This is a genomic window from Aquirhabdus sp. (assembly GCF_046462495.1).
In the GTDB taxonomy this organism is placed as follows: domain Bacteria; phylum Pseudomonadota; class Gammaproteobacteria; order Pseudomonadales; family Moraxellaceae; genus Aquirhabdus.
The window spans coordinates 288,357-346,027 of record NZ_JBKGVE010000003.1; the positions used below are offsets into that span (position 1 = coordinate 288,357).

The 57,671-nt window shown below is 47.8% G+C and carries 46 protein-coding genes, 2 tRNA genes and 2 CRISPR repeat arrays (2 of these 50 cut by a window edge); of the genes, 27 read left to right on the top strand and 21 right to left on the bottom strand.

Going from position 1 to position 57,671, the window contains the following annotated elements:
- The 5 genes from ACLHG7_RS02965 to ACLHG7_RS02985 form a co-directional block, all read right to left on the bottom strand.
- Positions 1–303 carry the 5' portion of a hypothetical protein gene (locus tag ACLHG7_RS02965; RefSeq protein WP_410209566.1) on the bottom strand. Its footprint begins 756 nt before the window's first position, so only the first 303 of its 1,059 coding nucleotides appear in the window; it begins with the start codon at positions 301–303; the stop codon falls past the left edge of the window.
- Between the two features lie 106 nt (positions 304–409).
- Entirely contained in the window at positions 410–1,696 is a 1,287-nt protein-coding gene (locus tag ACLHG7_RS02970; RefSeq protein WP_410209567.1) for an MFS transporter, read from the bottom strand.
- 166 nt (positions 1,697–1,862) lie between these two features.
- On the bottom strand, positions 1,863–3,137 hold the full coding sequence (locus ACLHG7_RS02975) for an MFS transporter (protein ID WP_410209568.1): 1,275 nt from the start codon (positions 3,135–3,137) through the stop codon (positions 1,863–1,865).
- A gap of 254 nt (positions 3,138–3,391) precedes the next feature.
- The gene (locus tag ACLHG7_RS02980; RefSeq protein WP_410209569.1) at positions 3,392–3,676 is read right to left on the bottom strand and encodes a hypothetical protein; all 285 of its coding nucleotides are present in this window, start codon (positions 3,674–3,676) and stop codon (positions 3,392–3,394) included.
- Between the two features lie 184 nt (positions 3,677–3,860).
- On the bottom strand, positions 3,861–4,325 hold the full coding sequence (locus ACLHG7_RS02985; protein WP_410209570.1) for a lecithin retinol acyltransferase family protein: 465 nt from the start codon (positions 4,323–4,325) through the stop codon (positions 3,861–3,863).
- Between the two features lie 241 nt (positions 4,326–4,566).
- On the opposite strand from ACLHG7_RS02985, the gene ACLHG7_RS02990 reads away from it, so the two are divergent.
- The gene (locus tag ACLHG7_RS02990) at positions 4,567–5,055 is read left to right on the top strand and encodes a helix-turn-helix domain-containing protein (protein WP_410209571.1); all 489 of its coding nucleotides are present in this window, start codon (positions 4,567–4,569) and stop codon (positions 5,053–5,055) included.
- Positions 5,056–5,085: 30 nt separating this feature from the next.
- Here ACLHG7_RS02990 and ACLHG7_RS02995 read toward each other — a convergent pair whose 3' ends face one another.
- From ACLHG7_RS02995 to ACLHG7_RS03005, 3 genes are all read right to left on the bottom strand, one after another.
- Entirely contained in the window at positions 5,086–5,817 is a 732-nt protein-coding gene (locus tag ACLHG7_RS02995; protein ID WP_410209572.1) for a CDGSH iron-sulfur domain-containing protein, read from the bottom strand.
- A 249-nt stretch (positions 5,818–6,066) separates the two neighbouring features.
- Entirely contained in the window at positions 6,067–6,759 is a 693-nt protein-coding gene (locus ACLHG7_RS03000) for an HAD-IA family hydrolase (protein WP_410209573.1), read from the bottom strand.
- A 120-nt stretch (positions 6,760–6,879) separates the two neighbouring features.
- The gene (locus tag ACLHG7_RS03005; RefSeq protein WP_410209689.1) at positions 6,880–7,833 is read right to left on the bottom strand and encodes an RluA family pseudouridine synthase; all 954 of its coding nucleotides are present in this window, start codon (positions 7,831–7,833) and stop codon (positions 6,880–6,882) included.
- A 1,390-nt stretch (positions 7,834–9,223) separates the two neighbouring features.
- Between ACLHG7_RS03005 and ACLHG7_RS03010 the strand changes: the two genes are divergently transcribed.
- The 18 genes from ACLHG7_RS03010 to ACLHG7_RS03095 all read left to right on the top strand — a co-directional run bounded on the left by ACLHG7_RS03010 (position 9,224) and on the right by ACLHG7_RS03095 (position 34,380).
- The gene (locus ACLHG7_RS03010; RefSeq protein ID WP_410209574.1) at positions 9,224–12,697 is read left to right on the top strand and encodes a ribonuclease E/G; all 3,474 of its coding nucleotides are present in this window, start codon (positions 9,224–9,226) and stop codon (positions 12,695–12,697) included.
- Between the two features lie 197 nt (positions 12,698–12,894).
- The gene (locus ACLHG7_RS03015; protein WP_410209575.1) at positions 12,895–14,751 is read left to right on the top strand and encodes a long-chain-acyl-CoA synthetase; all 1,857 of its coding nucleotides are present in this window, start codon (positions 12,895–12,897) and stop codon (positions 14,749–14,751) included.
- Between the two features lie 261 nt (positions 14,752–15,012).
- Positions 15,013–15,088: transfer RNA gene (locus tag ACLHG7_RS03020), tRNA-Lys, on the top strand.
- Positions 15,089–15,159: 71 nt separating this feature from the next.
- On the top strand, positions 15,160–15,354 hold the full coding sequence (locus ACLHG7_RS03025; protein WP_410209576.1) for a hypothetical protein: 195 nt from the start codon (positions 15,160–15,162) through the stop codon (positions 15,352–15,354).
- A gap of 359 nt (positions 15,355–15,713) precedes the next feature.
- Positions 15,714–17,909 carry a phosphocholine-specific phospholipase C gene (locus ACLHG7_RS03030; protein WP_410209577.1) on the top strand — a complete coding sequence of 732 codons (2,196 nt, stop codon included), beginning with the start codon at positions 15,714–15,716 and terminating at the stop codon, positions 17,907–17,909.
- Between the two features lie 56 nt (positions 17,910–17,965).
- On the top strand, positions 17,966–18,577 hold the full coding sequence (gene plcR, locus ACLHG7_RS03035) for a phospholipase C accessory protein PlcR (RefSeq protein ID WP_410209578.1): 612 nt from the start codon (positions 17,966–17,968) through the stop codon (positions 18,575–18,577).
- Between the two features lie 92 nt (positions 18,578–18,669).
- A CRISPR array of direct repeats spans positions 18,670–19,419; the repeat unit is 28 nt; unit sequence CTTCTGAGCCGCCTACACGGCGGTTAAC.
- A 525-nt stretch (positions 19,420–19,944) separates the two neighbouring features.
- Positions 19,945–20,904 (top strand): type I-F CRISPR-associated endonuclease Cas1f, encoded by a 960-nt coding sequence (gene cas1f / locus ACLHG7_RS03040; protein WP_410209579.1) that lies wholly within the window; start codon positions 19,945–19,947, stop codon positions 20,902–20,904.
- Positions 20,885–24,286 carry a type I-F CRISPR-associated helicase Cas3f gene (gene cas3f, locus ACLHG7_RS03045; protein ID WP_410209690.1) on the top strand — a complete coding sequence of 1,134 codons (3,402 nt, stop codon included), beginning with the start codon at positions 20,885–20,887 and terminating at the stop codon, positions 24,284–24,286. Before cas1f ends, cas3f begins: the two co-directional genes overlap by 20 nt.
- Positions 24,287–24,707: 421 nt before the next feature.
- The gene (gene csy1 / locus ACLHG7_RS03050) at positions 24,708–25,964 is read left to right on the top strand and encodes a type I-F CRISPR-associated protein Csy1 (RefSeq protein WP_410209580.1); all 1,257 of its coding nucleotides are present in this window, start codon (positions 24,708–24,710) and stop codon (positions 25,962–25,964) included.
- Entirely contained in the window at positions 25,961–26,869 is a 909-nt protein-coding gene (gene csy2, locus ACLHG7_RS03055; protein ID WP_410209581.1) for a type I-F CRISPR-associated protein Csy2, read from the top strand. The genes csy1 and csy2 overlap by 4 nt, the downstream gene beginning before the upstream one ends.
- A 29-nt stretch (positions 26,870–26,898) precedes the next feature.
- On the top strand, positions 26,899–27,918 hold the full coding sequence (csy3, locus tag ACLHG7_RS03060) for a type I-F CRISPR-associated protein Csy3 (RefSeq protein ID WP_410209582.1): 1,020 nt from the start codon (positions 26,899–26,901) through the stop codon (positions 27,916–27,918).
- A gap of 2 nt (positions 27,919–27,920) precedes the next feature.
- Positions 27,921–28,505 (top strand): type I-F CRISPR-associated endoribonuclease Cas6/Csy4, encoded by a 585-nt coding sequence (cas6f, locus tag ACLHG7_RS03065; RefSeq protein WP_410209583.1) that lies wholly within the window; start codon positions 27,921–27,923, stop codon positions 28,503–28,505.
- Positions 28,506–28,648: 143 nt separating this feature from the next.
- Positions 28,649–29,936: direct repeats of the CRISPR family, unit length 28 nt; unit sequence GTTCACCGCCGCACAGGCGGTTTAGAAA.
- A gap of 319 nt (positions 29,937–30,255) precedes the next feature.
- A complete protein-coding gene (locus tag ACLHG7_RS03070; protein ID WP_410209584.1) occupies positions 30,256–30,732 on the top strand; it encodes a VOC family protein in 477 nt (158 codons plus the stop codon).
- Positions 30,733–30,809: 77 nt separating this feature from the next.
- On the top strand, positions 30,810–31,568 hold the full coding sequence (locus tag ACLHG7_RS03075) for a YciI family protein (protein WP_410209585.1): 759 nt from the start codon (positions 30,810–30,812) through the stop codon (positions 31,566–31,568).
- Positions 31,561–32,088: an SRPBCC family protein gene (locus tag ACLHG7_RS03080; protein WP_410209586.1), complete on the top strand. Its 528-nt coding sequence runs from the start codon at positions 31,561–31,563 to the stop codon at positions 32,086–32,088. Before ACLHG7_RS03075 ends, ACLHG7_RS03080 begins: the two co-directional genes overlap by 8 nt.
- 47 nt (positions 32,089–32,135) lie before the next feature.
- The gene (locus tag ACLHG7_RS03085) at positions 32,136–32,564 is read left to right on the top strand and encodes a YciI family protein (RefSeq protein WP_410209587.1); all 429 of its coding nucleotides are present in this window, start codon (positions 32,136–32,138) and stop codon (positions 32,562–32,564) included.
- Entirely contained in the window at positions 32,561–33,868 is a 1,308-nt protein-coding gene (locus ACLHG7_RS03090) for an RNA polymerase sigma factor (protein ID WP_410209588.1), read from the top strand. Before ACLHG7_RS03085 ends, ACLHG7_RS03090 begins: the two co-directional genes overlap by 4 nt.
- Positions 33,869–33,909: 41 nt before the next feature.
- The gene (locus ACLHG7_RS03095; RefSeq protein ID WP_410209589.1) at positions 33,910–34,380 is read left to right on the top strand and encodes a GyrI-like domain-containing protein; all 471 of its coding nucleotides are present in this window, start codon (positions 33,910–33,912) and stop codon (positions 34,378–34,380) included.
- A gap of 94 nt (positions 34,381–34,474) precedes the next feature.
- On the opposite strand, the gene ACLHG7_RS03100 is transcribed toward ACLHG7_RS03095, so the two are convergent.
- From ACLHG7_RS03100 to ACLHG7_RS03110, 3 genes are all read right to left on the bottom strand, one after another.
- Complete coding sequence (locus ACLHG7_RS03100; protein ID WP_410209590.1) at positions 34,475–35,863, bottom strand: LLM class flavin-dependent oxidoreductase; 1,389 nt, start codon at positions 35,861–35,863, stop codon at positions 34,475–34,477.
- A 141-nt stretch (positions 35,864–36,004) separates the two neighbouring features.
- Positions 36,005–37,063 carry an ABC transporter substrate-binding protein gene (locus ACLHG7_RS03105; RefSeq protein WP_410209591.1) on the bottom strand — a complete coding sequence of 353 codons (1,059 nt, stop codon included), beginning with the start codon at positions 37,061–37,063 and terminating at the stop codon, positions 36,005–36,007.
- A gap of 243 nt (positions 37,064–37,306) precedes the next feature.
- The gene (locus tag ACLHG7_RS03110; protein WP_410209592.1) at positions 37,307–38,428 is read right to left on the bottom strand and encodes a sigma-54 interaction domain-containing protein; all 1,122 of its coding nucleotides are present in this window, start codon (positions 38,426–38,428) and stop codon (positions 37,307–37,309) included.
- Between the two features lie 399 nt (positions 38,429–38,827).
- Here ACLHG7_RS03110 and ACLHG7_RS03115 point away from each other — a divergent pair, with 399 nt between their 5' ends.
- The 3 genes from ACLHG7_RS03115 (at position 38,828) to ACLHG7_RS03125 (ending at position 43,980) form a co-directional block, all read left to right on the top strand.
- Positions 38,828–41,179: a TonB-dependent receptor gene (locus tag ACLHG7_RS03115; protein WP_410209593.1), complete on the top strand. Its 2,352-nt coding sequence runs from the start codon at positions 38,828–38,830 to the stop codon at positions 41,177–41,179.
- 455 nt (positions 41,180–41,634) lie between these two features.
- Entirely contained in the window at positions 41,635–42,333 is a 699-nt protein-coding gene (locus ACLHG7_RS03120; protein ID WP_410209594.1) for a hypothetical protein, read from the top strand.
- A gap of 36 nt (positions 42,334–42,369) precedes the next feature.
- Entirely contained in the window at positions 42,370–43,980 is a 1,611-nt protein-coding gene (locus ACLHG7_RS03125; RefSeq protein WP_410209595.1) for a hypothetical protein, read from the top strand.
- Between the two features lie 234 nt (positions 43,981–44,214).
- Here ACLHG7_RS03125 and ACLHG7_RS03130 read toward each other — a convergent pair whose 3' ends face one another.
- The 5 genes from ACLHG7_RS03130 to ACLHG7_RS03150 all read right to left on the bottom strand — a co-directional run bounded on the left by ACLHG7_RS03130 (position 44,215) and on the right by ACLHG7_RS03150 (position 47,522).
- Positions 44,215–44,328, bottom strand: a complete 114-nt coding sequence (locus tag ACLHG7_RS03130; RefSeq protein ID WP_410209596.1) for a transposase — start codon at positions 44,326–44,328, stop codon at positions 44,215–44,217.
- The gene (locus ACLHG7_RS03135) at positions 44,307–44,636 is read right to left on the bottom strand and encodes an REP-associated tyrosine transposase (protein ID WP_410209597.1); all 330 of its coding nucleotides are present in this window, start codon (positions 44,634–44,636) and stop codon (positions 44,307–44,309) included. The genes ACLHG7_RS03130 and ACLHG7_RS03135 overlap by 22 nt, the downstream gene beginning before the upstream one ends.
- A gap of 164 nt (positions 44,637–44,800) precedes the next feature.
- On the bottom strand, positions 44,801–45,598 hold the full coding sequence (locus tag ACLHG7_RS03140; protein WP_410209598.1) for an ABC transporter permease: 798 nt from the start codon (positions 45,596–45,598) through the stop codon (positions 44,801–44,803).
- Entirely contained in the window at positions 45,595–46,437 is an 843-nt protein-coding gene (locus tag ACLHG7_RS03145) for an ABC transporter permease (protein ID WP_410209599.1), read from the bottom strand. The genes ACLHG7_RS03140 and ACLHG7_RS03145 overlap by 4 nt, the downstream gene beginning before the upstream one ends.
- On the bottom strand, positions 46,434–47,522 hold the full coding sequence (locus ACLHG7_RS03150) for an ABC transporter substrate-binding protein (protein ID WP_410209600.1): 1,089 nt from the start codon (positions 47,520–47,522) through the stop codon (positions 46,434–46,436). The genes ACLHG7_RS03145 and ACLHG7_RS03150 overlap by 4 nt, the downstream gene beginning before the upstream one ends.
- 429 nt (positions 47,523–47,951) lie before the next feature.
- On the opposite strand from ACLHG7_RS03150, the gene ACLHG7_RS03155 reads away from it, so the two are divergent.
- Positions 47,952–48,587, top strand: coding sequence for a nitroreductase family protein (locus ACLHG7_RS03155; RefSeq protein ID WP_410209601.1), 636 nt, complete (start codon positions 47,952–47,954; stop codon positions 48,585–48,587).
- 104 nt (positions 48,588–48,691) lie between these two features.
- Here ACLHG7_RS03155 and ACLHG7_RS03160 read toward each other — a convergent pair whose 3' ends face one another.
- The 5 genes from ACLHG7_RS03160 to ACLHG7_RS03180 all read right to left on the bottom strand — a co-directional run bounded on the left by ACLHG7_RS03160 (position 48,692) and on the right by ACLHG7_RS03180 (position 54,765).
- Positions 48,692–50,557, bottom strand: coding sequence for an ABC transporter ATP-binding protein (locus ACLHG7_RS03160; protein ID WP_410209602.1), 1,866 nt, complete (start codon positions 50,555–50,557; stop codon positions 48,692–48,694).
- Positions 50,558–50,561: 4 nt separating this feature from the next.
- Positions 50,562–52,352 carry an ABC transporter ATP-binding protein gene (locus tag ACLHG7_RS03165; protein WP_410209603.1) on the bottom strand — a complete coding sequence of 597 codons (1,791 nt, stop codon included), beginning with the start codon at positions 52,350–52,352 and terminating at the stop codon, positions 50,562–50,564.
- Between the two features lie 201 nt (positions 52,353–52,553).
- Positions 52,554–53,249, bottom strand: coding sequence for a class II aldolase/adducin family protein (locus ACLHG7_RS03170; protein WP_410209604.1), 696 nt, complete (start codon positions 53,247–53,249; stop codon positions 52,554–52,556).
- Between the two features lie 331 nt (positions 53,250–53,580).
- Complete coding sequence (locus ACLHG7_RS03175; protein WP_114899761.1) at positions 53,581–53,796, bottom strand: molybdopterin-binding protein; 216 nt, start codon at positions 53,794–53,796, stop codon at positions 53,581–53,583.
- A 150-nt stretch (positions 53,797–53,946) separates the two neighbouring features.
- A complete protein-coding gene (locus tag ACLHG7_RS03180; RefSeq protein WP_410209605.1) occupies positions 53,947–54,765 on the bottom strand; it encodes an ABC transporter ATP-binding protein in 819 nt (272 codons plus the stop codon).
- Between the two features lie 313 nt (positions 54,766–55,078).
- Between ACLHG7_RS03180 and ACLHG7_RS03185 the strand changes: the two genes are divergently transcribed.
- From ACLHG7_RS03185 to ACLHG7_RS03200, 4 genes are all read left to right on the top strand, one after another.
- A tRNA-Lys gene (locus tag ACLHG7_RS03185) sits at positions 55,079–55,154 on the top strand.
- Between the two features lie 166 nt (positions 55,155–55,320).
- Complete coding sequence (locus ACLHG7_RS03190; RefSeq protein WP_410209606.1) at positions 55,321–56,508, top strand: tyrosine-type recombinase/integrase; 1,188 nt, start codon at positions 55,321–55,323, stop codon at positions 56,506–56,508.
- Between the two features lie 266 nt (positions 56,509–56,774).
- Positions 56,775–57,032 (top strand): hypothetical protein, encoded by a 258-nt coding sequence (locus ACLHG7_RS03195; RefSeq protein WP_410209607.1) that lies wholly within the window; start codon positions 56,775–56,777, stop codon positions 57,030–57,032.
- A gap of 208 nt (positions 57,033–57,240) precedes the next feature.
- A protein-coding gene (locus tag ACLHG7_RS03200; protein WP_410209608.1) for a hypothetical protein crosses the window boundary here: on the top strand, positions 57,241–57,671 show its 5' portion. Its footprint extends 313 nt past the window's final position; the window shows 431 of its 744 coding nt (coding positions 1–431); the start codon lies at positions 57,241–57,243; its stop codon lies off the right edge, out of view.

The following is a 57,671-nucleotide window of genomic DNA, read 5'->3' on the forward strand; positions in this document are numbered from 1 at the left end:
ATCGGCAATAATATACTTCATTGAGAGTTTAAAAGAATTGCCATGAAAAGTAGTCTGCTCAAGATTAATCACTTCGCCTTTAAACTGTCGAGGATATTGATAAGTAGAAGGATTATCTTTCGAATAAAACAGCGTCATTTGAAAAGGCGTTCCATCAGAGAAACGACCTTCATAAAAACCACCAACAATGGACTCTATACGGCTTTTATCTTTTAAATAGTTAACATCTGACGTATCAGCGAAAGCACACTGCCAGAGACATAAAAGTTGAGCCAAAAAAAGGAAAATCAGCTTATTTTTCATAGTTATTAGTCTGATGAGAAGGGTCTTAGGCAATTTAGCATCATGCACGGAATAGCAGCTCTTCATCTGTATGCTACTTCATTCCCCTACTACAAATATATGCAACTCAGGCTGTTTTTCTCATCACCAACAACGCTACCAGCGTAATCAATGCCGCCGCTGATAAATAAAAGCCAACATACGCCACCCCATAATGCCCCGCAAGCCATGTCGCGATATACGGCGCAAGCGATGCACCCAGAATCCCCGCAAAATTAAATGCCAATGACGAACCCGTATAGCGCACAGGTGTGGGGAATAACTCGGCAAGTGCAGTGCCTAATGGTCCGTAAGTAAAACCGAGAAGCACGGAACCAATACTGAGGCATACCAGCATAGCCGCTGCATCAGTCGTGGCAAACAGCGGCTCAAAGCCCAGTCCAAATGCCAAAATAGCAAGCGTCGCGGCAATCAATACGGCGCGAGGACTATAGCGATCAGACAAAACGGCTGAGAGAGGAATGGTCACGCAAAAGAATAAGATGGCGATCATCTGCAAGACTAAGAAGTCTTTGCGGGCAAAGTGTAAAGCCGTAGTGCCCCAACTTAAAGTGAAGATCACGATCAGATAGATCAACACAAAACCCGCCAGCGCGACAAAGGTCCCGAGGAGTACTCGGCTGCCATACTCTTTAAACACCGTACTGATCGGCAGTTTAACGCGTTCATTATTGGCAATCGCCTTTTGGAACTCTGGGGTTTCGGTGAGCTTCAAACGGACATATAAGCCTACGATGACAAGTACGCTACTCAGCAAAAAGGGAATGCGCCAGCCAAAGTCAAAGAACTGGGCATCGCTTAGCGTCTTACTCAGGATTAAAAAGATCCCCGTGGAGCATAGGAAGCCCAGCGGCGCGCCCATTTGTGGAAACATGCCGTACCACGCCCGTTTGCCTTGCGGTGCATTTTCAGTGGCGAGCAAGACTGCTCCGCCCCATTCCCCGCCCAGACCTAAACCTTGACCAAAGCGGCATAAAGCCAGTAACAACGGTGCAAGGATACCGATGGATGCATACGTCGGGAGTAAACCGATGATGACTGTTGAGAGTCCCATTGTGAGTAATGCCGCGACCAAAGTGACTTTACGTCCTACGCGATCGCCAAAGTGACCAAATACCGCAGAGCCAATTGGACGCGCAATAAAAGCTAACGCAAAAGTGGCGAAAGACTGTAAAGCAGCTGTGGTGGGATCACCCGCAGGGAAAAATAACTTAGGAAAGACCAATACCGCAGCAGTGGCAAAGATATAGAAGTCAAAGAATTCGATGGTGGTGCCAATCAGACTGGCAAAGAGTACTTGAGCGGGCGAATTAGCGGAAGAGTGGGTAGATATATCCGTACGTGTTGTCGTCATAAGTCATCCCCTTTGCGCTTTATGTCAAAATGATAGAACACCACACTTGTTATAAACGTTTTTCTAAGCCTTTGCTAAAAATCCAGATCAGGCGTACATCCTTGTACGCCCTATACATCGTCGTACGCCCTATACATCGTCCTTGAAGGAATTGCCCTTTTACGGGTTAGTCCGCTTTTTTGATCATCAGCAGTGCTGCCAATGTCAGCACACCCGCCGCAGCCAAATAATAACCAACATAAGCCAAGCCGTAGTGACCCGCTAACCACGTCGCGATATATGGTGCCAGTGATGCACCAACAATACCTGCCAAGTTAAACGCAAGCGATGCGCCAGTATAGCGAACGGCAGTTGGGAAAAGCTCTGACAACGCCGTACCGAGTGGCCCATACGTTAAACCCATGAGGCTTAGACCAATCGCCAGGAATGCGAGTACTTCAAACGAACTACTTGCCGTAAACAGTGGTGCAAAACACAGACCAAAAACAATAATCGCAATCGTCGCCGCAATCAGCATAGTACGTGAGCTATAACGATCGGCAAGCAGTGCAGAAACCGGAATCGCCAAACCAAAGAACAACACGCCGCCCATTTGCAGGATTAAGAAGTCCTTACGGGTGTAATGCAGTGCGCTGGTCCCCCAACTGAGTGCAAACACAGTCATGAGATAAAACAATACGAAAGTAGCCAACGCTGCGAAGGTACCGACCAACACTTTACCACCATGCTGAGACAACACCGTGCCTATCGGCAGTTTGACGCGTTCGTTGTTCTCTATCGCTTTTTTAAAAGCTGGGGTTTCATGCAAGGTTAAGCGGACATACAGACCGACCAAGACCAACAAGCTACTGGCCAGAAACGGAATACGCCAGCCAAAATCAAAGAACTGCGCTTCGGTTAACGATTGAGTCAATAGCAAAAATAAACCGGTGGAGCACAGAAATCCAATTGGCGCACCCAATTGTGGAAACATGCCGTACCATGCGCGTTTACCCGCAGGCGCATTTTCAGTGGCGAGCAATACTGCACCGCCCCACTCCCCGCCCAAGCCCAGACCCTGACCAAAGCGGCAGAGCGCCAGCAGCAATGGTGCCAGCACCCCAATCGACGCGTAGGTTGGCAGTAAGCCAATAATAACGGTCGAAATCCCCATGGTCAGCAGTGCCGCAACCAACGTGGCTTTACGACCAATCCGATCACCAAAATGACCAAAGACGGCTGAGCCAATCGGACGTGCAAAGAACGCGAGGGCAAAAGTCGCTAGGGACTGCAAGGTTGCGGAAGTCGCATCGCCTGCTGGGAAAAAGAGTTTTGGGAAAACCAATACCGCTGCCGTGGCATAGATATAAAAGTCAAAAAACTCAATCGTGGTACCAATCAAACTGGCAAAAAGGACTTGAGCCGGAGAATTGGTTTTGGAGAGCGCATGGGATTGAGACATCAATGATTGCTCATATTTTGGAGTTATGTGAAAGAACTAAAGCGAATTTAGAAGAGGCGTAGTCTAGTCGATTTTTAACCGAGTGTTAAGGGATGTAAACGGATTAGATCATCTCAGCGGGCTGAATACGGACATCTATAGCACTGTTTAATCCTCAGTCAAAGAACAAGGAAAACACAATAATTGATAGGTCTTTTTATCGAATGGACCATAAAAAAAAGCCCACCGAAGTGAGCTTTTGAGATCTCATCAACTTAGCGTTTACATCCTAATTCCGTAGCTTTTGCATCAAGCGCCGCGATCTTATTTTTAGTTTGCGTTTGTGCTAATGCGGTTAATCCGGCATAGGCACTGCCATTACTGGACGCAATATTATTTTGTTTGATGGTTTCTTGATGAATCCATTTACACTTCGCCACTCGGTCACTCTCATCAACTGGTGGTGTGAGGTCGCTTATGCCAGTGATATGACTACTGTATTGGCTGGCACAGCTCGCCATCAGCAGGCTCAAACTCATTAAGAAAATAGACTTTTTCATAAACCACTCAATAAAATAATTCACTAACATCTTCTAACATGCATCCATTTACACAGTCAACCACGTTAAAAACAATGCTTAAAAAAAGCCCAAATCACAAGGAATGGGCTTTTTAGGATGCTTGAGCGCTAGAGCAGGGGACTTTTCACATAAGCGCTTGTGAAAAAACCCTTCCTTCAATTTTTTAGGATTGGGCACGTGCCAGATGGCGAGCTTCCTGAACCGCACGCCAGCCTGCAGCAACTTTGGAGGCCAGATTGCCAATACCTTCAAGCGTCGCAAAGCTAATGGCAGCAGCATTGAAGGTGAGTTTTTTGATTTGTGCACTGGAGTGCACACCAGAGATGCACCAACTGACAAAGTGCTCGCAGTTATTAAATAGAATATGGTAGTCGTCTTCGCCCAAGCGGCTATAGGCTCGCTCTACGCTCTCGGCCCGATCAAACTTGCGGTCATGATCTTGCACCCAAAAGCCAAAGCCATTATCAAAACGTTCAAGCGAAGTAATCGCAACAGGGCCTTTCACTGCGAAGCCATCGATAAAGCCCGCATAATGCATTACACGCTGATCACCGATATAGATGCCATGATGGGTAAAACCCATTCTTGGGGTGACGACATGATCACCGAGACTGACTGACTTGCTCACACGCTATCTCCAACGAACAAAGGCGCTGCCACCTCAAAAAAATGCTCAACAAATAAATATTGTCCAAAAAACCATCTGGTCAATTAACGTCCGCATATTACGCCTAACACAAGAGTTGCGTCAATCACATGTTTCCCGTTTTATGCAATTTTTGTAAAAAACGGATAATGCCCACCAGACACAATTTCTGAAATTTAAGGTATGCTAGGATTTAACCGATAATGACCAGTGAGTCCGATCCATGACCGCAGAGCTAGACTTATATACGAGCGTCCCTGCCCTCATTGGCTCTTTGCTTGCCAAACGACGGATTGAACGGGATTTATCGCAGACGGAAGCCGCGCATTTTTTGGATATAGGCAACTCATCTTGGTCGCGGATTGAGAATGGTGAAAGCTCACTGACGCTTGAACAGCTCTTCTCGATTTGTCATGGCATGGATTTAAAGCCGAGTGGATTTTTGGCCTTGGTCGAAGAAAAACGTGACCTGCTAGCGCGTAAAGGCGTGGTGGTCAGCCTACATAAGCTCAGCAAAAAGAAACAAGTCAAACTTGCAGATGCCTTGAAGGGTAAAAGCGGCAAGGACAGTAAAGGTACGTTTGTCATGGAAGTGACAGGTACGGGCCTTTGGCCTTTGATTGGCAATGTCATCTTTGAATCGGCAGGACTGGTTACAGATGAAATCGCGCCAAGCATCACACCCAGCACGGGAAAAAATAAGAAGAAATAAGAGTGCTATTGATGATTCGCTTGAAATAAATCAAGCAATCCCATCGTGATACTTAAAAGAAGCATGGGTGCCATCGCAAAAAGGTTTATTGGACGACTGACCACAGCGACACAAGGCTTGTCGATTGCGAATCTCATACGACTGCCCATCTGCACTTTCCACACGGACTCCCCCACGTACCATCAGCGGTCCACTACAGCCGATGCTCGGGTCTTCAATGGGATGAATCCCAATGGTTTCTTTGCTTTCAATCGGTTGCTGTGTTTCTCGATCCCATACCAGCAAGCGACCACCAGCGCAGTTATGAACCATGAATTCGGTCAGCCGTTCATGTTGCTCTCCTTTCATCTGAACCTCACCCCAAACTTGATGGCCGTTATCACAGAAGCGAGAAAAGGCACAATAAGACTCGTTATCGGTTAGCAGTTGTGTGGGCCCGTCGAATTCTTTAGAGCCCGCCAAAAGGGGCTGAAAACTGGCCGTTTCGGTTAAATCAACAGGGGCTTTAAGATGAGAACCATCGCAAAAAGGCGCATGTTTGCTGTGTCCGCAGCGACATAAAGCCATTGATTCTGAGGACTCGAAGGATTTGCCTGCGGCATACCGACCCGAGTTACCCGTTTCATTCTTTTCGATAATCACTTGCTGGACTGGCGGTTTGCCGTGGACTAAATAGGGCCCACCTTTAGTCACCTGAATATAGATGTCATCGGGTGCAGGCACAGTACCGATTTGAACGATATGATCAATCTTTGTTGTCATGACACTCACCTCTGAAAATACATTGATTTAAATGGTTTACAGATGGTCATAGACCGCATGCTCATCCCATGATTTCAACACGCCTCATCACAATAAATAGGCTTTTCTATCAGGGGAGTCAATCAACAAACAATCGATATTCACAAAACAGCTATATATAGGGTGGTTAAATACAAAAAAGAATCCCTGCTCATACGAATGCATGCGCAGGGATTCTTTTGCGAATTGGCAAGATTGCCGAAAATAGGCTTAAACGCTTTGACTGACTTTAGTAGTATTACCCAAGACTTGCCCTAGCTCCGCAACCGTACTGACCAGTGCTGTCGGCGCGCAGCCTGCCAACTCTTCACGAGAATGCGCGCCCCATAGCACGCCCACTCTCGGCATATCCAATGCTTGCGCCATCTTCAAGTCAAATGAGGTATCACCTATCATCACCGCGTCAGCAACATCGATCCCCGTTGCCTCAAGGATATGCGTCAACATCAACGGATCGGGTTTGGACTTGGCTTCATCGGCGCTGCGTGTCATCACGAAGTAGTCACGCAGTCCACTTTGATCAAGCACACGATCCAGACCGTTACGATTCTTACCCGTTGCCACAGCAATCTTGATATCACGTGCACGCAGCTCATCCAGGACATCTGTTAATCCTGCAAACACAGGGGCGATGTTGTTGTAGGTATGATAATGCTTGGCATAAACCTGACGCATTTCATCATGGCGATCCGCATGATTAGGGAATAAACGATGCATCACTTCAGGCAGTGCCAGTCCAATGATGTGCTGTGCCGCTGCGGCGGGTAGATCGATGTCAAAATGACGTCCAACTGATTGTAAACTCGCCACAATTTGCCCCACCGAATCCATCACAGTACCATCCCAATCAAAGATGGCGAGTTTTAGATTATTGTTAAAACGGTATGTTCCAATCTCAGACATGCACTCATCATCCTCTTTACCAATAAAATCGCCAAAGACATGATGCTTTGGCGACTTTGATTTAAAATTTAAAACCGTCTCTGCGTTTAGCCGCAAAGCAAACGAGCGTGCATAACACGATCAACGATGCCCTTTCACTTCACCCTTCAACTGTTCAATCAAAGTCACAAAGTCATCTGGCTTTGGTGATTCAAACAAAGGATAGCCGGGAACAGACAGACGCACAGCGTGTAAGCACAAACGGCGTGCTTCAGCACCTTGGTACGGACGCTCGTGACCGTACTTATCATCGCCCAAGAGCGGATGGTTGATCGACAAACCATGCACACGGATCTGATGGGTACGACCAGTCAACGGACTCGCTTCAACCAATGTGGCATGCGCGTAGCGCTCGACGACCACAAAATCCGTCTGACTTTCTTTGCCATGACTGTCTTTATCAGTCGCCACACGTACTCGGCGCTCTCCGCTAGGCAATTCGATTTTAGCAAGCGGCACATCGACACGCTGTTTATCGAGTGTGACTACACCCTTCACGATGGCAAGGTAAGTCTTACGAATCTTGCCTTCACGCAGATAGTCTTGCAGGACTTTAAGGGTTGAGCGCTTCTTGGCGATCATCAGTAACCCTGAAGTTTCACGGTCTAAACGATGCACCAACTCTAAATAAGGCTTGCCTAAGGTCTGACGAATCGCTTCGATCACACCGAAGTCCACACCACTGCCGCCATGTACAGCAAGTCCTGCGGGTTTATTCAGGACGATTAAGCCTTCATCTTCATAAAGGATACGTTCACGTAAGCTATCCGCAAGATTCTGCCCAATGACTGGCGGCGCGCCAATCTCACGCATACGGATCGGCGCAACACGAATCAAGTCACCGGTTTTAATGCGGGTATCTGGTTTGACACGGCCTTTATTAATACGCACTTGCGATTCACGGATTAAGCGATAGATACGGGTCTTGGGCACGCCTTTTAGACGGGCGACCAAGAAGTTATCCAGACGTTGACCATCAAAATCTTCATCCACGGTGTACCACGTGACTTGCGGCACGTTGGTTTGTGCAGGCACAAACTGTGCTTTTGGTTTAGGCGTACCATTTTCAGACAGTTCTTCAACGACCTCAGAAGTATCTACAGGTTGATACTTCCAGTACACCGCAGTTTCCGCACTACCGAAAATCGCATCTTCTGGATCTTCTTCATCGTTATACGCGGCTGCAGGCTTAGAGCGCGTATCAATGCGTTTGCGTTCTTCAGGTTGCTGCGGTGCATCAGGACCACGATGCTTGTTTTGCTGGTTGCGATTTAAAAAGGTGCCTGCACGTGAGCGCAATTGCGGCTTGCCACGGGAATCTGGACGACCACGCGACTCACCAGAACCGCCACGGCGACCGCCTGATACACGCTCATTATCCCGAATACCTGCCTCTAAGCGATTTTCAGCAGCAGATGGCGCAGCGCGCTGTTCGCTTGGACGTGAATCTTCGGTTTGCGGACGCGCGGGTCGTTTTTTAGGTTTAAAAGCTTCTGAGCGACGGCTGTCAGTTGGGTATGAAGACGGTGCACGGCGCGATGGAGCGTGCGTTGATCGCACCCGAGTCTTATCAGAAGCGGGTTGCTCTTTGCCACGGAAATCGTCATTTGACGGGGTTTCCGCATCAGAGCGGTGTTTTTTTGATGTTTGTGCGCGAGAAGTTGTCATGAAAATGTATGCTTGTTGCCAAAGGTTTGCTATAGTCGGCGCACGGAAAACGGTCTAGCCTGCTTGAAATCCAAAGCAACTAATGACTATCCGGACAAATACGCCCCGTCGAGGCTTTCTAGTATATCGACAAAACCCGTTCTTGCTTAACTCTTCGACACAGATTTATGTACACAACCGTGTAAATAGATCAACGGTGAAGAGTAACAACACGGTTAACGGTTCTTTTTGCCCTGATTGTTTAGATGCATGGCAAAGAGCCACACATAAAACCGATGCACACCAGACAGGTTGATTGCCTGTATTTGCATCGATGCTTGATTGGTTTAGCCTGATGACAGGCAAGGAAGAGCACAGTACGCTTCATGGTTTTTGCTTACAACAAAGCCATGTAATCACAAGTGTCTAAAGCCCCTTGCATCATTCCGCACTCCATTCACAGACACTGATGTTGATACTGACTACACCCAAAATACTTGCTTTGCTGTTTAATTGAACTTCGACTTTAAGCAGCAAAGAGATGAATGAATGACTTATGCGCAAATCAGGCTTTGCCTGATGTAATGAATAGAACTATGCAGCAAGATGAGGATTTACACCCAAATCTTTTGCACTACATGCTTTTACCAAAAGTCCATGTGACTGGTTTCTAACGCGCTAATAATTCAGAACTTGCTAGACGTATTATTGTTGAATGATCTTGCAAGAGACCACCGTCTGCCGTGTGTGTCGCACCAAATAAAGGTGTCACACTGCAATGAAACGTATGCTGATAAACGCGACACATGCCGAAGAAATTCGCGTCGCACTGATTAACGGTCACCGTCTTTACGATTTTGACTTAGAAAACCGCACCCGCGAACAAAAGAAATCCAACATCTATAAGGGTCGCGTCACGCGCGTTGAACCTTCTCTCGAAGCAGTCTTTGTTGAATATGGCTCACAGCGTCAGGGTTTCCTGTCGATGCGTGAAATCGCCAATTCATACCTCAGCAAAGATCCGCGCTCAACCAACAATATCCGTGAATTGATCACCGAAGGCACTGAACTGCTCGTTCAAATTGAAAAAGAAGAACGTGGCAACAAAGGCGCTGCCCTCTCGACATTCATTTCACTGGCGGGTCGTTACTTGGTATTAATGCCAAATAACCCTAAAGGTGGTGGTATCAGCCGTCAAATCGCGGGCACTGTCCGTGAAGAGATGAAAGAAATTCTGTCCTCACTTGAAGTACCTCGTGCCATGAGTGTGATCGTGCGTACCGCAGGAATTGGTCGTAGCCAAGAAGAGCTACAACAAGACTTGCAACACCTGCTCGGTCTCTGGCAACAAATTCAAAACTTGGCGCAATCTGGCCCATCGCCAATGCTCGTACACCAAGAAGCGGGCGTCGTTACCCGTGCAGTGCGTGATTACTTGCGTGACGATATCGGCGAAATCCTGATTGATAATGAACAGGCTTATAACGAAGCGTATACCTTCGTACAGCAGGTCATGCCGCATCAGATTCAAAAAATCAAAAAACACTTGGCCAATGAGCCGCTGTTTGCAAGCTTTGGCATCGAAAGCCAAATCGAAACGGCTTATCAACGTGAAGTGAAACTACCTTCTGGCGGTTCGATCGTTATTGATCAAACTGAAGCATTAGTCTCTATCGACATCAACTCTGCTAAAGCCACACGTGGTGCCGATGTTGAAGATACTGCCCTCAATACCAACCTTGAAGCGGCTGATGAAATTGCCCGTCAATTGCGCCTGCGCGACATGGGTGGTCTGGTGGTTATCGACTTTATCGATATGGGTAAAGATCGCAACCAGCGTGCCGTTGAAGCGCGTCTGAAAGAAGCCACCCAAAGCGACCGTGCCCGCATTCAATTCGGTTCACTGTCACGCTTTGGTCTGCTTGAAATGAGTCGTCAACGTCTGCGTCCATCACTGGAAGAAGCGACGGGTTACGTCTGCCCACGTTGCCATGGCACGGGCATGATTCGTGACTTACGTTCATTGTCTCTGTCCATCATGCGTGCGATTGAAGAAATTGCACTGCGTGAGCGTCAAGGCGAAGTCCAACTGCAAGTACCGATTGAAATCGCAGCGTTCTTGCTGAATGAAAAACGCGACTCCCTCGTTTACCTAGAGCAAACCAGCCGTTGCCGCATTACCATTTTGCCGCACCCACATCTGGAAACTCCGCACTATCACATCAGCTTTAACCGTGAAGGCAATGCGCCAGCAAGCTACGAGTTGATCGAACGTGATGAAGCCCTCGGTTATGAAACCGATTGGCAACAACCCGGTCAAGTTGCAGCCCCAGCGCCTGCACGTCAAAATCGCGCCGCTCCTGCTGCGCAAGCACAAGCCGCTGCGCCAGCAGCACCTGCCAGCGTTCAATTCGCATGGCTTGAAAACCTGTTCACCCCACGCCAAGCCCGCCCACAAGGTGCCGCAAGCAGCAATGATGCAGCCAGTGCCATCGAACAATTGGTCAATGGCGGCGCAGTGAGCCGTGGGATTTACGGTGATGTCACCACCCCTGCACCACGTGATCGCCATGCGGTTGCCGATGTACAAACCAATGCCTATGCGACGGGCACGCCCGCAGCACAAGCAGGTCAAACCCCAGCGGCACAGCCGCAAGGGGGGTCCAACCAAAAGCGAGACCGAAACAACCGCAATCGACGCGGTCGGGACAACAATCCCAATAACAACACAAACGTCGATAACGGCGCAAACGACAACCTCCAGTTTGCCCAACCACCCGTTGACAACGCTGCCTTCGGCGACGAAGCCCCAGCACCGCGCCATCGCAACCGCCGTGGTGGACAAAACAACGGTCAAAACGCGAACCAAAACGATGTCGCAAATGTCGAACGCGACGTCAACGCAGCACCGGAGTCCAACAACTCAGGTAATGTTCCGCCTCGCCGTGATCGTAATAGCAATCGCAACAGTCGTGGGCCTCGCCAACGTGATGCGAGTGTACTTGCACCATCCGCTGACAACGCAGCATCCGCAGATGTCCAAGTCGCTGAGCTGAATGCAGCACCAGCAGCAATTGCAGAAGTTGTAGTAAACCCACTGACAACTCAAGTGATTGCCAATGGCGATGAGCAAGGCACAGGCAATCTCGTTGTCTTTGGTCTGGATGACACAGCAGCCACCAGCACGACGCCACTGATCAGTGAAGTGCCTGAAGTGGATGCAGCAGTAGAACCCTCAGAAGGCGTTCATGAAAATGGCCCGACTGAAGACGTGACTGCGGCCATCGCCGCTGAAGCACCACGCGCCGCCAACGATCCACGTGAACGCCGCCGCCGCCGTGAATTGGGTCTGGATCAACCTGAACCTGTCTTAGCAGTTGCTGCCGTTGAACCTGCTGTTCACTTTGAACCAGTCGCTGTACACGGTTCGGTTGGTGAATATGTAGTTGACGTATTAGGTGCAGAAGGCACTGCCCTGCTTGCTGAAGGCCGCGTTGTTGAAGCGTTCTTAAAAGCACTGCATGGTCGCCCAGTCATCACTGCACCTGCGGTCATCACCGAAGAAGCCGCACCTGCTACAAGTGAACCTGAAGCAGCGCCAGTAGTTGCTACTGCAGCAGCCTCACTACCACCGATGACTACTGAAGTGATTGCACCGCCAGTCGCTGATCGCCCACGTGCAGCCAATGACCCGCGTATGCGTCGTCGTTTGGCCGCTGAAGCCGCAGCACGTGCGGCAGCGGGTATCCCAGAGCCAACTGAAGCCGAGGTTGATGTAGTCGCTGTCGAGACTACAGAAGAAGTCGCTACGACTGAAGCACCGCCTGAGGTAGTTGCGGAAGCAACAGAGACCGCTTCAAATGTCGTGACAGCACCAGTTGCTGTTGTGGACGAAGCGCCAGTCGCTGAAGCTCCTGTAGTCAGCTCAGGCTTGCAAGCCAATCTGATCTTCCCTGCCGCTGAAGAGACCATTGCTGTTTCAACCGAAACGGTAGCCGTTGAATCCGCAGTCAGTGAATCAGTTGCAACACCTACAGAAGTTGTCGCAGAAGCTGAATCAGCACCTGTCACAGCAGAAGTTGATGCTGAGCATGATGAAGAAGACGGTGATGACCTCGTCGAAAGTGCGGAAGGATCAGATGATGATCACTCCCATGAACCTGAAAACTCGAATCTGGATAGCCGTGGTCGTCCACGTCGTCCACGTACTGGCGGACGTCCTCCAAAAAAACGTGCTCCAGCCGTCGAGTAAAACCCAAAAAGCAACCGATCACTTGATATAATGAGTGGTCGGTTTTTTTTAAGCATACCTTTATGAAACTTAATACGAAAACCAAATAGTTTAGGTATGCTACTGGCACTATTAGCCATCACCGCTGTATGCAGCAAAAAATTCAAATTGAAGCGACAGCGTATTGATTAGTTTAGATTGATTACAGGAATCCATTTATGTCTTTATTCACAAGTAAACGTAAAACCGCGCACTCTGATGTGATTACGATTACCGATGTAGCTGAACGGATTCCCAATCTGATAAAAAAACTTCCCCATGTTGCACATGGTTTAATCCTCGCTAATGATTCCCGTCCTAATAACCCCACAGGTTTCGGCGTAGAATTCGAAAAAGCCACCCGCAGCAACCCTTACGGCATTGCGCTATATTATAAAGACACTCAATTCACCTACACCCAGTTCAACGAATGGGCCAACCGCATTGCGCACTACTTGTTAAGCCAAGGCATCAAAAAAGGCGATGTCATCACCCTTTTTATTGAGAACCGCCCTGAACTGTTGGTGTGTTCTCTGGCCTGTGCCAAAGTGGGTGCCATCGCTGCCCTCGTCAACTGTTCACAAACCGGCAAAGGCTTGACCCACAGTATTAATCTGGTCAAACCCAAAATGATCATTGTTGGTGATGAGCTAACAGGGCCTCTGGAAGATGTACGCTCAACGCTAGAACTCGCAGATGATCAATTTTTCTGGCTGGCAGATGTAGATACTCGTAAGCCAAGCCCACAAGTTCAAGCACCTGCTGGCTACCAAAATCTTGCTGACAAACTGACCAGCCAACCCCGTTTCAATCCACCCAGCAGCTATGAAGTCTTTCATCAGGATGGATTATTTTACATCTATACCTCAGGGACCACAGGTTTGCCAAAAGCCGTGGTGTTTAAGCATGGTCGCTGGATGAAAGGCTACGGGACCTTCGGTCATATCATGAATCTGAACAAAGATGACATCATGTATGTCACCTTGCCGTTCTATCATGCGACTGCTATGGTTGTATGCTGGTCTGCGGTCATTGCAGGGGCCAGTGGCCTTGCGATCCGTCGTAAATTCTCAGCGCGTGAGTTCTGGTCGGATGTACGCCGATATAATGCCTCTGCGATTGGCTATGTGGGCGAGCTATGCCGCTACCTGATGGATTCTCCTATGGATTCCGCAGACCGTAAGCACCGCGTCACCAAAATGGTCGGTAACGGTCTACGCGCCAGCATTTGGCACGACTTCAAAAAACGCTTTGGTGTTGAGGAAGTCTTTGAACTTTATGGCTCGAGCGAAGGCAACGTGGGCTTTAGCAATATTTTCAACTTTGAAAATACAGTGGGCTTCTCACCGGTCCCATACGCGATTGTGCGCTACGACCAAGAGAAAAATGAGCCGATTCTGAACAAGAAAGGCTTCATGATCAAAGTGAAAAAAGGCGAAAGCGGTTTGTTGATCGGTAAGATCACCAAATCCTCACCTTTTGACGGTTATACCGATCCTGAAAAGAACAAAGCGACTATTCTGGAAAATGTCTTTACCAAAGGCGACCGCTACTTCAATACGGGTGACTTAATCCGTGACTTGGGTTTCCGTCATGCACAGTTTGTTGATCGCCTAGGCGACACCTATCGCTGGAAAGGTGAGAATGTTTCGACCACTGAAGTCGAAAACTGTGTGTCTGACTTCCCGGCTATCTCTGAAGCCGTGGTATACGGCGTTGAGATTCCAGGGACCAATGGTCGTGCGGGTATGGTAGCCATCACCCCTGCCCCAGATACAGAAGTTGATTACACTGAACTGTTAACCTTCTTTAAAGGCAGCATGCCTGCTTTTGCTGTTCCGGTCTTTATTCGTGTTCAAGCACAGATGGAAACCACAGGCACATTCAAGTACCAAAAGAACAACCTCAAGAAAGAAGCCTTTGATCCTAGCAAGACCACTGATCCCCTCTTGGTCTGGTTACCGGGCAGCACTTGCTATACTCCAATCACCCCAGAAGTCTTTGAAGGCATCCAGATCGGACAGTATCGTTTCTAATTTTTTAGACTGTAGTCGAATCAAGGGCAGCATCAACTGCCCTTTTTTTCGTCTATCCTCATCATTTGTTTAGAGATTGATCAGCAGGGCTTTTAGGGCATTACACTCAAAAAACAGAGAATTGCTGTTTGTTTGTTCATAAAGCCGGTTATTTTCATCTTTTTTAGCAAAAATGACTCTTTTATGTTCAAACGAATCATATCTCGTTAATTTTTGGTTGTCTTTCCCTGAAAAATTGATAGAATGTGCGCTCACTGAAACGGGTCGTTAGCTCAGTTGGTAGAGCAGTTGACTTTTAATCAATTGGTCGCAGGTTCGAATCCCGCACGACCCACCAGTGTTAAGATACTAAAGAAAGCCTTTGCATGATTGCGAAGGCTTTTTTTATGCCTGTTATGCGGCAATGGCATGAAAGATGGTACTCATGCAGGTTGGGCAAATCAAACACCAGTCACTCATCTATTTCAGTCTACTCGAAACACCCATCCACCTCATTTCCTGCAAAAGATCATCCGCACCTCAGTTTTTCCCTATCCATTTATCCATACGACTTTACTTATGGCGTTAAATGCCAAAAAAATGGCTCGTTCCGGTCAAATATGATGAACAAAGATTCGGCATGCTTGACCACAATTTAAGAAGCATGGAAATGGACATCCCGCTAAATGCTTGAATGACAAGAAACGATTAATTAGCGACGCTCTATGCAAACACCATGGTGATGAAAAATCTCATTTATGGGGAAAACCGAAGCACGTTGCTTACATGATCCATCTCAGCCATTCAGCACGATTAGAATTTATATTGAAATGCATTAAAAAAACTGTCCGTTAATATCTCTTGAATAGGCCTGTAATGTTCTTTTGCTTAATCTTAGATTTATCTAGGCTTCTGCAATTGAGATGAAATAATGCGCGTTTAATCTACAGACAGATTGAATATTAACTTTTAGGGAAGAAAAAATGACAAAACCACAAGATATTAATCGCCGCCTGTTCTTAAAGCACAGCGCTCAATTGGCAACTCTAGCCGGGGCAGCAGGATTACTCCCAGAAACCATTCAACGGGCTCTGGCGATTGCACCGAATGTTCGTACAGGTACGATTCAAGATGTCGAGCATGTCGTCATCTTGATGCAAGAGAATCGCTCTTTTGATCACTACTTTGGTAATTTGAATGGTGTACGTGGTTTTAATGACCCGCGCGTGCTGAAGCGTCAGGATGGTAAACCCGTCTGGTACCAGTACTATAATAATAACGATTACTCTCCTTATCACTGGGACACCAAGGTCACCTACGCCCAGTGGGAAGCGTCAAATTATCATGACTGGTCCCCCTACCATGGCGTATGGAACGAAGGTCGCAATGACAAATGGATGACGATCCAATATCCAACCGCAATGGGTTACTTCAAACGCAGTGATATCTCTTATTACTATGCCATGGCTGACGCCTTTACCCTATGTGAAGCCTATCACCAATCGATGCTGGGTCCGACCAATACCAATCGCCTCTATCATATGACAGGTCGTGCCGCCCCTACAGGTGATGGCACAGGTGTTAACACGACCAACAGCATGGGTGATGGCACCATTGGCGTAAGCGGCACTGTAGACTGGATGACCTATCCAGAACGCTTGAGTGCAGCAGGGATTAACTGGAAGATTTATCAGGAAGGAGGCTATCAATCATCGTCACTATGGTCGCTCTATATCAATCCTTTTAGCAAATACACGATTCAAGAAAAAAACAACTACGACTGTAATGCCTTAGCATGGTTTAAAAACTTCAAGAACGCGGGCACAAGCTCTGATCTTTGGCAGCGTGCTATGGTCGCACGTGGCGTGGATAAGCTGCGCACGGATGTCTTAAACAACCAACTACCGCAAGTGTCATGGCTGATTTCTCCTTACTGCTACTCCGAACATCCATGGTGGGGCCCGTCCTTTGGTGAATACTACGTGTCTAAAATCCTTGAGGCGCTGACCAGTAATCCAGAGGTATGGGCAAAAACTGTCTTTATCATCAATTATGATGAAGGAGATGGCTTCTATGATCATGTCTCAGCAGCAGTTCCCCCATGGAAAGCTGGAACAGGACTCTCGACCGTCAGCACCGTCGGTGAAATCGAACAATCCAGTCAGCTCCCCATCGGACTAGGATATCGCGTACCCCTGCTGGCAATCTCGCCATGGTCAAAAGGCGGCAAAGTCAGTGCTGAAGTCTTTGACCATACCTCAGTGCTGCGCTTCTTGGAAAAACGCTTTGGGGTGATTGAGAGCAATATTTCACCATGGCGCCGTGCGGTGTGTGGCGACTTAACCTCACTCTTTGATTTTACTGGGCAAGGCAATCCTGCCGTGGAGTCTGCGCTAACCAATGTCGCACAAACCAACACTCAAATGCTGGATGCCTACAATAAGCAGTATTACTACAAAAACCCAGATTACTGGTCTTATCCACCAACGGGCTTACCGGGACAAGAATTTGGTCAACGTGATGCCTTAGCGGTGCCTTACGAACTGTACGCTGATGTTGTCATCACTAAAGCCACGAATAAACTGGTTCTGCTCCTCACCAACAACGGTAAGGCACTGCCCGGCAATCCAGACGGTAAATCTGCGGCGGTTTTCCAGGTTCATGCCACCAATGGCAGCACGCCACGCTTCTATACCGTCACCAGTTATCTCGTGACACAAAGCGATGGCAGCACACTAGGCAAAACCATCAGTGATGATCTCTCTGCACTGGTGGATGCCAGTGGCAACTACAGCTTTCAGGTTCGTGGTCCAAATGGCTTCTACCGGGAATTCGTTGGCAATATTAATGCTGGCATTCAAAGCGCTGAACCAGTAATTTCTTTGGTCTATAAAGCGGATGGCAACATCTACTTAAGTATCAAGAATAACGGCGCCCTGCCCTGCCGAGTCACCGTACAGACCAACTCGACTTATAGCAGCGAAGCGGCGCACAGTTATGACATCGGCGTGGGTAGTACTATTCAGGACTTATGGAATGTTCAAGGCAGCCAAGGCTGGTATGATCTCAGCGCCACAGCAACTAACACTTCTGCTAACTTCTTGCGTCGTCTGGCAGGACATGTAGAGACCGGTGCTTTGAGTAAAACCGACCCACTCTTGAATATCAATCAGGTCTAGTATATAGACCTGCATTCAGGGCCGTGGTTTAGCAAAACATATCAAGGATAGCGTGTATGAAGTCGATGAGGGTATGGTTTTTTATCGGGGCGCTATGCTGTGGTTTGGCATTCGCGCTGTATGCTCTTTCTCCTTCCTCAAACCCCATCACGAATGCCAGCGCCTCATCGGGTGCTGGAACTCCTGCCTCCATCGTGTCAAGAGAACCTGCAATGAAAGTTCAAAATCCTGCATCCTCTGTCTCTACAGACATGGAGCACTTTTCAAAAAACGTATCGACCCTTTCAGACGCTGAACGCAAACAAACTGCACAAACCATCATCGATAAGCTAAAAGCGTCTGTTGCTGATGGCGCTGATCCGCGCTCAGTCTTTCAGCAAATTGAGCAGTTCACGCCTTATGTAGAACCTGACCCAACACGACGTGAAGCGATGAACTTTGAAATCTGGCAGTCGTTAAGACAAGCCAATGTTGAACGCGAACTCCCACCCACCCCAGCACAGCAGCAACAACTCAAGGACTATGCTGTCGCATCGGATCAGATTATTGAAGATGTGATGAAGACCGAGGGAGATCGAGAACAGCAGCATCGGGTGATTGACACCAAGCTTCGAGCGCTGCGGTTGCAGATTTTTGGGGAGGAGGAGCCGAGGGTGTTGAGAAGGTAGTTAGCATTGTACAACTGATATGCATCATGTGATTTTTAATCCGTCTAAGCGGCGGTTAACACTAGCCCAGCTTAAACAGGGTGAGCCTTACTTTTCTGAGCCGCCTACACGGCGGTTAACCAAGGGAGGATAACAACGGTCAAGCATACCCAACTTCTGAGCCGCCTACACGGCGGTTAACATGGCCGACACTGGGAAATTATTCGCCCTGTTCTTCTGAGCCGCCTACACGGCGGTTAACAATAGCAATGAAAAGACCACAAGGGACGCATGCTTCTGAGCCGCCTACACGGCGGTTAACTATGGCGTATGGCTTTGCCTGTCTCATATGAACTTCTGAGCCGCCTACACGGCGGTTAACGAAATTTAGGCGTAAAAAAACCGCTATTTAGCCTTCTGAGCCGCCTACACGGCGGTTAACCACCGAGAAGGAATATTGCATCGGTTTTTGATCTTCTGAGCCGCCTACACGGCGGTTAACAGTTGTAGGGGGAACATTGGGATTGCATGGAACTTCTGAGCCGCCTACACGGCGGTTAACTCGTACCAGCGGGAACATTTATAGCCTTTGACCTTCTGAGCCGCCTACACGGCGGTTAACAGTGGATAGGCTTACCCGTTTGTATCGGTATTCTTCTGAGCCGCCTACACGGCGGTTAACGTGTTGCGGTGGCTGTGGTTGCGGCGGGTAGTGCTTCTGAGCCGCCTACACGGCGGTTAACATGTTCCTCTGTATAAAACGCTTGGTACTGAGCTTCTGAGCCGCCTACACGGCGGTTAACTGAACTCAAAGACAGGTTGTCTGATCCATGGTCTTCTGAGCCGCCTACACGGCGGTTAACACAAAGAAACAGCTAAAAAAGTTAACTACAACAGAGGATAGCCTAAAAATAACCCCTTTTAGGAATGTTTTTGTCTCTACTCATAAGTCAATGATAATTAAAAATTTAAAACTAGGGCTAAGAATATAGGTCAACCAAGATGCATCTATAAGAATTAATTCAACATGCTTTAGCATCATTTTCGGTCTGAAATACAATGTAAAAGCTATAGATATTTAAAAAAATCATATTTACATTATAAGTCGAAAGACAACAGCTATATTATTATAACCAATACATTATGATGCATTACATATTTTTGAAATTCACATATAGAGTATTGAAGCATAATAATATGATTACGAATAAAAGTTTCTAAACCCAAAGTTGCGTATCTATTCTAAATTAAAAACTCAAAAACCTTTACAAATTAATAAATTTGAATTTAAATAAACACAACTAGCATTATTTAAAAAAATGACAGCCTGCCCATCATAGCTAGAATATAAACACTTATTAACTTTCACATATAATACAGGCGTATTTATGGAAAAATTAACAGACCTAAAGGCTATTCTGCATTCTAAGCGTGCTAATATTTACTACCTCGAATACTGTCGTGTCATGCAAAAAGATGGGCGAGTTTTATATCTTACTGAAGCTAAGAGTGAAAATCACTATTGGAATATTCCTATTGCCAATACGACCGTAATTTTATTGGGTACAGGTACATCAATCACTCAAGCAGCCATGCGCATGATCACTAGTGCAGGTGTACTTATCGGCTTTTGTGGCGGTGGTGGCACGCCTTTGTTTGCAGGCTCTGAAATTGAATGGCTCACACCACAAAGCGAGTACCGTCCTACTGAATATGTGCAAGGCTGGCTGAGTTTCTGGTTTGATGAATCAAAACGTTTGCACGCAGCCAAATTCTTTCAAACAAAACGGATTGGTTTCATCGAATATATTTGGGGTAAGGATAGAGACTTTAAAAATGAGGGATTTAATCATAGTGACATCTCGACAGTATTATTGACTTACTTAAATCGCAACAAACAGAGCGAGACCGTCGGTGAGCTCCTACTCAATGAAGCACAGCTGACTAAAAAACTGTATGCCCAAGCTGCACAGTGGACACGCCAATCTAACTTTGTCCGCACACATGATGCCACTGACTTAACCAATCAGTTCTTAAATCATGGTAATTATTTAGCCTATGGGCTTGCCGCAACCACATTATGGGTACTGGGCATTCCGCATGGTTTTGCGGTGATGCACGGCAAAACTCGACGCGGCGCACTGGTATTTGATATCGCGGACTTGATTAAAGATGCAATTGTGCTGCCTTTAGCATTTATCTGTGCAAGCGAAAAAGCCAGCGAGCAAGCGTTCAGACAGCAATGTTTGCAGAAGTTTACCGAACATAAAGCCCTCGACTTTATGTTTGAACAAGTAAAAGCTGTAGCTTTGGCCAGAGGTGTGAATGATGTTAGTCACTTTCATTAGCCAATGCGAAAAGAAAGCTCTTGCACGCACTCGCCGTGTACTGGATGCCTTTGCAGATCGTATAGGTAGCAATGCATGGCAAACTGTGATCACTGAAGATGGATTGATTACTGTTAAGAACCTATTACGTAAAACGGCAACTAAAAATACCGCCGTGGCATGTCATTGGGCACGGTCACGTAGTCGAAGTGATCTGGTTTGGATTGTAGGCAATAGAAAAAGATTTAATAGTGAAGGCATTGTTCCCGTCAATGTGACACAGCGCAATGTTTTGAATGCCGAGTGGGAAAACAACTGGACTTACTTACCGCTCATTAAATCTTTAGTCGCTCTGTCTGCATTACTCCATGACTGGGGTAAAGCAACATTGTTATTTCAACAGAAACTTAAAAACTCTAGCAGGTTAGGAGATCCCTTAAGGCACGAATGGATTTCATGTTTATTGCTTCATGCGTTGGTGCAGCATTCAGGGGATTACTCGACCGATGAAAAATGGCTTGCTTTATTAATGAAAGGCAACTGGCATGAGGAATCGTTGGTTGCAGCAGTAAAAGAAAATCCAGCTCGCCCCTTACATGATCTTCCCCCATTAGCACAATTAGTCTCATGGCTTATCGTTACGCATCATCGTATGCCTGCTTTGCTTGAAAAAGCCAGCTACAACGGTGAAGGTAAATATACGATCTCATCAATTTTAAGAGGCATTAACGCGAATTGGGGTTATCAGAATACCAATGAAAACGATCCCAAACGGCTTGATGCCTGTTTTGAATTTCCTTATGGCTTAATCAGTCAGTCTCAAGCATGGAATAAAGCCCTACAAAAATGGTCATCACGGCTATGGGCTCAAAAAGAAATGGCTCGGGACGTTCTTGAAAATGGTGCTTGGCGTGTTGTACTCCATCATGCACGCTTATCATTGATGCTTGGAGATCACTATTACTCCTCTTGTTCCAAAGATGATCAATGGAATAGTGGCATTGAGTTATATGCAAATACGCATACCCACAATCATCAGTCTGAATTGAAACAAAAACTGGACGAGCATTTGGTTCGGGTCTCAGATAATGCTTTGCGTATAGCCCAATCTTTATCACGGTTTAGTACGGATATGGATAGTGCAGACACTCCTATACAACTCAAGAAGAAAAGCCCGCAAGGTTTTGAATGGCAAGATCATGCCAACAACCAACTCACAACTTTTATCAAAAAAACTCAACAAGAGAATCCCAACGCAAAAGAATATGGCTGGTTTATTGTCAATATGGCGAGCACTGGATGCGGCAAAACAGTCGCCAATGCCAAAATCATGCGGGCGCTATCATCCGATGGCAATTCACTACGATTTATCCTTGCGCTCGGGCTACGTACACTAACCCTACAAACTGGCGATGAATATCGCCAACGTATTGGTTTAGATGACGGTGAACTTGCAGTATTAATTGGATCAACTGCCGTCAAGGAACTGCACGAGCAACGACAAAAAAATTCACAAGACCTTAGTTTTGAGGAAGAAGGCTCAGAATCACAAGAACTTTTACTGCTTGAAGACTTGAATTATGCCGATGCTCCGACCGCAGACTTCTTGGACACTCTGTTCCCTAAGCATAAGTCAAATCTGGCCCAGAAAAACAAAGCGTTCCTATATAAGCCTGTGCTGGCCTGTACGATCGATCATGTGATAACGGCAACAGAAACAATACGAGGTGGCAAATATATTTTACCTTGCCTGCGACTGCTTTCATCTGATTTGGTGATTGATGAAATCGATGATTTTGAAGGACAAGACTTGATCGCAATCGGACGATTAATTCATCTCGCTGGGATGCTTGGTCGCAAAGTAATGATTTCATCAGCGACGATACCCCCTGCCCTAGCCGAAGGTTTCTTTAATACCTATCAGGCTGGGTGGACACTACACCATCACTTTATGGGTGCAGATGCTCGTATCGCCTGTGCATGGGTTGATGAGTTTACAACGCAAATCAAATGGGCAGATGAAGTCAAAGACAAACGTTGTGTACAATATGCCATGCAGCACCATACATTTATTCAAACACGCATAGCCAAACTGATCGATCAACCGATTAAACGCAAAGCCATGATTGTGCGCTGCGATGAATTATTCTTGCGCGGTAAACCCCAAAATGATAAGCAAAAGATCAGTGAGGAGCTTAAGATCAGTATCGAACAGGCTTACTTCGGGCTGATCAAACGTACCGTCGTACAACTGCATGAGTATCATCATACGATTGATGAAAAAACAGGTAAAAAAGTATCCTTCGGTGCTATACGTGTAGCCAACATCCCCCCTTGCGTCAAACTCACTCGCTATTTATTGCAATGTGAATGGTCTGAAGACATTAGCCCTAAAGTCATGGCTTATCACAGTCGCCAAATATTGCTTTTACGTCACGAACAAGAAAAACATCTGGATAGCGTGCTTAAACGCAAGGAGTCGGCGGGGCAACCTCCTCAAGCGTTTAACCTCCCAAAAATTCGTCAGTATTTAGACTCAACCCCATGTGAAAACGTTATTTTTATCGTCGTCGCCACCCCTGTCGAAGAAGTGGGTCGGGATCATGATTTTGATTGGGCGATTATAGAACCCTCGTCCTATCGCTCTATTATTCAAATGGCAGGACGTGTGCGGCGGCATCGTGATACTGCCATTGACCAGCCCAATATTGCACTGATGCAATACAACTTAAGGGCGCTACGTCATGATCAAGGACCGGTCTTTATACGCCCCGGCTATGAAAAAGGGAAAAATTTGCGCTTAACATCACGGAATTTAGATGTTTTACTTGATGAGCAAGGTATTGCACACAGCCTTACTGCCATCCCGCGCATTTACCAATCCCTACCGCTGCAACCGCAAATTCAATTAGCTGATCTTGAGCACCAAGCGATCAGAAACACCCTCACGGACTATAATGCTCAAGGGCCTCAAGCCCTACAATCTTGGCTCCATGAATGCTGGTGGATGACGGCGCTTCCCCAACAAAATAATCGTTTTCGTGCCAATAACCCAGACATCAACGTTTACCTGCTTTGGGTCGAAGGACGATTAAAATTTTATGAAAAGGGAGAACGTGGCGAATGGATTTCATGTGCCTCAATGCTCGGCATTACCGATGTACCACCTTTCACTGCACTTGAACAAAGCCGTCTGTGGCTGAACCGTGATTATGAATTCGTCCTTAGGCAACATTGCGGCTTTGATTTAGATCAGAAATTAAATTCAGAAGAACAACGTATCATGCAGGAGAAATCAGAGCGTTATGGTGAGATGTCCATGCCAGACAGAGAGAAAGATCAATTTACAAACGCTTATAGTTATTCTGATGACTTGGGATTATTTCCCTTAGCAAGAAAATAATGCTTTTGATAAGGCCATTAAACCTAAAAATATTACCAATAGATTTAATAGCTTACTAATACACCTATACGGTGTTCAATTTAAAAACTCCTGAACTGCTGAGGGTTGCTTATTTCTAAGCCGCCTATACGGCGGTGAAGTTCAAAAAGGACAGACAATTTACTAAGTTACCTATACGGCAACTACAAATAATACTCTTCCTTCCTGATTGATACAATTTTTTTAAAGAAGGACATACAATGGCATTTTTTAATTAAAATTGATGTATATTTGATCATATGGAATAGTTGATCAAAGAAGTAAAGATGTCCTCTTCAAATCAGCAAAACGACACGCATAAACATCCAAAGAATTAGAGGATAACAATCATCAGCAAATGCAACTACAACAATTCCAATCTTAAACATTCAAGGCAATCATCATGTCTCAACACGTTACTGATTTTTTTAATGATCGAAAGGCTGTTTGGCTCAAGGCAAAGCTCAAAACCGATTTAGCGCCTGATGCACAGGCATTGATTGAACAAGAAGCAGAAGATCGCTTTTCACTCGCTAACTGGCTCCCTGACGCAGCCAAACGGGCATCGCAATTGTCGATGGTGAGTCATCCCAGCAAGTTTAGTCATCCCAGTGCCAAAAGCTCGGCAATCATCGCCCAACGTGAGCAACGGCATGATGGCTATTTCCGAACCGGCAATATGGCATATGACCTAGATGTATTTGGCAATGCTGCTGCGATGGACGTGTATAAGTTCTTGAACCTCTCCATGCAAGACGGACGGACGGTACTTTCACACCTTGATGAAGACAGTGAGGAAGTCCAAAACTTGATGCAGATACCAACCGCCAGTTACGCAGATTTAAAAGCGGGTCTATTGGCCATTAAACAAAGTGATGAACGCAGTATCAAAACAGATCGATTGCTCAAACAAGTTTTTTTCCCGGTGGGTAAAAATGAATACCATCTCTTATCATTACTCACCCCATCTGGAGTACTGACCCGGCTTAAAAACACTTTGGATCACATGCGTTTTTCTGATGAAACCAAGTCAGCCAAAGAGGCTCGAAGAAAAGCTGAGTATCATAAGACTGGTTTTGATGATGTGCTGAACCTGACAGTCACCGCGTATGGAGGCACCCAGCCGCAGAACGTAAGTGTGTTGAACAGCCAAAATGCTGGACGGGCTTATTTGTTGATGAGCGCACCGCCGAGCATAGAACAGCGCGAGATTCGTTTGCCCACCTCTGATTTTTTTAGAAATAGTGTACGACTCCGTCCCCTATCAGAAGCCTTTTTATCATTGCATGAATTGATGCAAGAAGATATCCCCAATAATAAAACCGTCCGTACTGCTATCGGAAAATTGATTGATTATGTGATTTTGATGGTCATCCAGCAAGCACAACAAATCCGCGACTATAAAAATGGTTGGTCACAAAAAGATCACTATAAGTCATTACCCCTCAGCCAACGAATTTGGTTAGATGATTACCATGCCGAGCGACGACAAGTCGATGATGATTGGATAGCGGATGTCTCTCGTGTATTTGCGCGGTGGTTGATGAGCGCCTATGTTTATACCCTTAAAAATAATGCCATTAAATTAGGCGATGCAGAAATGTTACAGATGGAGGACTTTGTGACGCACGCATTAGATCATCAGGAGTTCTTTGAATGAGTACCAGACGTTTTTTGCTCACTCCACAGCTCAAGATTCACAATGCCAATGCCATGAGCAGTCCCTACACCATTGGATTCCCTGCTATGACAGCATGGCTAGGTGCAGTACACGCACTGCAACGACGACTGCAAACCCACCCGCTCATGACCGAACTTTCTCTCAAGCGCGTTGCTGTCAGTTGCCATCAATTTGATTTGCAAACCTACAAAGGCAGTGATGATTATATTCACTCCATCATCGGCACTGCGAATCCTTTGGATAAAGACGGTAATCGCCCGGCTTTTATCGAAGAAGCTCGTTGTCATCTCACGGTTTCGTTGCTCATCGAATACACAGGGGTAAGTAACGACGATGTACAAACGTTGACCGATCAGGTCAACCTGATCCTACCGACATTAAAAATGGCCAGTGGCGATGTATTGGGGGTTAAACCCGCTGAAGTGATAATAGTCGACGACGAAGATGAAACCTCCGTGCAGAAAGCCACAAAACGGCTGATGCTCGGTCATGTACTAATTGAACGTCGAGACCTAATGATTCAATCCATGCAGGATGGCAGAGATGGGCTGGATGCACTATTAGATCATCTGAAAATCAGGCACCGTGCACATGAAGATGAATCTGGCAAGGTCACATGGACAGCCTCTAGGCAATCTAAAGGATGGCTCGTGCCCATCGCGGTAGGGTTTCAGAGTATTTCACCTCTTGGCAAAGCGATCAATCAGCGTGATGCCGATACACCACACTGCTTTGCAGAAAGCGTCGTCACGCTGGGCGAATTTGTGATGCCTTATCGCATCGATATAGATGGCTTTGATTCTATTTTTTGGCAATACCATGCGCAATCCGAGCATGGGCTATATGTGTGTATGACTCAAACAACAACTTTTAATCACGTTTAATCACTTTTACAAAACCAAGGATAAATAACATGGCTAAAACAGAAATCGCTTCAGTCCTTTCATTTGAGAAAAAACTAGTCTGCTCAGATGTTTTTTTTTACGGCACGACATGGCATGGCAGACTGACTCAAAAAGCAACTCCGCTGGCTTTGATTGAGAAATCAGTTCGCGGAACCATTTCTAATCGGCTGAAATCAGCAGTTGCCAATGATCCGCTCAAACTCAATGCTGAAGTAGAAAAAGCAAACCTTCAAAAAGTGGATGCCTGTGCATTAGGTGAAGGACAAGATACGCTCAAACTCCAATTTACACTAAAAGTTTTGGGACAAGTCGAGAAACCATCGGCTTGCAATAATGCGATATTTAAAGCAAGTTATGAAAAGGCGGCTCTTGAGTATATTGAACAAGAAGGATTTACCGAACTTGCCAAACGCTATGCCCTGAATCTTGCCAACGGTCGTTTTTTCTGGCGTAACCGTGTGGGAGCAGAGCATATTGAAGTCGTCGTACAAGTCGCTGAGCAAACATGGACTTTTAATTCATTCGATTACTCTCTACGCAACTTTGATGGTGTAAATGACGATATCCAATCATTGGCAGCAAAGATCGCTGAGGCTTTGTCCAGCAAAACCCCTTTCCTACTTCTAAATATCACGGCATACGCCAAAGTCGGACAAGCACAAGAGGTCTATCCTTCCGAAGAGTTGGTCTTGGATAAGGGTAAAGGGAGTAAGAGTAAAATTCTTTATCATGTCAATAACGTCGCGGCGATACACTCACAGAAAGTAGGCAATGCGATACGTACCATCGACACATGGTATCCCGACTACCAAAATGCTGGAAAAGGCGTTGGTCCTATTGCGATTGAACCCTACGGCTCAGTGACGAACCTTGGTGTCGCATTTCGCAATCCAAAGCAGAAATCTGATTTTTACACGTTGTTTGACCGTTTTGCTCAAGGTGAAAAACTTGAGAGCAAAGAGCAAGAACACTACGTGATGGCAGTCTTGGTGCGTGGCGGTGTCTTTGGGCAAAGCAGTAAGGAGTAAAGATGAAACACTTCACTGAAGTCACCTTGCTCCCTAATCCAGAAGTCGGGATTCATTTTCTTTGGTCTAAAGTGTATATCCAATTGCACTTGGCATTGGTTGAAATCAAAGGAGCCAACTCGCTAGTGCCCGTAGGAGTGAGCTTTGCTGAATATCGGAGCGACGGCAAGCATCATGTCTTGGGCAGTAAACTCCGTGTTTTTGCTACGGATGTCAAAACTTTGGAGACATTAAATCTCAAACGCTGGTTTGATCGGCTCAGTGATTATGTCCATGTCAGTAGCATTCGCGATGTGCCTAGTGAACATGGACATGTTGCGGTAAGTCGTATACATGCTCCTGCAAATGCCGGGAACTTGGCACGGCGCTATGCAAAAAGGCATGGTATATCTCTGGAGGATGCATTACTCAAATATCAGACCTATCAATCCAAGCCACCAATCCATTTGCCATTTATCAAGATCAGAAGTTTAAGCAATGCTGAATCATTTACGTTGTGTATTCAACAAAGCGCTAAACTGAATGCCCAATCAGGCTTTTACAGTACTTATGGTTTAAGCCATACCAGTACGGTGCCTCACTGGTAAAACCCAAAAATAACCATTATTTTTGCTGATTCTTTAAAGTTACTAATTATCAATATGTTATATCTCATCCGAAAAATATTGGGGCAGCCTAATATTTTTCGGTTATTCTTTGTTGTTATTCATTTTTTGCGTCAATATTGTCAGTTCACCGCCGCACAGGCGGTTTAGAAAATTGGGTTTATATTTACCTGTGAATAGAAACGGTTCACCGCCGCACAGGCGGTTTAGAAAAATTTGTGCCATTGGATCGGCATGTTTTTGCAGTTCACCGCCGCACAGGCGGTTTAGAAATAACTTGGTGAGCTCTTGCAATCTGTCACCAAGTTCACCGCCGCACAGGCGGTTTAGAAAGTATTAAGATCAACCCCAGCCATGACCAGCATGTTCACCGCCGCACAGGCGGTTTAGAAATTGTAATTGTAGTGAAGGACTCGCAAGCCTTTGTTCACCGCCGCACAGGCGGTTTAGAAATTTGTGAGTGCAACTCAGTGAAAGGTTTTTGCGTTCACCGCCGCACAGGCGGTTTAGAAAAAATGATAAACAAGACATCATTGAAGAACTAAGTTCACCGCCGCACAGGCGGTTTAGAAAACACCGAAAGTAGCGCAAACCCAGCCGATGAAGTTCACCGCCGCACAGGCGGTTTAGAAAGTTACGCGGCGTTTTTCAAACTGCTATTGATAGTTCACCGCCGCACAGGCGGTTTAGAAATCACCCATGCTTCAATCACACTAGCACCTGCAGTTCACCGCCGCACAGGCGGTTTAGAAACAGCCGGCACGAAAGCAAATCATTTCCTCACGCTTCACCGCCGCACAGGCGGTTTAGAAATTAACGCAAAATCGCTCGAAATTCTAAGTCGCGTTCACCGCCGCACAGGCGGTTTAGAAAGATCCACGTTGGCACATCGACCATCATTTGACGTTCACCGCCGCACAGGCGGTTTAGAAATCTTGTGCGACTTTTCGATATGCCGTGATATTGTTCACCGCCGCACAGGCGGTTTAGAAATATTGACTGTCATAGCGAGTACATCAAATGATGTTCACCGCCGCACAGGCGGTTTAGAAAGATACCGACACGAGCACCGATGATATCGTTGTGGTCACCGCCGCACAGGCGGTTTAGAAAAGCGACACGTGCAGCTACTTCAGCGATATCCGGTTCACCGCCGCACAGGCGGTTTAGAAAGTGTGCGGCCTGATATCAGTATTCATCCGGACGTTCACCGCCGCACAGGCGGTTTAGAAATTCGTACGAGCCTCATGCTCATGCTTAGGGAAGTTCACCGCCGCACAGGCGGTTTAGAAAACAGTGAGCCGAACGCCTCTGGTGGCACCGTTGTTCACCGCCGCACAGGTGGTTTAGAAAAGTGACTTTTGAAGGCAAATTGTATTTTTCGTGTTCACCGCCGCACAGGCGGTTAAGCCTAGCACAGCTAACGCACTGCTAACGCACTTCGCATCCCAGTCCATCACCATGGATAGCTTAGAAATTTACCCAATCTTCGACAACACCCACTGAATTTTTCACCACCTACCCTCTGATCATTTTCTAATCTATACTTTTCTGATAAAAATATTTAATAATTTTTCTCATTCCTTGTCGAAAACTGCAAACTTCGTTCGTCATAGTGGTGAGAGTTTAAAAAAGTATCGGTTTATGCGTCGCTCTCTGCACCCTTAGTGCTGCAAAACGCTTAAGCTCAGGTCAACAATTTATAAAGTTAAGTCGATAAGGAGTAAGGATTATGTCTAGCGTAAAACCCATTCCCGAAGGGATACACACCATCACCCCTCATCTCGTATGCGACGGTGCAGCCGATGCCATCGAGTTTTATAAAAAAGCCTTTAATGCCGTCGAGGTGACTCGCCTTGCAGGTCCAGATAGCAAGTTGATGCACGCCATGCTACGCATCGGTGACTCAACCATCATGCTCAATGATGAATTCAAAGATTGGGGCGTGCTTGGACCCAAATCAATTGGCGGCACAGCAGTCACCATCCACCTCTATGTCACCGATGTCGATAGCGCCTTTGCACAGGCTGTCGATGCAGGTGCAACCGTGAAAATGCCTGTTGCCGATATGTTTTGGGGGGATCGCTACGGCGTACTGATCGACCCTTTTGGCCACAGCTGGTCGATCGCAACCCATAAGCAAGATTTGACCCCTGAACAAATTATTGAAGGGATGCGTCAAATGACACCGGGCGAAGGCTGTAATTAACAACGGATTGGTATGAGTGATAGCACTTTAATTTCAATGCTATCGCTCACTACCCCTTTCATGACACGGAGCGCACCATGCGATTTTTGATTATTCATCAGTTAGACAACCCTTCGGCAGAGGCAATGGCTGCCGAAGCGGCTCTTATCAAGACGATGCTGCGGGATGATCCCGTCGTGGTGCGATCCGATGTTCTACTCAGCAGTAGTCGCTTGCATCAGCAGATGCCTGCAGCACGGTTGCAAGTGACACAAGCGCATGCGCCTGTGGTACTTGACCCGTGGATGGATACGGCAGAATACACCCGCAGCTTCCTCCAGATCGATGTGCCAGACCATGAGGCGGCACTGGCTTGGGCCCAGCAATGGCCTGTAAGCCATGTGGACAGCGTGGTCGAAGTCCGTGCGGTCGGTTGCCCCGGCGGTGTGCACTGCGTCAGTGGCGATATCCCTGCCGAGGTTCAGCCCGATACTGAGCACTTTATGGTCATTATCCATGAAGAGAGTCTGCTCAGTGAAGGAACCGTGCCACCGCAGTCGGTACTGGATGGCATGGAGCGCTACAACATCGAGAGTGTCGAATCCGGCATCCTGCTCGCAGGGCATGGTCTACATCCGAGTCCCGATGGCACACGGGTGAAATTTACAGCAGGAAAATCAAGCGTCATTGATGGTCCGTTTAGTGAAAGCAAAGAGCTGATTGCAGGCTACTGGCTTATCCAGACCAAATCGAAAAGTGAAGCGATCGAGTGGGCTAAAAACTACCCCTTCCCCGTATTTAACTCAGCCACGATTTCAGTTCTGCCCGTCGTTGGCTTGGAGCATAAACATGTTTAAAACGATCTTACTTATCGTCGTTGCGGTGATTGTCGCCATCTTGATCTATGCGGCAACACGTCCCGACAGCTTTAGTGTCGAGCGCAGTATCACGATCAAGGCTCCACCTGAAAAAGTCTATGCGCTAATCAATGATTTCCACAGTTGGCCCACATGGTCCCCGTGGGAAAAACTTGATCCGACTATGACCCGTCACTACAGCGGCGCAGCGCAGGGGGATGGCACTGTCTATGAATGGATTGGCAATAGCAAAGTCGGTTCAGGACGGATGGAGATCACCAGCAGCGTGCCTGCCAGCAAGATTGTGATCAAACTGGATTTTCTAAAACCCTTCGAAGCCCATAATACGGCGGAATTTACCCTCCAGCCTGCCGGTGACAGCACCACCGTAACTTGGCGTATGTACGGCCCAAATCCCTATGTTGCCAAGCTCATGCAAGTATTCTGCAGCATGGACAAGATGGTCGGCAAAGACTTTGCAACCGGTCTGACTAATCTTAAAGCCCAAGCTGAAAAATAAATTCATCACGCATATTTTTTGATACTGTTTTATAAGGAGTAATACTCATGAGATTCATGCTCATAATGATCCCCAAAGGATATGAAAGTGCCACCCCAGACACCTTGCCCGATGCTGATGCAATCGCGACGATGATGAAATATAACGAAGATCTGCAAAAAGCTGGCATCTTGCTGGCACTAGAAGGACTCCATCCACCCGCCGCAGGAACACGTGTATCGTTTGGGAACGGTAAGCCTGTCGTCACCGATGGTCCATTTGCCGAAGCCAAAGAAAGCGTTGGCGGTTACTGGATTATTCAAGTCAAATCCAAAGAAGAAGCGATTGAGTGGGTCAAACGCTGCCCCGCTGGAGCGAATGACACGATCGAAATCCGTCAGATCTTTGAGCCAACTGACTTCTCGGAAGATGTGCAGCAAGCTGTTGAAGAGTTCACCGAACGCTTTGAAAAATCTACAGAGACAGCCCCATCATGACGGATATCCGCCGAACGATAGACGCAGTCTGGCGGATCGAATCCGCCAAGCTGATCGCCGTGCTCACCCGCATGGTCCGTGATGTCGGTCTGGCGGAGGAGTTTGCGCAGGATGCACTGGTTGCAGCCCTTGAGCATTGGCCACAAGTAGGCTTACCCGATGAGCCTGCCGCGTGGCTGATGACCGTTGGCAAACGCCGTGCCTTGGATCATCTGCGTAAGCAAAAGCTGATTGATCGCAAGCACGAAGAACTTGGGCGCGAGCTGGAATACGAACAACAAAGCATGATCGATCACGACTTTGACAGCGCGCTTGAGCAGGAGATTGACGAGCGTCAAACGGCTAATATTGATGATGATCTGCTGCGTCTAGTGTTTATAGCCTGTCACCCGGTATTAACCTCTGAAGCGCAAGTCGCGCTGACGCTCAAGCTACTAGGCGGGCTGAGCACCGATGAGATTTCACGGGCATTTTTGGTCAGTGAACCGACGATTGCACAGCGCATTGTGCGTGCCAAACGTATTTTAAAAGAAGCTCAAGCCCCCTTTGAACTCCCCCATAAAGAAGAATTACGCAGTCGTTTAGCCTCGGTCCTTGCCGTGTTGTATTTGATTTTTAATGAAGGCTATGCCGCAACCAAGGGAGAAGACTGGATGCGTCCAGCGCTCTGTGATGAAGCCTTACGATTGGGGCGCATACTGGCGGAGCTGATGCCGCAAGAACCTGAGGTTCATGGATTGGTTGCACTGATGGAAATCCAAGCCTCACGCTTCCACGCACGTACGAACGCAGCAGGTGCACCAATTTTATTGATGGATCAGGATCGTAGCCGTTGGGATAAGCTCCTTATCCAGCGTGGCCTTGCCGCATTGAAGCGTGTCGATACCCTCGGGCAAGGCTATGGTCCTTATGCATTGCAAGCGGCTATCGCCAGTTGCCACGCCCGTGCCTACCGTGCAGAACTGACCGACTGGACGCGGATCAGCGTGCTGTATGATGCACTGGCGGCACTCGCCCCCTCACCCATCGTCGAGCTCAACCGTGCTGTTGCTGTTTCTATGGCATTCGGCCCCGCTCAAGGGTTGGCATTGGTGGATGAACTCCTTCATGAACCTACCCTTGCCAAATATCACTTACTGCCCAGTGTGCGTGGCGATTTCTTATTTAAGTTAGGACGATTCAGTGAGGCACAGCGCGAATTTGAACGCGCTGCAACACTGACTCAAAATACCCGTGAACGTGATTTTTTGTTGACCCGTGCCCATAGCTGCATGGATCAGCATCCAGTCACCCTTTACTCTTAAGGCGTATAGATCGATATTTCACTCCTCAAGGAAACAACATCATGATCGACGATCCCGTTATTATCCATACTGAAGCCCAATTAACAGCAGTTATCCACCTCACCATTCCGCGCGCGGAATGCGAAACGCTCATGGGTCCTGCCATCCATGAAATTCTCGATGTCCTTAAAGCCCAAGGCATCGCTCCTGCTGGTGCCCTTTTTTCCCATCACCTTAAAATGCCCACGGAAATCTTTGATTTTGAAGTCGGGATTCCAGTCAATACGCCCATCACGGCGGCTAAACGTGTCAAACCCGGCACCCTACCGGAGACTCGCATCGCCAGTACCACCTATCATGGCGGTTATGAAGGACTAGGGGCGGCATGGGGAGAATTTAAAGCATGGATCAATACCCAAGAGCTCAAGGAAGCGCCTGATCTCTGGGAAAGCTATGTCTTGGGACCTGAAACCGATCCCGATCCGAAATCATGGCGTACGGTATTGAATCAGCCGTTGGTGGATGAAGATTGAGCCTAGCTCGAGTCGTAAGATGGTCAAAATAAAAAACGTTCCTCATCGACAACTGCGATGAGGAACGATGGAAATCACTTATTGAAACGATGCATTAAGCGTGTGAATACTGATCCTGTGCAATGACAGGCTCTTCCACAGCCGCCGCACTGGCGACATCGGCTTTCACTCCGGTATGCGGATTGGCTGGACGTTTCAGCCCCAAATTCTCGCGATAGGTCTTGCCCGTGTACTCTGTACGGAATAGACCTCGGCGCTGGAGTTCTGGCACCACCAGATCCACAAAGTCTTCAAAACCTGATGGCAGTAGCGGTGGTACTACGTTAAAGCCGTCAGCCCCTTTTTCCACAAACCATTCTTCAATGGTATCTGCAACTTGTTTGGTTGAACCCACGACTTGGATATGCCCTTTGGCAACGCTAAAGCGCAGCACCAATTGACGGATCGTCAGATTATCGCGCTTCGCCAGTTCCACCATCTGATGGAAACGACCTTTACCCGTTTCAGGTTCAGGCAGATCCGGTAGCGGGCCATCCAGTGGATAGTCTGATAAGTCCACGCCAGCCACTTCTACCCCATGGCTAAAGTCCACGGCATTTTGTAGCGCTTCAAACTTATCACGAGCCTCTTGTTCGCTTGCGGCCACCACTACAGACAAGCCGGGTGTGACTTTCAGCTCATCAGGGTCACGCCCATACTTCGCCATACGGCCTTTGACATCGGCATAGTAAGCCTGTGCCACTGCCAACGACTGCGCTGAAGAATAGGTCATCTCGGCAATCTTGGCCGCAAACTCACGACCCACTTCCGAGTTCCCGGCTTGTACAATCACCGGATAACCTTGGATCGGACGTGCGATATCGAGTAGGCCTTCGGTCTTGAAATATTTGCCTGCAATTTTAACTTCGTGGGCGCTCTTTGGATCAAAGAAGATACCGCGCTCGCGATCAGGATGATCATAGGTATCATCATCCCAGCTGTTCCAGAGTTCCTTGGCAATCCCTAAGAACTCATCTGCACGCTCATAGCGCTCCGCATGGGTGCGTGGCCCTAAACCAAAGTTTTGAGCGGTGGTATCTGAGAAAGAAGACACCACATTCCATCCAGCACGCCCACCGCTAATATGATCAAGGGAGGCGAACTGACGGGCGATGTTATACGGTTCGGTATAGTTGGTGTTGGCAGTTGCAACCAGACCAATATTTTTGGTCACCGCAGCAATCGCAGACAATAACGTAAACGGTTCAAACTGGAAGCTACCATTCTGATGGCTTTGTTTTTCCAAATTCTTGGCACTGCGTCCAATAAAGTCGGCTAAAAAGAAGGTGTCAAATTTCCCTTTTTCCGCAAGTTGAGCCATCTTAATCCAATAGGCAACGTCTGGTCGGCCACTATCACGCGAGGACGGGTGGCGCCATGCCGCTGGATGATGACCAAAGCGCATGAAGAAGGCATTCAAGATCAATTGGCGATTGGATGACATAAGAGATTCCTCTTGTTCTGCATGAAGTTTTTACATGAGCTTGCTACATGTAAAGTGTTGAATGAGTGTGAAATGGCTGGCTTTAAAAATCAGCATGGGACCCATCACAACCTCTTGGATGGGTCTCAGGCAGCGAAGGCATTAAGCAACAGACTTGTGTTTTTCTACCGCTTCAAAAGGACGTACATCGATCCATTCCAAAACGTTGACTTGATTCGGGATAAACTTCCAGCGCCATAAGAAATCGGTGAAATCTTGTAAAGCACGGATTGAGATATCGGACAGATCGGTCTTCAAACGCAGATGCGCATCGTTGCCGTAAGCCTGAGTAATCCAATACTCACTGCTGTTGGTTTCATGCGCAAGGAAACGACGCGTCTCATCGGGATGGGTCCAAGCCCATTCTTCGGCACGAATCACTTGATTGAGCAGACCGACAGTTGAATCGAAGTGGTTTTCAATCAGGTTTTGATCCACCGTCAGAGTACGCGGCGTGCCGTTATTGGCACGAATAAGTGGATCAGGATGGGAACCGGTATCGATCACGGTATGTAGACCAAACTGATAAGCTTGCTCAACGGCATGTGCGCCCTTTAAGAAAATCGCATCGACTTCGCCGCGTAACAAGCCAACAAGCTCCGCATTACGACCACCCGCACGACGGCTGCCGCCAAACAGTTGGGTTCCTGCGGCTTGTATGGCTGGGCTGTCGCTATAGCTGCCATCCACGACATAATCAATCAACTCGACATCAGAAACTTCTAAGCCTTCCAGCTTCAAGGCATTTTCAAGGCCACGGATCGCCTGTGCACGGGCAAAGTCGATTTTTACTTTTTCCCACTTCGGCAGACCAAACTTTTTGCCTTTGAGGTCTTTTACATTCTTGATGCCGGAGTTAGGCAAGGTCAGGATCAACTGAACTTCATCCGCCCATGACAGACCTATCACACGGGTTTCACGACCCACAGAGCGAGCCCAGATGGCTGGGATATTGCCACCATGACGTACAGAGTTTTGCAAGGTATGGTCGAAATGTGATTCACGCACCGCTTGATCATTGGATTCGCGCAGGGATTTGATTTCTGTTTTCTGCACGTGGAATGCTTCTTTGAGCCATCCTTTCTGGATGGCAATCCCAAGACCTGTAGGCACTGGGCAACGGGTATACCACAGGGTGTCTAGTTGTAGAGACTGGCTCACGATGTTACTCCTTCATTAGATAGTGTCACCGGCCTTCTGGCTGGCGATTTACCCTGATGGAGCAACTGCTATGCCACATTTATAAGTTACTAATAATATTAATATTACTAAAATTTAACCTAAAATATATGCTCAAAACTGTTGGATAGCCAACATCATAAATCAATCAGGTGTCGGGAAAGAAACAGCTCAGCAGCAGGACAGATACAACATGGACGTCAACACGAAAGAACAGCAGGGACGTTACACCACACTGCTCGAATCGGCCAGTAAACCATGGCGTTTTAGCATGGTGCGCATCACATTGCGGGTCACACCGAGTAATGCCGCACTATGCACTTGGTTCTGACGGGTATATTGAAAAACTTCCTGCACCACCAAACGCTCAAGGCTATCAAATAAATTCGGCGACGCTTTTTCAAACTCAATCTTCAGCGAATGTACGATCTGTGCAAAGGGATCAGTGGCGGAATCCAAGGGTGCTGGAGCCTGTGTCGATAGTGGCGTATTCCAGTGACTGATCGCCGGATTGGCATCGCCCCAGCCCCCCTTCACCTTCAAATGCTCAGGTCGAACCTCCGACGTCTCCGCAACCAATAACGCAAAGTGGATGACGTTCTCAAGCTCACGGATATTGCCCGGCCACGCATAAGCCAGCAGTGCTTCCCGCGCATCACTGGTTAAATGAGCGGTGCCGATGTTCATCCGCTTGCTGTATTGTTTGATGAAGTGATTCGCCAGTGGCAGGATGTCACCTGGTCGCTCACGCAGCGGCGGGAGATGGACTTGGGCAATGTTGATGCGATACAGCAAGTCTCGTCTGAAATGTCCGGCATGCACAGCGGCATCCAGATCAACGTTGGTGGCAGCCACAAAACGCACATCCACAGGGATCGGCTTACGCGAGCCGATACGCACCACTTCTCGCTCTTGCAGGACGCGGAGTAGTTTGACTTGCAAATGCAGCGGCAAGTCGCCAATTTCGTCAAGGAATAAGGTGCCGCCTTGTGCGGCTTCAAACCAGCCTTCACGGCGACCCGTTGCGCCAGTAAAAGAACCGGCTTCATGACCAAACAATTCACTCTCGGCGAGTTGGTCATTAATAGCGCCGCAATTAACGGCGAGGAATGGTCCTTTGCGTCCACTGAGTTGATGGATATGGCGAGCGACCAGTTCTTTGCCTGTACCGGTCTCGCCGATGATCATGACGGGGGCTTCGCTGGGCGCAAGGCGCTCAATCAACGTCAGCAGACGACAAGACACTGGATCGGTAAACACCAGTGCTTTGGCACGGATGCTCAGCGGCTGAGCATTGCTGCCTTCAAGCGATAGGACGATGGGTCGGTGCCACACTTCATCTCTCATCATGATATCCATTTAGGTTGAGTGACTATTCAACGATCAGATCAAAAACCGTGTCAAAGGTAAGGTCAACATTCAGGTCAGACCTCATCGACAAACATCGAATTGTTGAAATATAGTAATCCATCACTACCCCTCAACTTATACGGATTGCTGGCTTAGATATCGCGGTAGTTTCTATTCGATGGCTCTCACGTTCATCTGCTGAAAACTCAACAAAGCACTGTTACATCCTCAACAATTCATCCTGCTTTTTGTTATCGATGTTCGACAAAATATCAACCAAACAAAACATAAACCATTAATAATATTTAATTAATTTTATTTTATATGCAATTGGCATAAAAGCTGCCCTATCTAAGCCGAAATACGCATATGCGTACATGAATCAGGGGAGTTTTTATGCAGTTTCAACAGAAGCCTCTTGCGAGGCTGATTTTTCAAGTATTATTTGGCGGCGTTTCGCTGGTCGGTGTTGCACACGGTGCAGAGACTGAGTCTGTCAGCACCGCCGCTCAAACCACGGGGACGGCACAATCCGCCGCAGTAACACAGGCTGATTCCGCAAAAAGCGATGACAGCAATGCCGATGCAAAACCCAATCAGCTGAATTCCGTGGTGGTGACCGCAAACCGCCGTAAAGAGCGAGTGCAGAAAGTACCCTCCGCAGTCAGTGTGATCAGTGGCAAAGACCTGATTGACAGTGGCGTCGGAAAGACCGCAGGTGAAATCATCCAATCGATCCCCAATGCCTCTGCCGCAACCAGCGGCGGACACACTCGTCCACGCTGGTGGATCCGCGGTGTGGGAACGGGTACTCAAGGGCTCGATTCGCCAAGCCCTGTCGCCATTTATCAAGATGATGTTTACTTAAACAATGCCGCAGCCACCGGCTTTCCACTCTTTGACCAAGACCGTGTTGAAGTACTGCGTGGTCCGCAAGGCACACTGTGGGGTAAAAATACAACTGGAGGTGCGGTTAACTTTCTCTCTAAACGCCCTTCTTTTGATAATAGCGGCTATGCCAAACTTGACTACGGCAGCTTCAATGACAAGACGATTCAAGCCGCTTATGGCGGCAGTGTCATTGATGACACCTTGGCGTCTCGGGTTTCTTTTTATCGCGAAAGTCGTGACGGCACAGACCGTAATGGCTACTCTGGACAAAAAGAAGGGGGCTTTACCGACACCGCAGGTCGTTTTCAGTTTTTAGCCCATGTGACGGATAACACCGAAGCGCTGCTGAATTTGCATTTCCGTGACTACACCATCAACGGCACTACCGCGACCGTGATCGGCACGGGCAAAAACGGTGCTTACTGGTCTACGGGTATTCCTGCGCCTTACATCCCCTCTACAGGCTCTGATGATGTCAATGCCAACGTCGATGCGACCAATACCATTCATCAAGAAGGCGCCAGCCTGAATATCAAATCGCAGTTCGAGCGTTTGGAGTTGACCTCGATCACCGCCTTTGAAAAATACAGCAATGAAAGTATCACGGATGGCGATAACACCCCGGTTGAACTGTCACGCGGTCATACCGATGCCAGCACCCATCAGTTTACCCAAGAATTCCGCCTCGCCTCCCCCAAGTCAGACCAACTCAGTTGGGTCTTGGGTACACACTACTTCAGTGAAGGAATTGACTCGGATACGGCTGCTGCAACACTTCCTGTTGCCGCCAAGCCCAGTAACCGCGCAACAGCTTATAACGACGTGGTCTTTAACCAAGTCACCGATAGCTATGCAGTCTTCGGCAGCACCACCTTTAAATTTAATGAACAATTCTGGCTGACTGGTGGCCTCCGCTGGTCCACAGAAAAGAAATCGATCGACCTGAACCGCTGGACTAATCCTGCCGCAGTGCCGGCACAGTTCAGTAACCAACCTGATTGGTGGCTACTCTCTTCGGTCAGTTCACCGTTGGTCATCAATGCCACGCAAGATGCCACTAATCGCTGGAGCGACTGGACGTATGATCTAACGCCTGAATATCACTTCTCGGATACCGCACGCGTCTACGCCAAAGTAGCTACTGGCTTCCGTGGCGGCGGTTATAACAGCGCACCGACATCACAAGCGGGGGTCAATGTCCTCAGTCCTGAACACCTGCTCTCCTATGAGTTAGGCTTTAAATCAGAGCTGCTGGATGGCCGGGTCAACCTGAATGCCAACGTCTTTACCTATGATTACAAAGACATGCAGATCAATGCCGTGATCCCCTCCCCAACAGGCGCCTTATCACAGCTTCGTAATGCCGCGCGCGGTAAGGCCAAAGGCGCAGAGCTGGAAGTTGAAGCACTGCCGATCCAAAACTGGCATCTCAAAGCCAATCTGGGCTGGCTGGACACGCGCTTTAAAGACTTCAAAGATGCCAGCGGTGACTACTCCGGCAATAAGTTTGTCCGCTCACCAGAGTGGACCAGCAGCCTCTCCTCTGAATACGACATTCCACTGGGCAATGGCTCTAAGATTAAACTGGCGGGTGATGCGCGCTATCAAAGTAAATTCTACTTCTATGCCAATAATCAAACTGATCCTAACCTCGCCCAAAATGCTTATGTGTTGGGCAATGCACGGATCTCGTTTATCCCGGCAAACAACAAATTCACCCTCACTGCTTACGTGAATAACATCACTGACAAGCAGTACAAACAGCACACCTTGCCGGGCACCAGTGGTGCAACGGGCTCTACGGTCTGGTGGGGTGATCCGCGTACCTTTGGGGTGTCGGCCACGACCAAGTTTTAAGGCGATTTGAAATGAAGAAAAGCCACTCGGAGGAGTGGCTTTTTGTTGTGTGTTGGCTGGGATTACCACAGGCATATTATCAGATTGTGGTTGGCGCAATGCGCTTTGGCTTATTGCACCCTATGCTTTCTACTCAGATGTAAAAACCTACAAGGTATCTTGACTTAACGACAACTGAGTGACATATTCAGTTGAATATTTATCATTCACAAAAGTGTCTTATACATCACACTTTGGTATTTTTTGAGTCAATGGTGACACATTAGAGTAGTTAGGGTTTTGAGGGAGAAAGTGATCTTCGGAAGTGCCGGACAACGGCAACATTTGGGGACGCGGGCACAAGAGTGATTATCGAAACTCTCAAGGAAGAGCAACATCTTCAAGAAGAAATGCTAGGCTACGCCTAGAGTATTCATAAATAATAAAGAACGACCAGAATAATAAGGGGAACTTTTTTGCTCACAAACATTTTTTACAGATCGCTGTTCGCGGGTGTTTTAGCTTTCAGCCTGACTTCTTGTGCGACGCTTCCACTGAAAGCGCCTCTGGAAGATCGCTACGTAAACTTGGTTAATGAAGACCAACTTAATCAATCACGAACCCATATTGAGAATGCGAAGAGCAAGGTTCTGGCAGTCGTTTTCTCGAAGAACACGGTGAACTCTCTCACTTACAACGCCGTTCTAAGGGAGCGGCTCAGCACCGTAATTGGCAGCATGAGTCTTAACCCAGATGAAATTGCGGAGGACCGTGAAATCGTCCTTTCGGAACAAGGGTTGATGGGCGCGCTCTTCCTTCCATTGAAGACCGTGTTTAAGGAAGTTCGTATCGTTAAAAGCATCCCAGAGGGCTTCGAGGGCGGTGCAGATTATGTCGGCGTCATGGATCTAGATCTCAACTTCATTAATCTGGACAGTAAATTTACCCCTTCTTCCATCATTCACAATGATCACACCGCGAATTGTTCGATCATCTTTATTGATCCCAATCTGGTAGCGGGCCCCGACGTGATTGCGAATGTAAAGCACAGGCAGGAGACGACTCCTAAGTTTGCAGGCGCCAACAACCGTGACTTTATGTACGCCGTGAAGATTGCACGGACCAAATTGGTCAAAAGCTTTGCTGCGCAAGTAAAGACGGCTGTATCCCCGTAGAACTTTCGCTTCTGCAGTCAAGACCCGACTAAAACTATGGAGATTGAGTTGATTCCAAAATCTTATTCAGTCGGCACTGTTTTCAGTTTCGGCTTGATGTGGCTCTCAGTCACGGCGTCATTCGGAATAGAAAGCGTGCTTGATAATCCGTCTTGCAGAGAAACATTGTCCGCCGATGAAGCGAATAAATTACGAATCTGTATGTCACGTAGCGATACCTGCGCAAAGTACTGGCCAAATTCATCGGCTGATCTGCAGGACTGCAGAAAGACAACAGCCTGGATTCGTGCTGCCATGCAGTGGCCTGAGAATCTCCAAAGAGAACTCTTCGGGACCACCATTTCTACCGTCCCTGAACCTGCTTGGAAGCAGCTAAAACGGATGGAGATTGAGGGTGCCTCACCACAATTTGATCTTTCAAAGCCGGCCAAAGCGAATCCATACTCAAAAACAACACAAGCGATCACACCAGAAGCCGCTAAGGCAGCAGGTTTTAATCCGAGCATCCTTGTTGGAATCATTCAGACGACAGGTCAAGTCATGCAGGACAAAGCCGCTCTACAAGACCCTGAAGGATCTGCTGCGGCAAAGGACGTTCTGAAAACGGTAGGACTAGAGGACTACGCAGCGTCTGATCACGCCATACAAGACGGGCGGCAACGTGCCGCGCGTGCTGAAATGGAGAGGCAACGTGTGGCCGCCGAACAAGCGGCTCGCGTCAAGACAGCTCCCATCCCCTCGCCGCCACGCTCCGTCACTACTACCTCTGAGCGCCCATATTCCACGGCTCAGACCGTGCAGAGCGTAGAAAGCCTTGAGGAGCGGAAGCAACGCGCCGAAATTGATCATCAGCAAGCACTGCGGAGCATGGGGCTGCCGGTGGCCTCCAGCGACGATCGGGTGGCGCCGAAAATCGGCGCATCGCCCGTGCAGACAACGGGCAGCTCGCGCGCTGGAGGCTTCGTGACGGCGAGTCCAATGCCGCCACCAGAACCACTAAAACCCCTGCCACCGCGGGTCTCTCCCGCTGCCCCACCCATTGAGCCGCGCTGGGCAACACCAGCGGTTCGCCGCGCCGCGCCGACATCTGCAGACCTGCATTACCCGTTCGGGGTCGCACCGCCTACCCCCATACTGCGGTCCAGCATCAATCAACAATCAACTGTGCGACCGCCATCGAACGTTCACAGCGGGTCACAACTCGACTTAGGCGGCTCCCAGTCGAACGAAGATCTTGGCTCGACCGAGCCTAGCGGCAACGAGAGTTCCCAATACGTACAGGCCATGCAGGAGCGCCACCGGCTGGCGGATGAGGAACGCCGTCATGTCGCGCAACAAAACGCCGAACGCGAACGCGAACTTGAACTTGAACTTGAACGTGAGCAGCAGAGCTCCTGCCGAACAGCACTCGCTCAAGTTCACACTGGCATGAGCGATGCCTCAAGTCGTTGGACTGGCGCCCTGCAGTCCTTAAGCGGCACGCTCTGGTGGACTATCCGCCTGATCGACACGACCCGGGCCCAGTGCGCGGGCGTGGAACCCGAATACTCCCAACTCCCAGAGCTTGTAAACGCGGCTGAAATAGCGAGGGCTGGTTGTGAAAAGCTTACCGCTGGAGGCGGCAACTGCGTGCCCCACCCCGAGTAACACGCGTAGATACCGTCTTGGCTGTAAACACCACTCAAGCTAATTTTGATTGATAATCGACTTGATAAGGCATCTGGTGCTTTAAAACACCAAAGCACAGATGCACCAACTTTCTCATTGCAGCACAGATTGCAGACATCTTTGATTTGTCATTTAAAAGTAAACGCTCATACATCGCTTTAATGTGTGGGTTATACCGTACAGCGACTACCGCCGCGATATATAGTCCTGCTCTTAATATAGTCCTGCTCTTACCTTGGCTGAACCTGCTTTTGATATGCTGCTTCTACCTCTTACCGAACTACCAGACTGACGTTGCACTGGCACTAATCCCACATACGCAGCCACCTGACTCGCTTCTCTAAATTCATGACTACGCGTATGCGATGCTCCCAAAATCGGCGTTGCCAAACCGCACGCTCTCCTTTCTTTATGCAACTTATAGAACGTTGCGATTGAGGCTCGGCTGGGATAATTCTGGGAAACACACTTTTAAATAATTTCCAGCGTATAGAGTAGTTATCATCGTCTTCTGACAGTGTCCAAATCGCATGAATGTGATCAGGTAAAAAGACCATCGCGTCAATCTGGATCGGATATTTTGAAATCATTTGTCGATGGGCTTGGCGTAACTCATCGACATGCTGTGTGAGCAAACTTGACTGGCGACCTAATATATTAATCGTGAAAAAATAACTCCCTGCCAGAACGAACTACGCGATCACTTAAACTTAGATTAGCATCATTCAACATAATCAGTAGCCCCAAACAAAAAAAGGCCACTCCTTAAAGAAATAGCCTTTTGCTTAACACCAACAAATCACCCCTGCGGCGGACGCCACCTCAATAATCTTCGAGACAAGCTCTGCACCACTTGCGTCATCAGCACCCCCAAGATCGTCACGGTAATCGCACAGATCAGGATGATATCCATATGTGCGCCGACCTCAGCAGTCATCATCAGATTGCCCAAACCCGCTCCTGCATTAAACAATAACTCACTGCCGATCGCGGTAATCCAGGCAAAGGTCACCGCATGCAAAAATCCCGTTAAAATACTCGGAATCGCCGCAGGTAAGCGCATACGCCAAAAGTACTGCCGACGATTGAACTGATAGACCTGTGCCAGCTCCGCATGTTGAATATCGACCTGACGTAAGCCTTCATAGGTATTTAGCACTACAGGAAAAAAAGCCGCCAAGGTAATGATGAACACTTTGGCTGGCTCGCCATTGCCCATCCAAAGACCAATCAACGGGGTTAAGCCTAAGATCGGGACTTGGCGAATCGAATGATACAGTGGTCCAATCAGTGTATTAGCAATCTTGGATATGGCCATCAATGCCCCAACCAGCAAGCCCAAGACGATGCCCAGCAGCAGTCCAACCGTCGTGCGATGCAGGCTACCGAGCAGATTGACCCACAGTTCGCCCGAGGCCAGCAAAGTCTTAAGAGAAGACCAGACTTGCTGCAGGGGTACGAAGGCATAGGCATGGCTGGCATCCCTGCCGGACATATATTGCCATAGCAATAAGAGCAATACCGGAACCAGCAAACCTCGAAAATCCCAATGCGTGATCCAGCGTTTCAATACCGACGTATCATTGTTTTGGCTCATGTTGAAATCTCCACCGGTTTCCAGCGACTGAATAAACGCTCAATGATACGCAGCCCTTTATCCAGTCCAAAGCCAATCAATCCAGTCAAAATCACGCCAACCATCACGATATCCAGACGCAGCATCTGGCGTGCCATTTCCATCATTTGACCGATGCCACTGTCCGCAGCCATGAGTTCCACCGCAACTAGAATTAACCAGGATCGACTTAAGGCAATACGAATGCCGGTTAGCACAGGCGGCAATGTCGCAGGGAAGATGATCTTAGAAAACCACGTCAACGGTTTAAGTTGGTAGACTTTACCGAGTTCTAGATATTGATTGGGGATCGTACGTACCGCTTCCTGAGTCGCCATGGCGACGGGAAAAAAAGTGGCTTTGACGATGATGACAATCTTCAAGGTTTCATCAATGCCAAAGAACAAGACAAACATCGGAATCAATACCAGCGTAGGCACTTGGCGCAGTGCTTCAAACAACAAGCCAAAATAAGCACGTATCGTCTGCGACAAAGCTAAACCCACACCAAACAAAACACCACTGACCACACCAATGCCAAAGCCTGAAAACAGCCGGAAAAGGCTGGCATGCAAATGCATTTGAAGTTCGCCACTGTCTTTGAGTTCAACAAATGCATCCCACACCACGCTAGGTGGCACCACGATTTGCTCAGGAAAGAGTTGGGCTCGCGTCACCCAGTACCACGCCAATAACAACAAAGCTGGCGAGATCCAACCCGCCAGTATCACCAGAGAACGTCGTTGCAGTGGCCAGCGCCACTCAACAGTTCGTGGCCGCGACTCGGTCTCGCTCACCTCATGTGCAGTCAACAACGTCATGGTTTCGCTCTCGCTGTACTGCTACTCCCCGCACCATTACCGGTCGTCCAATATTTATCCAGCTTCAGATTTTTCAGCGCAACAGGGATAAATTTAGGTTCAAGCAATTGATTCGAATCCACGGGTTTGCGAATCAATTTAGCACTCAGTGCGTAGCTTGCGACCTGCTGATAATGCTGCGTGAGCGTCGGGGTAAACAACGGTGACCAGTTTTGCTGCCACGAGCCATATTTATTTTGATACTCCCGTTGGATCACACTTTCAGGTTGACCAAATTTGGTTTGCTCACGGATAAATGTATCTTTATTTTTATCTTGTGAAATCCAATACGCGGCACGGACGTTCGCGTCAACCAAGAGTTGGGTAATCTCAGGATATTTTTGGATGAAATCCGTGGCACCCCACAGCTCAGCGCGCATTTTCCAGTCGTCAGACAAACTCTGGGAAGACCAGACGATTTTACCCACGCCTTTATCCGCGAGGGTATAGGCATCACTCATGGTAAAGAAAGCATCCACGCTACCTGCAGCCAAAGCCGCAGCGCCCGCTTGCGGATTAAGGTTGATGACTTTGATGTCGTTAAAGGTCAGGTTATTGGTTGCCAATAGTTTGCCAAAGCTGACTTCCCATGGACGACCACGATGCAGGGCGATCCGTTTCCCTTTGAGATCAGTAATCGAACGGACATTTGAGTTAGGTGGTACAACCAGATAGACATTGTTCCCCACGCTGCCCGGCGCAACTAAGCGGGTTGAGGTACCAGATGAATTTAAAATAACCGACGGTAAATCGCCATAAAAAGCAAAATCGATCTGCTTATTGGTAAAGGCTTCATTGACCAGCGTTGCGACCGATGTTGGAGTAATGGGCACCCACTGCAGGGCTACATGACGCTTGGCCAGCTCGGATTTTAAAATCTCATCATTCGCAACGATCTGCGGCGAACCGACAAAACTGACTTTGCCAGAGACGGCATTCGCCACGACTGCAATCCGTAGCGTTTGGGGTTCGGTCTCCGCATGAGTCTGCTGTACAAGCAGGGTCACAGGCAATACCAGAGTTAAAACCGTTTTAAAAAAACGCATAAGTTCACCTCTCAATCACCGCAATGGAAAGCGGCTAAACGGATGTCTATCGACATAAAAATGATGGATCTCATCCTCATGGAGCAAGAGGCGCGCCAGCTTATTTTTTAGTACTGAACTAAAATAATAATGTATTTTATTTCAAATAATTAGATAGAACTAAGAGCATAGCAAGACAGCATTAATCTGCATTTGTATATTCAATAAACTGCTGGTTTTCTATTTTTTAAGCGATTTTGATGAAAATGCAGCAGCGGCATTGTTGATTTTTCAACAGTTGATGTCGGGATTGAATCAGTCTAGTTTTCACAGATTATAATTATCATATTTTTCAATATTTTAAACTTAGATTATCTGAACTTTATGATGGCATGCTTTCTGCAAATCTAGCTCATCTTTTCAATTTTAAGCAGATATTCTGGAGTCATCATGAGCAAGTTCCCTACCCCTATCGAAATTCATGACGTGATCCGCGCGCGCTGGAGCCCTCGCGTCTTTGATCAAAAGCGTCTGGTCAGTCATGACCAAATTCATAGCGTTTTAGAAGCGGCGCGCTGGGCGCCCTCTTCTTACAATCTGCAACCTTGGCGCTTTATCGTCTGGAACAATCATCTCGATACCGCATCCTATGACCGCGCCTTTGCCACGATTGTTGAGAGAAACCAAGTCTGGATTGGACATGCGCCTGTATTGATTGCGGTACTGGCGGATACCCGCTCAACCGATGGTACACCAAATGGCAATAACTCCGCGTCCTACGATACCGGTGCAGCAGCGCTGAGCCTCACCCTGCAGGCACAGGCTCTTGGACTCATTACCCGTCAGATCGGTGGCTTTGATCGTGATGCACTGCGTGCAGAGTTTGATCTGCCTGAGCATATCCGCATCTTGTCCTTGATTGGTCTGGGTTATCACAGTCCACATGACGATCACTTGAGTGATGAGTTGAAAACCCGTGAATCCGCACCCCGGGTGCGTAAGCCGCTGGAAGAAATTGCTTTTGCCAATGGCTGGACGCAGTCTTTATTTGCGGATAATACCCATAAAAGAAAAGAACTGAGTTAAGGATAGCCCATCGAACCGGGCGCTCAAGCCCTTTAAGCGTATTCAGGTCTGGACTGAATACGCTTTTTTATGGTTTGTGTCGTCTCATACAGTTTGAAGTAGGTTTAAACAGACGCAAGCACAGGGGCTGCTAGATGCATGCTCGTCACACCATGCGCATTCCTTTCATAAGCACGATAGAGACTGGCGTAAATGCCGTCTTGCACAAGCAATTGCTGGTGATTATCCAGCTCTACCACTTGCCCATGTTGAATCACGGCGATCTGATCGGCATAGCGAATCGTGGTTAAGCGATGAGCAATAATAATCGCTGTCCGTCCTTCACACAATGTACGCAGAGCACGCTGAATGCGGCGTTCGGTGAGTACATCCACCGCTGACGTCGCCTCGTCCAGAACCAGAATTGCAGGGTCCGCCACATAAGCACGCACCAGACAAACCAGTTGCCGCTGACCGTGACTCAGCGCACTGCCGAGCGATCCCACTTGAGTATGGTAGCCGTGCGGCAGTTTTTCCAAGACCTCATCCACACCCAAGGCGTGGGCTGCTGCAATCAACTGCTCATCACTTGACTCAGGTGCAGCGAGGCGTAAATTATCCAAAATCGAACCACTAAACAGCACATTGTCCTGTAGCACGACCCCGACATGACGTCTTAGATTGGTTTGGCTAATATGTCGCACATCTACACCGTCGATGGTCACCGCACCTTCGTTCACATCATAAAAACGGGTTAGAAGCTGCACCAAAGTACTCTTGCCATGTCCTGTCGGTCCCACGATCGCCAGCACCTGACCCGCAGGGACTTTAAGACTCAGGCTTTCAATCACAGAACGACCTTTGGCTTGGTAGCGGAAATGAACTTGCTGAAACTCAACATCACCCCTGACCTTAGTCAGGGGGAGGACATCCTCAGCATCATTCACATCAGGCTTCGTATCCAGCAGTAAGAAGATACGCTGAGCAGAAGCAGTGCCATTAGCATAGCGCTCAAACAGATCATTAAGTTCCTGCAATGGCCCGAGGAAGATAAAAATATAAAACATGCTGGCAGCGACCTGCCCCATGGTAATCACACCCAGTGCCATGCCGCGTGCACCAACCAGCAATAAGATCGCCATCGCTGTTGTGGTCAACACCGCAGTAAAAGGCGCAAACCAGCTGGATCGTAGATTGCCGCGAATCAATGCCTGATTGAAGTTACGCAGTAGACCACGATAGGCATTGAGATTATCCAGTTCACGCCCACCTTGCTTGATCAAGCGCACGCCAGCTACGGTCTCGACCAGATGCGCGGTAAAGCGACTGCGATTCTCGGCCACCACGGCCCAGTTTTTTTGGGAGATGCGCTTAAAGATAATTGTCGCCAGCAACAGTAAGGGAATCACCCCAGCCACGCTGGCAAACAGTAGCGGGGAGATATGCCACAGCATGATCCCCGCCACAACTGAGCGCAGGATCGTAGAGAGAAACTCTGGCGGTCCCTGAATCAGTAGTGGCTCCAGCGTATTGACATCACTGTCTGCGCGTGCCGTGATCCGGCCGGCTTTGGTGCGATCAAAATAACCGACACTCAGCGCCTGCACATGACAAAAAATCTGAATGCGCAAATCATTGATCACCCGTATCGCCGCACTCCCCGACAAATATTGACCCACGCCCGCCAGCAGAAAGCGCAGCGACCACGTCAGCCCCAGCCCAAAGGTCGCCCAACCCAACACCGACCAGACCAAGTGATAACCGCCATGAGAATCAGGTAATAAGCCATGGTCAATCACAACACGTACCAGCCACGGTCTAAAAAAGATCGTCACCACCAGCAGAATCTCAATCAGGATGGCACCAATCACAAACTTGCGCACCGGATGCAATAGCGGCCATAAACGCCAGAACATCCCGCGATCCAATGACTGCTTGGCCAGCGCCTCTTCGAGCTCAATATCACTGAGCGCCTTATTTCCTCGAATCATGTTGTTATATCCCCATCAATTCACGGTATGCCGCGCTGGTTTCTTTTAGCTCATGATGCGTGCCTTGGGCTTGGATACGTCCATCTGCGAGGACGATGACACGATCCGCCATAAGTACGGTCGACAGTTTGCTGGATACAATCAGTACGGTGATCGGGTGACCGTCGTTTTGTTGATACTGTCTGACGTTATGCAGAATGGTTTGCTCGGTCGCTGCATCCAGCGCACTGGTCGCATCATCGAGTCCCAGAATCGAAGCGCGGGTTAAAAGTGCACGAGCTAAACAAATGCGCTGACGTTGACCACCCGATAGCGTAACCCCACGATCACCCAATCGTGTCTCAAGCCCATGCTCCAGCCGCTCTAATACCTCACTTGCTGAAGCCAAACGCAGCGCCTCCAGCAACTCTTTGTCAGTGGCTTTGGGCGCTGACTGACGCAGATTGCTGGCGAGCGTATCCGAAAAGAGAAAGCTCTCTTGCGGTACCACATGGACGCGGTGACGTAACTCACTTAAATCCAAATGCTGGATATTTTGCCAACCGTGCTGGTCGTTGCCGATTGCGACGATCCCCTGATCAGCATCCATCAAACGCGGTAGCAGGCTCATGAGGGTACTCTTGCCCGAACCCGTCTGCCCAACCAAAGCCACGATCTCACCCGGATTCACTTTAAAGGTGCAATGTTGCAAAATCGCCTTACCGCCACCGTGTGCAGAGACTTGCACCCGATCAAAAGACAAACCCAGTGCCGTATCGGTCACCGCTTCAGCACCACTTAGAATCTCAGGCTCAGCGTCCAAAACATCCCACAGCCTAGCAGCGGAAGAGCGCGCATCGGCAAAGACCTGCATGACCCGACCTATCGTTTCAATACGCAGAATCAAGGTATTGGCAATCAACACTGCGGCAACCAATTCTCCTAAATTTAAACGCCCTTGACTGACCAGCCACGCGCCATAACCCAGTACCCACACATGACCCAGTGCAATCACCATCTGTGGCAAAGGAATGCGTGAGGTTGCATAGGCCAGTGCAGTGCGGGCATGCGTCGTAAAAACTTGAACCTGCTGACTAAAACTCTCGATGCGGATCGGCTCTAGCGCAAAAGCCTTAATCACCCGCACACCCGCCACTCCCTCACTCAAGTTTTGATTGACTTGGTCATAGGCCTGCCCGACAGCCCGATCGAGTGTTACCAAGTGATTGGTTTGCTGCACCAGAATCAAGATCCCACCGAGAGTCAACAGTAATGGGACTAGCCCAAGCCAAAGGTCATACCAACACATGATTCCTACGGCGGCGAGCACCACCACGCCTGTTTCAAAAACTTGCCGCCAGAAGTTAATCAGTGCGTCACGCAACTTGTCGGCATCCCGCGTGGTGCGGGTGACAATCTCTCCCACCCCATGCCGCCAGTGATACGCCAGATCCAACCGCTGTACTTGCGACAGAATGCGTTCGCGCAGGATGAAAAGCAGATCCTGACCTATTGTCAACGACATGATGCCTGCCAGATACTGTAAGACCCCGCGTGTCAGTGCGACACCGATTAAGACCAAAAGCCAGAATAACGCCACATGATAATCCAGCGCACCGCTGGGCAACTGCACCACGGCAACGTGCCGTTCCACATCATGGACTGCGCGACCAATCAACCACTGCTGACCGGCAAGACTTAAATTGACGATCAAAAATAGACTGGCCGTTAATGTAAAACCCCACGGCATATAACGATAGAGCAGCAGACAACGCAGCAATGGATAGCGCTGATTAAATGTGTTTACATCGGACATATCGATTACCTTAGAATACTGCGCAAGCCTATTTTTTCAATGAAATAAGGCTGATGACGTCTCCCTTCGGGTCTTGTCATATTGTTTTAGCTTGATGTTTAATTTAATTTTTTATACAGATATCAAGACAAGAACTACTGCACCCCGTATCACTACGCAGCAGTTCTTGAATCTTATGATCAACTAAAGATGATGTGGGTTTTAAGCAGCGCTATCCTGCTTTTTGACAAAGCCCATGCTCCACTGCTGATCCAGCACACCCGGGCCAAACTCTTTAGATCCACCCAAGTATTCAGCAACGCCTTGGAAGTAAGCCCCTTCTTCAAGATTTAAAATGAACTTTGAAACCTCGATAATGCTCTGACCCCAGAACGTCGCGCCGCCATTGGCTTCCAAAATCGCTGGGGTATGCGGATTGGTACGAATCGCGTCATTGATAAATGCAGGCTCACCCGGACGGCGGTCAACATAGACAGGGATCTCACGTGCCAAGGTATGACGCTGTGCCGCAGCGTAGAGGATCGGTAGCACACGATGCGAGCTTGCCCAGCCGCCTAAATAAGGGGTGTGAACATGAATGACCACATGGACATCGGTATTGGCTTCAAAGATCGGTGCATAGCGCGAGCCCTGGCGACCCGCAGCAGCCGCCCCATGGACAATTTCACCCTCAAAGGTACCGACAACTGCGCGAGCCTCGGTCTCCCCTTTCCATAAATCAGGAGGGGTTAAGGCAACAACTAGTTTTTGATTGGGTACACGCACATAGGCTTGAAAGGTTCGCGTTGCGGATAGCGTGTTGGTTTCGGTAAGGATACGCAGGGACTTTTCAAAGTCGGCTTTGACGGCTGCGATAAAGGACAATAACGTTGAATCTTGGGATTGAATAGCGGACATGAGATGCTCTCCTGAACAATGAATATCACGTTAGCCTGAATCAATCAGGCGCTTACCGATAACAGTGCAGGAGCTATGCCAAGCCAAATATTTATCCTAACATATTGTTTATTAATATTTATTTATTTTTAATTTTTTATTAAGCACCAATCAGTTGCGCACTACTAAACACTCAGCTGTTGAGAAATCACCAACTGCTGGGGAGTGATCTTGGATGGATGTGGTCAATCTAAAGTGTGATTTGGCGAGAAAAACAACTTACGTTCTTGTTCTTATGGAGAAATACAATCAGCGCGTCAGATTCATCAAGACTCAAACGCGCCATAAGTCATTACAGCGTTGCGAGTGATACATCGGTAGATTTAATCAATGCCACAACCGACTTGCCGACATCCAACTGTAGCTCATCAACCGAGCGAGTCGTGATGACAGAAGTAATCACTCCAGCAGCGGTCTCAATATCCACTTCCGAGACGACTGGACCGCGGATGATCTCTTTAATCGTCCCTTGGAATTGGTTACGCACATTAATGGCATGAATGGTCAAAATAACCTCCCTCAAAAGTAGTATTGAAATAATATAAATGAATTGCATAACAAGTGATCCAATTCATAAAAAACAGTCTAGCCAAAAAAACACATAAACCAAAAGATGATTTTCAGATGAAGGTATACGCAAAAACGCCATATCATCCCCTCACCAAGAGAGTCGATACGCCTTCAAGTTTTGCAAAATCGGTTTAACGGCAATCGGTGGCTCTGGGATCACTTCACCAAACTCAGCCAATGCCTCACGCTTGATCGCCAAGAGCTCAGGGCTATGCCGATCCCGTGGGTGGGCTTGTGGGACTGGGATAATACGGCGAATACGCCCCGGACGCGGCTCCATGACGACCACCCGATTACCCAAAAAGACCGCCTCTTCAATATCGTGGGTGACCAAGATCATGGTGATTTTTTCAGTGCGCCAGATTCGCTCTAACTCTTGCTGGAGATGCCCGCGTGTAATTGCATCCAGAGCGCCAAAAGGCTCATCAAGCAGCAGAATATCTGGACGATTGACCAGCCCCCGCGCAATCGCAACACGCTGCGCCATGCCGCCGGATAATTGATGCGGATAGGCATTTTCAAAGCCATTGAGTTTGACGAGATCGATATGCTCTTGGATGGTGATCTTCTTTTGTTTTTCGGTTAAAGGCGCATTATTCAAGGCCAACGCAATATTTTGCGTGACCGTGAGCCATGGCAGTAAGCGATGCTCCTGAAAAACCAAGCCACGCTTTAAGCTTGTCCCGACCACAGGCTGATCACCGAGTAAGACCGTCCCCTGAAACTGGTCGTCCAGTCCTGCAATCAGTCGTAGTAAAGTTGACTTGCCACAGCCACTGCTACCGACAATACTGATAAACTCACCCGGCTGGATCACCAGTGAAAAGTGTTCCAGCACGGATAGGCTCCGCCCCTTTTGCGTGAAGGACTTGTAGATATTTTGAAGCTGTAAGATGCCTGCGCCCATGGTGAGATCGACTAAAAAAAGAATATTTCAGGGTGGTGCAAAGAATATACCAATAAATATGATATTGATTTTTAAATAAATAACAGCTTCCTTGGGTCTCGTAATGTTTAAAAATCAACAGTTACTGCTGAATATTTTATTAAAGAGAGTCCATGTTCTGTTGATATTGGATGAAGCCATTTACAGGCTTAAATCCAACCAAAGTCTTTGTATCAAATATTAAATCTTTGCTACGAAAGGCTTTCTTGTTCATCGGAATCTATAATATAATCCCCGTCCTCCTTGAAGATACTATCGGTATCGACAGTCAGATGGGTTGTTAGCTCAGTTGGTAGAGCAGCGGACTCTTAATCCGTAGGTCGTAGGTTCGAGCCCCACACAACCCACCATATACATGTTCAGCCCCATTCGTTATTGTTCATTAAGCTCTTTGTTTTCAATACATAGGGCTTTTTTTATGTTCGCCACTGTTCGCCTCTTCCCCTTGTAAACCGCACATTGATGGGGGTAAAGTTAGGGGTAATATTTTACCCCTACATAGCAGAATTCCAAGCCATGCTCACACCAGTGTTTTTGAACTCACTAAAACCGCAGAAGAAATTGAAGCGTTACTACGACACTGGTAGAGGTGGCATTGCTGGCATGTATGTCGAAGTTACTCCAACACTCAAGATGACCTTTCGACTAAAGTACCGTCACGAAGGAAAGGATAAGGTGTTTAAGCTGGGCAAGTATCCTGAGATCACCATTGCAGAAGCAAGACTACGATGTGCTAGCCCTAAACGCATGATTGCTGACGGCATAGACCCCAATGCAGCGAAGAAGCAATCAGAAGCTGCTAAAGCAGCTGAAAGCTCGATCCCGACCTTAGCTGAGGCTATGGACGAATACATGCTCAAAGCTGCCCCATTATTGAAATCATGTAGAACAATAGGTATCAGACTCGCTAAGATCAAACGTGAAAACCCCGAGATGTGTAATAAACCAATTCCTGATGTTGACCAATCGGACTTGATTGGCTATCGGGATAGGAGAATGGAACTGGGTCTAAAAGGAGCTACGGTCAAAAAGGAACTTCAAAACATTTCATCCGTCTTTCGATATGCAAAGGAAGAAATGTTAGTAATAAGACATAACCCTGTATTAGACATCAACAAGCCAAAGGACAGCCCTCCTCGTCATCGTCGGATTTCTAATGAAGAAGTCGCAATATTTTGCACTGCTGCTAATTTTGACAAAAACATCACACCCCGTATCAATAAGCAATATGCTGCATGGTGTTTTATGTTTGCAATAGAAACAGCCATGAGGGCGAGTGAAATCACTGAAATGAAATGGTCTAACCTCTTCACTGACCACATCCATTTACCTGACACAAAGAATGGCAAAAAGCGTGATGTTCCTCTTTCACCATTAGCGCTTCATTTAGTCGAACTCATGAGGGGTGTTGACGATACGTATATCATCCCTATTCCATCAAATAGCTTAGATACCGTGTTCAGGGAAGTGAGGGATAGTAGCGCACTAAAGGGGACTGACCTGCATTTCCACGATTCTAGACATGAGGCATGTACCCGTCTTGCACAAGTACTTGAATTCCACGATTTAGCGAAAGTGTCTGGTCACACGGATTTAAGGGTATTGCATAAGGTCTACTATAATGTGACGGGTTCAGAGCTTGCTGCAAAAATGCGTCAAGGTAAGCAACGACTTGATGAATTAAAAAGATTCGATGTCGCATAGTACAACCCACATACTATTGACAAAAGTGATAAATTCTGATATAAAACAAGACTTACTAACAAACGACAGAAAACAGTAGTCCTTAATACTGATAGCACTTCCTACCGCTTTATTTTAAAGACCTGCACATAACTCAGGGTCTGACACCTCTCCCATCAATAGCCATTGATGTGTATATACGAGGTTCTTGGCAATTGCTTGTTCACATTTTGGCTTTCCAAGCTTTTTGTGGGCATTGTTATCAATTCCAGTACAGGAGTCAGACTTTGTTAAAACTCAACAGTAATACCCGTTCTAAACCGCAACTTCCTCTTGCCCCTCAAGGCTTGTACACCCCTACGCAAATTTTGCAATTGGATGGCTTCCCTTGGAAGCGTACATGGCTGTGGCAAGAAGCGAAGGTCGGCGGTAAATTTGTTCCCCCAATCCGTATTCACGGCAAAACGCTGTTTCGTGGTGAGGAGGTGAACAAATGGTTTGAAGCATTCGGACTGACCAAGGAAGGGAAAGTTAACTTCTGCTAACGGACGAGTGGTCATTCCTGCGCTTTAGAGCATTATAGGGCGATTTATATGTACCCTTTGCTGCTGTAAGTGCCCCTAAAGCGTCATCTTGAGGCTGTTTGCGGTATGCAGCCCTATTTCTTTTTATTCAGCAAAAGTGTGAACGACTATCATCGTATCGCAGTATTGCCGAGGTGTGGCTAAACCTCGACCTTATTCAGGAGACAATATGCCAGTTATTAAAAATAAACAAACTTTTGATGATGCAATCCTAATGCGTAAGATGGGATTAACCCATGAACAGATCAAAACTAAACTTGGTGTGTCGCTTGGATGGTGTAACGATCATTTGAAAGATGTGGAAGATGTTGTAAAGCAAACTAAGATAGCAGTCTCTGAAATCTGCAATCTTGCATTGCGTCCAGAAGGTATTATTTTCAAAGAATTCCTAAATGTGTTTATTCGTCATGATTTGGATGAGAAGCATGGAGTAGAGCGTCCAACCAATTATGAGCGCTACAAGCATATCCGAGATTTGATGAGGAAAAACAAGAACCCTGCATACCTCTTTCGGAAACCATATGTTAGCCCAAGTGAACCGTACTTGAGTGTTTTCAAATTGGAGGAGTTGGCACGTCAAATCGCACTAAAAATTCAATC

Excerpts from the sequence above, each read along its gene's own strand:
- ACLHG7_RS02980 (WP_410209569.1), bottom strand. The coding sequence starts at position 3,676 with ATGAAAAAGTCTATTTTCTTAATGAGTTTGAGCCTGCTGATGGCGAGC.
- ACLHG7_RS03115 (WP_410209593.1), top strand. The coding sequence starts at position 38,828 with ATGCAGTTTCAACAGAAGCCTCTTGCGAGGCTGATTTTTCAAGTATTA.
- ACLHG7_RS03190 (WP_410209606.1), top strand. The coding sequence starts at position 55,321 with ATGCTCACACCAGTGTTTTTGAACTCACTAAAACCGCAGAAGAAATTG.
- cas6f (WP_410209583.1), top strand. The coding sequence starts at position 27,921 with ATGAAACACTTCACTGAAGTCACCTTGCTCCCTAATCCAGAAGTCGGG.
- csy2 (WP_410209581.1), top strand. The coding sequence starts at position 25,961 with ATGAGTACCAGACGTTTTTTGCTCACTCCACAGCTCAAGATTCACAAT.
- ACLHG7_RS02970 (WP_410209567.1), bottom strand. The coding sequence starts at position 1,696 with ATGACGACAACACGTACGGATATATCTACCCACTCTTCCGCTAATTCG.
- ACLHG7_RS03160 (WP_410209602.1), bottom strand. The coding sequence starts at position 50,557 with ATGATTCGAGGAAATAAGGCGCTCAGTGATATTGAGCTCGAAGAGGCG.
- ACLHG7_RS03080 (WP_410209586.1), top strand. The coding sequence starts at position 31,561 with ATGTTTAAAACGATCTTACTTATCGTCGTTGCGGTGATTGTCGCCATC.
- ACLHG7_RS02990 (WP_410209571.1), top strand. The coding sequence starts at position 4,567 with ATGACCGCAGAGCTAGACTTATATACGAGCGTCCCTGCCCTCATTGGC.
- ACLHG7_RS02995 (WP_410209572.1), bottom strand. The coding sequence starts at position 5,817 with ATGACAACAAAGATTGATCATATCGTTCAAATCGGTACTGTGCCTGCA.
- ACLHG7_RS03180 (WP_410209605.1), bottom strand. The coding sequence starts at position 54,765 with ATGGGCGCAGGCATCTTACAGCTTCAAAATATCTACAAGTCCTTCACG.
- ACLHG7_RS03145 (WP_410209599.1), bottom strand. The coding sequence starts at position 46,437 with ATGACGTTGTTGACTGCACATGAGGTGAGCGAGACCGAGTCGCGGCCA.
- ACLHG7_RS03090 (WP_410209588.1), top strand. The coding sequence starts at position 32,561 with ATGACGGATATCCGCCGAACGATAGACGCAGTCTGGCGGATCGAATCC.
- ACLHG7_RS03075 (WP_410209585.1), top strand. The coding sequence starts at position 30,810 with ATGCGATTTTTGATTATTCATCAGTTAGACAACCCTTCGGCAGAGGCA.
- ACLHG7_RS03150 (WP_410209600.1), bottom strand. The coding sequence starts at position 47,522 with ATGCGTTTTTTTAAAACGGTTTTAACTCTGGTATTGCCTGTGACCCTG.
- ACLHG7_RS03085 (WP_410209587.1), top strand. The coding sequence starts at position 32,136 with ATGAGATTCATGCTCATAATGATCCCCAAAGGATATGAAAGTGCCACC.
- ACLHG7_RS03110 (WP_410209592.1), bottom strand. The coding sequence starts at position 38,428 with ATGAGAGATGAAGTGTGGCACCGACCCATCGTCCTATCGCTTGAAGGC.
- ACLHG7_RS02975 (WP_410209568.1), bottom strand. The coding sequence starts at position 3,137 with ATGTCTCAATCCCATGCGCTCTCCAAAACCAATTCTCCGGCTCAAGTC.
- csy1 (WP_410209580.1), top strand. The coding sequence starts at position 24,708 with ATGTCTCAACACGTTACTGATTTTTTTAATGATCGAAAGGCTGTTTGG.
- ACLHG7_RS03155 (WP_410209601.1), top strand. The coding sequence starts at position 47,952 with ATGAGCAAGTTCCCTACCCCTATCGAAATTCATGACGTGATCCGCGCG.
- ACLHG7_RS03165 (WP_410209603.1), bottom strand. The coding sequence starts at position 52,352 with ATGTCCGATGTAAACACATTTAATCAGCGCTATCCATTGCTGCGTTGT.
- cas3f (WP_410209690.1), top strand. The coding sequence starts at position 20,885 with ATGTTAGTCACTTTCATTAGCCAATGCGAAAAGAAAGCTCTTGCACGC.
- ACLHG7_RS03095 (WP_410209589.1), top strand. The coding sequence starts at position 33,910 with ATGATCGACGATCCCGTTATTATCCATACTGAAGCCCAATTAACAGCA.
- csy3 (WP_410209582.1), top strand. The coding sequence starts at position 26,899 with ATGGCTAAAACAGAAATCGCTTCAGTCCTTTCATTTGAGAAAAAACTA.
- ACLHG7_RS03010 (WP_410209574.1), top strand. The coding sequence starts at position 9,224 with ATGAAACGTATGCTGATAAACGCGACACATGCCGAAGAAATTCGCGTC.
- ACLHG7_RS03125 (WP_410209595.1), top strand. The coding sequence starts at position 42,370 with ATGGAGATTGAGTTGATTCCAAAATCTTATTCAGTCGGCACTGTTTTC.
- ACLHG7_RS03030 (WP_410209577.1), top strand. The coding sequence starts at position 15,714 with ATGACAAAACCACAAGATATTAATCGCCGCCTGTTCTTAAAGCACAGC.
- cas1f (WP_410209579.1), top strand. The coding sequence starts at position 19,945 with ATGGAAAAATTAACAGACCTAAAGGCTATTCTGCATTCTAAGCGTGCT.
- ACLHG7_RS03100 (WP_410209590.1), bottom strand. The coding sequence starts at position 35,863 with ATGTCATCCAATCGCCAATTGATCTTGAATGCCTTCTTCATGCGCTTT.
- ACLHG7_RS03000 (WP_410209573.1), bottom strand. The coding sequence starts at position 6,759 with ATGTCTGAGATTGGAACATACCGTTTTAACAATAATCTAAAACTCGCC.
- ACLHG7_RS03015 (WP_410209575.1), top strand. The coding sequence starts at position 12,895 with ATGTCTTTATTCACAAGTAAACGTAAAACCGCGCACTCTGATGTGATT.
- ACLHG7_RS03025 (WP_410209576.1), top strand. The coding sequence starts at position 15,160 with ATGAAAGATGGTACTCATGCAGGTTGGGCAAATCAAACACCAGTCACT.
- ACLHG7_RS03070 (WP_410209584.1), top strand. The coding sequence starts at position 30,256 with ATGTCTAGCGTAAAACCCATTCCCGAAGGGATACACACCATCACCCCT.
- ACLHG7_RS03140 (WP_410209598.1), bottom strand. The coding sequence starts at position 45,598 with ATGAGCCAAAACAATGATACGTCGGTATTGAAACGCTGGATCACGCAT.
- plcR (WP_410209578.1), top strand. The coding sequence starts at position 17,966 with ATGAAGTCGATGAGGGTATGGTTTTTTATCGGGGCGCTATGCTGTGGT.
- ACLHG7_RS03170 (WP_410209604.1), bottom strand. The coding sequence starts at position 53,249 with ATGTCCGCTATTCAATCCCAAGATTCAACGTTATTGTCCTTTATCGCA.